The sequence below is a fragment of the Parafannyhessea umbonata genome, assembly GCF_900111255.1.
GTDB classification, from domain to species: domain Bacteria; phylum Actinomycetota; class Coriobacteriia; order Coriobacteriales; family Atopobiaceae; genus Olsenella_J; species Olsenella_J umbonata_A.
The window spans coordinates 228,168-274,672 of the sequence record NZ_FOGP01000003.1; the positions used below are offsets into that span (position 1 = coordinate 228,168).

Here is a 46,505-nt window from a genome sequence, read left to right on the forward strand (position 1 = left end):
TCCTACCACGCGGGCCAAGAGCTCGATCTGGTCATCAAGGGACACCTGCGCTTCCAGTTCGAGGACCACGCCGAGGACGTCGGCCCTGGCGACACCCTGCTTTACGATTCGGGCCGCGGACACGGCATCATCGCCATCGACGGTGAGGACGCGCAGATCTTTGCGGTAGTGCTTCCCACCGAAGAGCGGGACATGGATCCCGACAACAAGCCGATTGAGGGCATTAGGTAGGCATCGCCTGCTCACGCGGACGGTGCCCTATGACGGCCAAGCGCAAGCGAGGCTCGGTTTGCCATACCCAACGGCCGGCATTCGCCGGCATGTGCCCAAAAGGATCGAAACAATGAGATACATCAGCGAGAAGTACCTGTCCGAGTCGCGAAATCGCAAGGGCGAGGTGGCGCACCTTTCCCTGCACTACCCAGAGGACTTCAACTGGGCCTACGACGTTGTCGACGACATCGCCGATCATGAGCCCCATCGCCTTGCCATGACCTGGACCAACCCCGAGGGAGAAGAGCATTTCTTCTCGTTCGGAGACATGAAGTACTGGTCCGACAAGACCGCCAACTTCCTGGCCGACCAGGGCATCCGTAAGGGTGACAACGTTCTGGTGATTCTGCGTCGCCACTACCAGTTCTGGTTCACGGCCGTCGCCCTGCACAAGATCGGCGCGGTTCTTGTTCCCGCCACGTTCATGCTGCGCGACCGCGACATGGAGTACCGCCTGCAGGCCGGAAACATCAAGGCCGTCATCTGCACTGACAAGGGCGGCGTTCCCGACGTCGTCGACCACGTCGCCAAGCGTTGCCCCGATCTTGAGCTCAAGATAGTCGTAAACGGCGGCGGCGCCGGCATGAGCAACGGCGTCACCGAAGGTCCCTGCGACCGCGACGCCTACCTGTCTGGCCCTGACCACGTCTGCGAGCTGCCCTGCGAGCGCAGAGGCTGGGTTGACTTCAACACCGGAGTGCGCGCCGCACGCGAGTTCTGGGTGCGCGTCCCCACCTCCGTGTCCGAGCCGTTCATCATGTACTTCTCTTCCGGAACCACTGGTGAGCCCAAGATGGTCCTTCACAACGGGACCTACGCGCTCGCCCACACGGTGACGGCCAAGCTCTGGCACAACGTCACCGGCGATGGCGGCCTGCATCTTACCATCGCAGACACCGGCTGGGCAAAGGCCGTCTGGGGCAAGCTCTACGGCGCCTGGACCATGGAGACCGCAGTCATGGTGTACGACTTCGACCGCTTCCACGCCAACGAGATTCTTGACCTGGTGTCCAAATACAACGTCACCACGCTGTGCTGCCCGCCGACCATGTATCGACTCATGAAGAACGAGGGTGTCAGGGGCCACGACCTCTCGCCGCTCAAGTACTGCACCACCGCCGGCGAGTCGCTCAACCCTGACCTTCTGGAGTACTGGCGCGAGCAGACCGGCCTCACCATCTACGAGGGCTTCGGCCAAACCGAGACGCCCCTGACCATCGCGAACCTCAACAACTCGAAGCCCCTCAGCGGCTCCATGGGCAAGGTCGTGCCCCTCTACGACATCCAGATCCTCCACGACGACGGCACCCCCTGCGACTACGGCGAGACGGGCGAGATCTGCATTCGCTACGACCGCGAGAATCCACCCGAGGGCATCCTGATGTGCTACTACCACAACGAGGAGAAGACCAACGAGGCCATCCACGACGGCTGGTACCACACCGGCGACACCGCGTGGAAGGATGAGGACGAGTACCTGCACTACGTTGGTCGCAATGACGACGTCATCAAGTCCTCCGGCTACCGCATTGGGCCGACCGAGATCGAGAGCGTCCTTCTGCAGCGCCCCGAGGTTCGAGAGTGCGCCGTCACCGGCGTACCAGACCCCGTGCGCGGCAAGGCCGTCAAGGCGTCCATCGTGCTCAACAAGGGCTACGAGGGCTCCGACGAGCTTACGCGAGACCTCCAGCGCTACGTCAAGACCGAGACGGCCCCCTACAAGTACCCGCGTATCATCGACTATGTCGACGAGCTTCCCAAGACCGTGAACGGAAAGATTCGCCGCGCGGCCATTCGCGACCACGACGACGAGGCGGCAGGCAAGAAGCCCACGCACTCCGCGAAGATCGACGGACTCGTCTAGCAGCTTCGCCCAGCGGGCAAGTCATAGCCCATAGAGGGGCAAGGGGCCACTGGCCCCTTGCCCCTCTTCCCTTTCTCACGCGCCCAGCAGTTATTGGCAGTCAGACACGCCGACACCGCACAAGCATATGCATGCAAAAAGGGTCCGGCCTCAAGAGGTCGGACCCTTTGCTAGCGACTCAGATGAACCCCCAGGAGCTACTCGGCGTCCTGATCGTCCTCCTCGCTCTTCTCAACCTGGCTCAGCAGGTCGTGGAGAGAGCCGAGGTCCTCGTTGATAATTGCGGAGTCGGTCTCGGGTTCGGCGGAACCGCCGCCGATGAGCTCGTCCTCGTCATAGTTGTGCTTTGCGGGAGCCGCAGAGCCAAGCATGATGTCGTTGTCCGCGTCAGGCGAGAAGACCATGTTGAGGAGCTGCGAGAGATCCTCGGAGTCGGCCTCGTCCTCATCGGGCTCGAGGATGTAGAGCAGGTTGCGGGCCTCAAGGCCGTCACGAAGCTCCTCAATGGCCTTCGCACCGATGCCGTCGATGCGCAGGAGGTCATCCTCGGTCTTGCCAATGAGGTCGCCCACAGTCTCGATGCCGACCTCGCTGAACTTGTTGGTCCAGCGCTGTGACACGCCAAGGTCATCGAAGAGGTAGAGCTTCGCGTCCTCGGAAGACAGCGTGCGGCCGTTCTTGGAGTAGACGCCGCCGTAGTTGTAGTCGTCGCCAATCCAATCAAGCTGCTTGGGAAGCTGCTCCTCGACGCCCTTGAGGGTCTCGGGAGCCCACTCGGGAAGCGACTTGGCGTTCGGAGAGGTCGGACCATCGATGGGCACGCCATGGTAGGTCAGCTGGACATCGTCGTACGCCTTGAGACCAGTGCCTGCGGGGATCTTCTTGCCCACGATGACGTTGGACTTGAGGTCAAGCAGGTGGTCGACCTCGCCCTTGATGGCAGACTCGGTGAGGACGCCAGCGGTACGGATGAACGAAGCGCTAGAGAGCCAGGAGTCGATGGAGCTTGCGACCTTGAGCGTACCAAGGATGACGGGCTCGGCCTCGGGAGGCGTGCCTCCCGCGAGGGCGATGTTGTGAACGGTCTCGGCAAAAACATAGCGGTCGACGTACTGGCCAAGAAGGTACGTGGAGTCACCGGGGTTGGTGACCTGGACGCGACGGAGCATCTGACGCGCGATGACCTCAATGTGCTTGTCGTTCAGATCGACGCCCTGAGACGTGTAGACGTCCTTGACGGACTCGACGAAGGTGTGCATCGTCGACTCGATGTCGGTGAGCGTGCGCAGCTTGCGGAAGTTGACGAAGCCACGGGTGATCTGGTCGCCGGCGCGGACCTCGCACTGATCCTCGATGCCCGGCATGAAGCGGGCAGATGCGGGGACGCGCCACTCGGAGAGGATCCTGGTGTGGTCGTCGGCGTCGAGGATGCGAAGCAGGTACTCAGTCTGCTCGGGCGTGATGGAAAGGACGCCGCTGTACATGGCGAGGTCAGCCTCACGGCCGAGGATCTTCTCGTTGACGTTGCCGACGACGTCGAACATACGGGCAACGGTCGGCAGACCCTGCGTAATATCGTCAGCGCCCGCGACGCCGCCGGAGTGAATCGTACGCATCGTAAGCTGGGTACCAGGCTCGCCGATGGACTGTGCAGCGATGATGCCGACGGAGGTTCCGATGTTGACGGGACGACGCGTGGAGAGGTCCCAGCCATAGCACTTCTGGCAGACGCCGTACTTGGACTTGCAGGTAAGCAGAGCACGGAGCTGGACCTTCTTCAGGCCGGCGTCAACCATGGCACGGAGCTGATCGGTGTTCTCGACGTAGCCGTCCTTGGCGACGATGACCTCACCGGTCTGCGGGTTGACGATGTCGTCAAGCGCGCAGCGGCCAACAAGGTCGGCGTCGACGTCAGACTCGCCCGGCTTGATGAGGTCGTAGGTGACGGCCTCGTCGGTGCCGCAGTCCTCCTCGCGGACGATGACGTCCTGGGCAACGTCGACGAGACGACGGGTAAGGTAACCGGAGTCAGACGTGTGCGATGCGGTATCGACCAGGCCCTTACGCGCACCGTAGGTGGAGATGAAGTACTCCAGGGGCTGGAGGCCCTCACGGAAGTTCGCCTTAATGGGAAGGTCGATCGTATCGCCGGACATGTCAGCCATAAGGCCACGCATGCCTGCAATCTGACGAAGCTGCGTCTTGGAGCCACGGGCGCCGGAGTCGGCCATCATGTAAATGGGGTTATCCTCGGCGAAGCCGGCAAGCATCTCGGAAGAGAGAACGTCGGTGCACTCGGTCCAGGCGTTAACGACCTCGACGTGGCGCTCCTGCTCGGACAGGAAACCGTCCTCGTAGTACTCGTTGATGGAGTCGACCTTCTTCTGGGCCTCCTCGAGAATCATGGGCTTGTCCTCGGGGATGACCGCATCCCAGACGGAAATGGTCAGGCCGGCGCGCGTGGCGTAGTGGAAGCCGTTGTGCTTGATGGCGTCCAGAATCGGCTCGACCTCGGCCAGCTTGTAGCGGTCGCAGCAGTCATTGACGAGCTTGGAGATGTCGCCCTTGACCATCTTGTAGTTCATGTACGGATAGTCAACGGGCAGGCACTGGCGGTTGAATATGACGCGGCCGATAGTCGTCTCGAAGCGCACGGCGCCGTCGGTGACGTCGTAGTCGACGACCTCGCCCCAGCTGGTGCGGGTACGGAAGATCTTCTTGTCGCCCTCGACCAGGTTGGCGTCCTTAGAGGAAACGCGCACGACAATCTTAGCCTGGATATCAAGGTTGTTGCGGCAGTCATAGGCGTTCATTGCGTCCTCGAAGCTGGCAAAGACGCGACCCTCGCCCTGGACGCCGTCCTTCTCCATGGTGAGGAAGTACACGCCGAAGACCATGTCCTGGGAAGGAACGGTGAGAACCTTACCCGACGCAGGAGAGCGCAGGTTGTTGCTCGAGAGCATCAGCACGCGGGCCTCGGTCTGCGCCTGCGTGGACAGGGGCACGTGGACGGACATCTGGTCGCCGTCGAAGTCTGCGTTGAAGGGTGCGCAGACCAGCGGGTGCAGGTGGATTGCCTTGCCCTCGACAAGAACCGGCTCGAATGCCTGGATGGACAGGCGGTGCAGGGTAGGTGCACGGTTGAGAAGAACCAGGCGCCCCTTGATGACCTCATCGAGAACATCCCAGACAACGGCCGCAGAGCGCTCGATGGCACGCTTTGCACCCTTGATGTTCTCAACCTTGCCGAGCTCGACAAGACGACGCATGACGAAGGGCTTGAAGAGCTCGAGCGCCATGGTGGAAGGAAGACCGCACTGGTGGAGCTTGAGCTGAGGGTCGACGACGATGACCGAACGACCGGAGTAGTCGACACGCTTGCCAAGCAGGTTCTGGCGGAAGCGGCCCTGCTTGCCCTTGAGGGCCTCGGCGAGGGACTTCAGGGGGCGGCCACCACGGCCGGTGACGGGGCGGCCACGTCGACCGTTGTCGAAGAGGGCGTCAACGGACTCCTGAAGCATGCGCTTCTCGTTGTTGACGATGATCGCCGGAGCGTCGAGGTCGAGCAGGCGCTTGAGGCGGTTGTTGCGGTTGATGACGCGACGATAGAGGTCGTTAAGGTCAGAAGCCGCGAAACGGCCGCCGTCGAGCTGGACCATAGGACGCAGGTCGGGCGGAATGACGGGGATGACGTCGAGGATCATGTTCGCAGGATCGTTGCCACCCTTCAGGAAGGCGTCGACGATCTCGAGGCGCTTGACCGCGCGTTCCTTCTTCTGCTTCTGGGCGTCGTCGGAGGCGACGATGGCACGGAGCTCATCGGCCTCGGCACCGAGGTCAACGTGGCGCAGGAGCTCGCGGACGGCCTCGGCACCCATGCCACCCTTGAAGTAGATGGCATAGTAGCGCTTCATCTCGCTGAAGAGAGCCTCGTCGGAGATGAGCTCACGAGCCTCGAGCTGCATGAACTTGTCGTAGGCGTCCTGGCGGAGCTGCTTCTCCTCGTCGTACTCCTCCTTGAGGTCGACGATGCCGCGACGGATCTCGTCGGCAGAGAGGGGCTCGATGTCGCCGAACTCGTCGCCACCATCGGTCTCGCCCTGAGCCTTGAGGCGCTCGATCTCGTCCTCGCACTCGGCGTCAAGCTCCTCGAGGTCGGCGGCGAGCTCCTCCTTGAGCTCGTCGGCGTCGGCCTCACGGCCTTCGGCGTCAACCTCGGTGATGACGTAGCTTGCGAAGTAGAGAACCTTCTCGAGGTCCTTGCTCTTCATGTCGAGCAGGCGAGCGAGCGGGAAGGTCGCCGGGCTCTTGAAGTACCAGATGTGGGAGACGGGGGCCGCAAGCTCGATGTGACCCATGCGCTCGCGACGAACTTTGGCGCTCGTCACCTCGACGCCGCAGCGCTCGCAGACGATGCCCTTGAAACGGATGCCCTTGTACTTGCCGCAGGCACACTCCCAGTCCTTGACAGGTCCGAAGATCTTCTCGCAGAACAGGCCGTCCTTCTCGGGCTTGAGCGTACGGTAGTTGATGGTCTCGGGCTTCTTGACCTCGCCGTGGGACCAGCTGCGAATCTCATCTGCGGAGGCGAGCGAGATCTTTATCGCGTCGAAATCTGTGGTATCGAAATCTGCCACGTTCGCTACTCCTTATCGTTGGTGGTGTCGCCGACGAGGGCCTCATCGCTCTCGCCGAGATCGGCAGCAAGGCCGCCAATCAGGTCGTCGGCGCTGTCCGCGCCTGCGAAGACGTCGACGGAGTTCTCGTCGACAGTCTCCTGGACCGCCTTGGTGGTGTCCTCGGCCTTCCTGTAGGAGATGGGCTCGATGTTGAGCGCGAGGGAGCGAATCTCCTTGACGAGAACCTTGAAGGACTCGGGGATGCCGGGGTTCGGGACGTTCTCGCCCTTGACGATGGACTCGTAGGTCTTGACGCGGCCGTTGGTATCGTCGGACTTGACCGTCATGAGCTCGTGCAGGACGTTTGCGGCACCATACGCGTACAGTGCCCAAACCTCCATCTCGCCGAAGCGCTGGCCGCCGAACTGAGCCTTGCCGCCCAGCGGCTGCTGGGTAACCAGGGAGTAAGGGCCAGTCGAGCGAGCGTGGATCTTGTCGTCGACCATGTGGCCGAGCTTCAGGATGTAGGACGTACCGACGGTAATGGGACTCTGGAACTTCTCACCCGTGCGACCGTCGTAGAGCGTGGTCTTGCCGACCTCGTTGAGCTGGGGGACGAACTCCTCGTTCATGTGGTCGCCATAGAGGCGCCTGGCCTTGTTCATGAGGTTGATGTTGGTGCGACGGAGGGCCTCTGCGACCTCCTTGTCGGTGGCGCCGTCAAGGACCGGCGTAGCGACGTACATCGGGCCGTCGACAACCTTGTCGGAGTCAGCGGACTCGGTGTCGTAGCCGTGACTGGCGGCCCATCCAAGGTGGCACTCCATGAGCTGGCCGACGTTCATACGAGAAGGAACACCCAAGGGGTCGAGAAGGACGTCGACGGGCGTACCATCGGCCATGTAGGGCATGTCCTCGACAGGAAGGACGTTGCAGACGACGCCCTTGTTGCCGTGGCGGCCGGCAATCTTGTCGCCCTGCTGGATCTTACGACGTTGGGCGACGAAGACGCGGACGAGCTCGTTGACTCCAGGCGGCAGGTCGTCTCCAGCCTCGCGGCTGAAACGGACGACGTCGACGACGCGGCCGTAGGCGCCGTGCGGCATCTTGAGGGAGGTGTCGCGAACGTCGTGGGCCTTGGCGCCGAAGATGGCGCGAAGCAGGCGCTCCTCGGCGGTCAGAGCGGTCTCGCCCTTGGGCGTGACCTTGCCGACGAGAATGTCGCCAGGGCCGACCTCCGCGCCGATGCGGATGACGCCGTCGTCGTCGAGGTTGGCAAGCATCTCCTCGGACTGGTTGGGAACCTCGCGGGTGATCTCCTCGGGACCAAGCTTGGTGTCACGGGCATCGATCTCGTGACGGGAGATGTTGACGGAGGTCAAGAGGTCATCCTGAACGACGCGCTCAGAAACGATGATGCCGTCCTCGTAGTTGTAGCCCTCCCACGGCATGTAGGCCACGGTCAGGTTGGTGCCAAGCGCGAGCTCGCCCTCGTCCACGGAGGTGCCGTCGGTAAGGGGCTCGCCCTTCTCGACCTTCTGGCCGACGTAGACGACAGGACGGTGGTTGATGCATGTGCTCTGGTTGGAGCGCTCGTACTTGGGGAGGTCGTAGCGATCGACGCCCTCGGGAGAGTCAACCACGACGTGGGCGGCGTCGACCTCGACAACGGTACCCGCGTGCTGGGCGACGATGAGCTCGCCGGAATCGTGCGCAGCAGCCTTCTCGAGGCCGGTGCCGACGTAGGGGGCGTGCGGCCTGATCAGAGGCACTGCCTGACGCTGCATGTTTGCGCCCATGAGCGTACGCTTTGCGTCGTCGTGCTCAAGGAACGGAATGAGGTTAGCCGCGACGGAGAGAAGCTGGCGCGGGGAGACGTCCATGTAGTCGATCGTCGACACGGGAACGTCTGCAGGCGCACCGAAAGAGCCGTCAAAGTTGCGCGTACGGGCGACGACGGTCTCGGGGTTGTAGATGTTGCCATGGGCGTCGACGGCGATGAACTTCTTCGTCTTCGGGTCGTAGGTGGTGTTCGCCGGCGCGATGACGTGGTTCTCCTCCTCGTCGGCCGTCATCCAATCGATGTCGTCGGTGACGACGCCATCGACGACGCGACGGTACGGCGACTCGATGAAGCCGTAGTCGTTCACGTGAGCGTAGAGCGCGAGCGAGCCAATGAGGCCGATGTTCGGGCCCTCGGGGGTCTCGATTGGGCACATACGGGCGTAGTGCGAGTTGTGGACGTCGCGGACCGCCGTCGGGACGTTGGTACGACGGCTGGAGCCGGACTTGTGGCCGGCAAGGCCGCCAGGTCCGAGGGCAGACAGGCGACGCTTGTGCGTGAGACCCGCCAGCGGGTTGGACTGGTCCATGAACTGGGACAGCTGCGAGGAGCCGTAGAACTCCTTGATCGCAGCAACAATCGGCCTGATGTTGATCAGGGACTGCGGCGTGATGTCGTCGACGTCCTGAGAGGCCATACGCTCGCGGATGACGCGCTCCATGCGGCTCATGCCGATGCGGAACTGGTTCTGGACGAGCTCGCCGACGGTGCGCACGCGACGGTTGCCGAAGTGGTCGATGTCGTCGAACTTCTTGGTGGAGTCACCGGCGTGAAGGGCGAGGAGGTAACGCAGGGCGGTGATGATGTCCTCTGCGGTGAGGACCTTCTCCTGCGCGTCCACGTCAAGACCGAGCTTCTTGTTGATCTTGTAGCGACCGACGCGAGCGAGGTCATAGCGCTGGTGGTTGAAGTAAAGGCCCTCAAGCAGCGAGCGAGCGGAATCCACGGTGGGAGGCTCGCCGGGACGCTGACGGCGATAGATCTCGATGAGGGCGTCCTCACGGGTGGTGGCGACGTCACGCTCGAGCGTCGAGCGCACGATGTCAGAATCGCCGAGGAGGTTCATGATCTCGTCGTCGGACTCAGCGATGCCAAGGGCGCGAAGCAGCAGCGTCGCGCTCTGGCGACGCTTACGGTCGATGGAGACGACCAGGTGGCCGTGCTTGTCGACCTCGAACTCGAGCCATGCGCCACGGGCAGGAATGAACTGCACGCGCTGGACCTCGATGCCGTTGTCGAGCTCGGTGGAGAAGTACACGCCAGGCGAGCGGACGAGCTGGGAGACGACGACGCGCTCGGTGCCGTTGATGATGAAGGTGCCGCGGTCGGTCATGAGCGGGAAGTCGCCCATGAAGACCAGCTGCTCCTTGATTTCACCAGTCTCCTTGTTGACGAAGCGAACGTCAACGAAGAGCGGCGCCTGGTAGGAAATGTCCTTGGCGCGGCACTCGGCAATAGAGTTGGGGGCATCACCAAACTGATGCTCGCCAAAGGAGACCTCCATGGTCCCGGCAGAGTTCTCGATGGGGGAGAACTCACCAAAGGACTCGGCGAGGCCCTCGGTCATGAAGCGTTCGAACGACTCCTTCTGTACAGAGATGAGGTTGGGCAGCTCCATCGCACTTGGAATCTTGCCGAAGCTAACGCGCTTGCGCTGCTTCTGCTGTGCGGTTTGGGAAGACTTTGCGGTAGGCACCAGGCACTTCCTCCTTCGACTTGATAAAAAAGCGGCAGTTGTCGCAATCTAATAACTTAACGAAGTTGCACATCTAGGTCAATAATATAGTCTTGACATCTGGACCACTATTTATTAGCCGGGAACTTTAGGCCATTTACCTGCGATGATAATTCTTCATTTATGGATTCGGTGTGTTGCTTCACAAGTCCGATATTTGCCATTCAGCCGGCGGGCCGAAGCGAAACGGCTACGGCCCGCATAAAATTGTTGATGGGGGGGGGACTTAGGCGTTCCACATCAAGTCACCCCCCCTGCCCTCGAGCTAACAAAAAAGGGTCGAACCTTGCGGTTCGACCCCAGGTGCGACAAGTCGCGGAGTTATCGTTAGCTGAATTTACTTCAGGGTAACGGTAGCGCCGGCCTCCTCGAGCTGAGCCTTGGCAGCCTCGGCGTCCTCCTTCTTGGCACCCTCGATGAGGACCTTGGGAGCGCCCTCGACGGCCTCCTTGGCCTCCTTGAGACCAAGGGAGGTGAGGGAACGGACGACCTTGATGACGGCGATCTTGTTGTCGCCGAAAGCGGTCAGCTCGACGTCGAAGTTGGTCTTCTCCTCGGCAGCAGCAGCGCCAGCAGCAGGAGCAGCAGCGGCAACGGCAACGGGAGCAGCAGCGGAGACGCCGAAGACGTCCTCCAGCTCGTGAACGAGCTCGGAAAGCTCGAGGGCGGGCATCTCCTTGAGGGCCTCGATGATCTCATCCTTGGTGCAAGCCATGTGATTTCTCCTTTTGTAGTGGGCGCATCGTGCGCCCAACAGCTTTTAACTTAGGTGCCGCTCACGCGGCAGGTAAAACAACGTGCGACGAAGTACGCGTCTTACGCGGCCTTCTGGTCTGCGACCGCCTGAAGGGCAGTAGCGAGGCCCCTTGCAGGACCAGCGAGAACCTGAGCGATACCGGACAGCGGGCTGCCGATAACGTACACGAGCTTGGCCATGAGCTCCTCGCGGCTGGGCAGGTCGGCGTAAGCCTTCGCGTCCTCAGCAGTGAGAGCCTTGCCATCAGCGATAGCACCGATCCACTCGATCTTCTCGAATGCCTCGGCCTTCTCCTTGATGACCTTAGCGGCCTCGACGGGATCGTTCTCGTAGAAGACGTAAGCCACGGTGCCGTTGAGGCCATCAACCTCAGGCATCTCTGCGTTCTTGAGGGCGATCTTCACAATGTTGTTCTTGTAAACCTTCATGTGAGCGCCAGCCTCACGCAGACCGCGACGAAGCTCCTGAGTCTCCTTAACGGAGAGGCCGCGATAGTCGATGAAGAAGACACCCTTGGAGTTCTCCAGGGACTCAGCGACCTTTGCGAGCATGTCGACATTCTTGGAATTGGGCATGTAGTACACCTCCTTGCTATTTATGACTCGGGCACGAGCCGCCGACGCGGCGGGCCTTCGCATAAAAACGGACCCCGCTTGGCGCAGCCAAAGCAGGGTCCAAGAAAATCAATTCCAAGACCACCTCGGCAGGCGGATTTCTCCTTTAAGCCACATGGGCACCGGCTGTCTTTGGCAGCGGACGTGCGTTTTGCACTTGCTGCATGCGTAAACATGCAGCAAGAATTATTGACCGACCAGGTTTCTGCGTCAAGCGAGAAGGACGCTCTTCTCTCCTTGCACACAAACCCGTGCCGTACAACATCACCTGAGCTGACCGCAGACAAAAAACCGGGCCGGCTGATGCCGACCCGGTAGAACGAACTACAGCGTCCTTGGCTTACGCCAGGAAGTCGCGGGTGATTGCAGAGTCAACCTTGACGCCGGGGCCCATCGTGGAGGACAGGCAGATGGACTTGACGTAGCGACCCTTAGCAGAAGAGGGCTTGACGCGCAGGATCTCAGTGTAAAGAGCCGCGTAGTTCTCGACGAGCTGCTCGGTGCTGAAGGAGACGCGACCCATGGGAACGTGGCAGATGCCATAGCGGTCGGCGCGATACTCGACACGGCCGGCCTTGAGCTCCTTGACCATCTTCTCGACGTCCATGGTGACGGTGCCGAGCTTGGGGTTCGGCATCAGGCCACGGGGGCCGAGAACGCGACCGAGGCGGCCAACCTTGCCCATCATGTTCGGGGTAGCGATGACAGCGTCGAAGTTGATGTTGCCAGCCTGGATGTCAGCCAGAAGGTCGTCGGAGCCAACGATGTCGGCGCCAGCGGCCTCAGCCTCGCGAGCCTTGTCGCCCTCGGCGAAGACGGCGACGCGCACCTCCTTACCGGTGCCGTTGGGCAGCGAGATGGAGCCGCGGACGTTCTGGTCGGCCTTGCGGGTGTCGACACCAAGGCGAATGGAGACCTCAACGGTCTCGTCGAACTTAGCGGAGGAGAGCTCCTTGACGAGAGCCATGGCCTCCTTCGGCGTGTATGCCTTGGTCTTGTCGTACTTGGCAACAGAGTTGTTGTAGTTCTTTCCGTGCTTCGCCATTATGATACCTCCTGTGGTAAGCGGGCGGCGTGGCCCTCCCACGTAGTTGGCGGATCCCTCCGCCGGTTAGCAAACCAGCGCAGCGGTTGCCCGCTGCGCATGAAACTATAGTTACTCGGCGATGGTGACGCCCATGGAGCGAGCGGTGCCCGCAACGATCTTCTTGGCAGCCTCGATGTCGTTGGCGTTGAGGTCCGGCATCTTGATCTCGGCGATCTTGGTGAGCTGCTCGTCGGTCAGCTGTCCGACCTTGTCGCGCTGGGGAACGCCAGAGCCACTCTTGATGCCAAGCTCCTTGAGGATCAGACGAGCCGCGGGAGGGGTCTTGGTGACAAAGTCGAAGGAGCGGTCCTCGTAGACGCTGATCTCGACAGGAATGATGTCGCCAGCCTTGTCCTGCGTGGCAGCATTGAATGCCTGGCAGAACTGCATGATGTTGACCTGAGCGGCACCGAGGGCGGGGCCGACGGGAGGAGCGGGGTTTGCCTGACCGGCAGGAATCTGGAGCTTAATGAAATGAACAACGTTCTTTGCGGCCATGTTGTGCCTCCTGTTGTTAGTTCTCGTAGATGCTATCTAGTACCGAGCTCCGAGAAGCAATCCTCACCGATAACGGATGCCCGGCCGTAGTGTTTAGACGATGACGGTCACCTGGTCGAGAGTGAGCTCGACCGGAGTCTCACGACCGAAGATCGTGAGCATGACCTTGACCTTGCCAGCCTCCGCATTGACCTCGGATACGGTGCCGTCGAAGTCAGCCAAAGGACCAGAGACGACCTTGATGGTCTGGCCGACCTCAAGATCAGTGGTGGTCGTGGTGTGCTTGTGAGCCTCAGCTCCCCTACCGTTCGTGCGACGCATGATCTTGTTGAACTCAGAGCGACGAAGCGGCGACGGGGTGCCGTCGACGCCCACGAAACCCGTAACGCCGGCGGTGTTGCGGACAACGGTCCAAGTGTCGTCGTTGAGCTCCATGCGAACCAGGACGTAGCCCGGGAAGACCTTGCTCTCCTTGGTCTCGCGCTTGCCGCCATCCTTGATCTCGGTGACCTCCTCGGTCGGAATCTGGATGTCGACGATCTTGTCGGCCATGCCAAATGTCTCGATGCGGTGCTCGAGGTCGGTCTTGACCTTGTTCTCGTAACCCGAGTAGGTGTGTACAACGTACCAACGCTTGGCCATGACTTATCCCCTCAGACCGGTGAAGCCCACGAGAAGGGCGACGAATCCGGTGTCGACAAGCCACACCGCGATGCCGCAGACGATCAGCATGGCGATGACGGCTACCGAATAGTTCTTGAGCTCGGGCTTGCTAGGCCAAACGACGCGGTGCATCTCACCGCGAACATCGCCCAAATACGCACCGAGGCGCCCGAAGAGACCGCCCTTGCCTTCCTTCTTGGCCTTGGAGGCCTTGTTGGCCTTCGCGGCGGGCTGGGCAACGGACTCGCTCTTCTGGGCCTTCTTGGGCTTGGAAGAGTCAGTCGTGGCGTTAGAGGTTGCCTGCTTTGCCTCAAGCTCGGCACGCTCGGCGGCACGCGCCTGGCGCGCGCTCCTCTTCTGTCGCTCCCTCTTTGCCATCTGCTCGTACCTCCTGGACAATGTCCCTCTTCATAGAAACCGGCTAACCCCCGAGGGGATAGCCGGTGGTGTAATCTGGCACGCCAGGTAGGACTTGAACCCACAACAGCCGGTTTTGGAGACCGGTGCTCTACCAATTGAACTACTGGCGTGTAATGACTCCTATTTTAGCGAGTCTCCCTGTGAAGGGTGTGCTTGTGGCACCACGGGCAGTACTTCTTGAGCTCCATGCGGTCGGGCGTGTTGCTCTTGTTCTTATCCGTGGTGTAATTGCGACGCTTGCACTCGGTGCATGCGAGGGTAACCTGTGTACGCATTGATCCTCCTGTTGATAGTCGCCGCCGATAGGATTCTTCGATGGCGACGCGAAGAGATACGCTATCAGTTCGCGCTTATCCCTGTCAACTATAACGCGGCTTTCCCGGCCACCTCGACAAAACCACCAAATGTGACAGACCGAGCAGCGGGAAGCATACTCACAAAAATAGCCCGGTGCCCTCTTTGAAGGCACCGGGCCTAACAAGCAAACCTAGCTAGGAAGCTATTTTACTCGACGATCGTGGAAACACGGCCATCGCCGACGGTGTGGCCACCCTCGCGGATTGCGAACTTGAGGCCCTGCTCCATAGCGATGGGATGGATGAGCTCGCAGGTAACGGTGATGTGGTCACCAGGCATAGCCATCTCGACCTTGCCGCCGTTGGCATCGGTGAGCTCCTGGATGTCGCCAGTCACGTCAGTGGTGCGGAAGTAGAACTGGGGACGGTAGCCAGAGAAGAACGGCGTGTGACGGCCACCCTCCTCCTTGGTGAGGACGTAAATCTCGCCGGTGAACTTCTTGTGCGGCGTGACCGAGCCGGGCTTGCAGAGAACCTGGCCGCGCTGGATGTCCTCGCGCTTGATGCCACGGAGGAGGATACCGACGTTATCGCCAGCCTCGCAGAAGTCCATGGTCTTGCGGAACATCTCGATGCCGGTAGCAACGGTGGACTGGGTGTCCTTGATGCCGACGATCTCGACGGTGTCGTTGAGGTTGAGCTGGCCACGCTCGACACGGCCGGTAGCAACGGTACCACGGCCAGAGATGGTCATGACGTCCTCGATAGCCATCAGGAACGGCTTCTCGTTGTCACGGGCAGGCGTGGGGATGTAGGAGTCGACGGTCTTCATGAGCTCGAGGACGGAGTCAACCCACTTCTGCTCGCCGTTGAGGGCGCCGAGAGCGGAACCACGGACGATGGGAAGGTCGTCGCCGGGGAAATCGTACTCGGAGAGGAGGTCACGGGTCTCCATCTCGACGAGGTCGATGAGCTCGTCGTCGTCAACCATGTCGCACTTGTTCAGGAAGACGATGATGTAGGGGACGCCGACCTGACGTGCGAGGAGGATGTGCTCACGAGTCTGAGCCATCGGGCCGTCGGTAGCAGCGATAACGAGGATTGCGCCATCCATCTGAGCAGCGCCAGAAATCATGTTCTTGACGTAGTCAGCGTGGCCGGGGCAGTCGACGTGAGCGTAGTGACGCTCCCAGGTCTCGTACTCGACGTGAGCGACAGAAATGGTAATACCACGCTGACGCTCCTCGGGAGCCTTGTCGATGTTCTCGAATGCGGTGAAGTCTGCCTTGCAGCCCTCAGCCTCAGAGAGAACCTTGGTGATTGCAGCGGTAAGGGTGGTCTTGCCGTGGTCGACGTGACCAATCGTACCGATGTTTACGTGCGGCTTGCTACGATCGAATTTCTCCTTGGCCATGCCGTCCTCCTTTTGAAAACAACCTTTTGGGCCATTGCCTTAACTATGCCAAACGGGGCCGAAGCCCCGTAAGTACTCTGGTACCGGTGACTGGATTCGAACCAGTGACATCGCGGGTATGAGCCGCGTGCTCTAACCAGCTGAGCTACACCGGCATGTATGCCAGCTTGAAATGGAGCCCGCGACCAGATTCGAACTGGTGACCTCTTCGTTACCAACGAAGTGCTCTACCGACTGAGCTACACGGGCATGGTGGGGATGATTGGACTCGAACCAATGAACCCAGAGGGAGCGGATTTACAGTCCGCCGCAGTTGCCGCTGTGCCACATCCCCATGCTGTTTTCAAGCTGCTCGCAGCGGGCTTTGTCCCCTGCAAGCGGAAAGTATATTACGACCCGTTAAACCCTCTGTCAACGTGTTCCACCCACCCGGGCGTATCTATCCCACTTTTCCTACACAAATGCAGGTCAGAGCACATGCTTTTTGCGCAGTGGCGTTGCCGCGATAAGAAAAAACGCCAAATCCCGCAAAAGAATTTGGCGTAATAATTTCTGGAGCCAGCTACCGGACTCGAACCGATGACAACCTGTTTACAAGACAGGGGCTCTACCAACTGAGCTAAGCTGGCGCGTTACTGCATCATACCCTCTTGCGTCGCAGCGCGCCACAACGAGTTTGGGGTCATGCTCTTTCCCCCGCTCAAAGGTCAGGCGGACCTCACTCGGTCGGACGGATGAGCGGGCGAGAAGGGCTAGCGCCGTCCCAGGAGCGCGTCGAGCTTAGCGCGCGTCTTGGGGTCGAGGCGGTCCTCGAGGGTGAAGCGCACGTGGTTGCGCTCGTCATTTGCGCGCTCGACGTCCTGCACGATGTCCCCCACGTCTGACACGAGCACGTCGCTCGAGATGCGCGTCACGGGGATGCCGCCGACGGTCGCGCGAATGGTGTTGTCCGACGTGACTACGGTGACGTCGCGGTTCTCGCGGCGGGCATCGCTCACCAGGCGCTCAATCACGGCGTCGGCGGTCTCGCCGGTCTGCGAGAAGATCGTCTTAACGCCAGCCCGCGTCAAGTTGGGACGATCCGGGGAGACGTTGCCTGCGGCGTCGAACACGACGATCGGGGCGTAGCGTCCCTGCGCGTAGGCCGCGACGTCGCCTATAAGCATCTCTCGCGCACGCATGAAGGGGTCGTGCCCATCCGACTCGTCCATCACGCTCGTGTAGCGCGGGGACTTGTAGATTACGTTGTAGCCGTCGACGACGAGCAGGGGAGGTCGTTGCTTTGCCATGGTCTACGCTCCCCCCTGCGCCTCGGTGGACCTGCGAAGCCACTCGTAGCACATGACGGTCGTCGCCTGTGCCACGTTGAGGGACTCGATGGTGCCTCGCTGGGGCAGCTTGCACTCGAAGTCGCACTTCTCGCGCACGAGGCGCGAAATGCCGTTGCCCTCTGAGCCCATCACGAGGCAGAGGCGCCCGCCCATGGGCGCCTGCCAGACGTCCTGCCGGGCATGCTCGGTCGAGCCCGCCACCCAGAAGCCCGCATCCTTGAGCCGGTCGATGGCCGTGGCAAGGTTGGAGACCTGTGCGATGGGAACGTGCAGGACGGCGCCAGCCGAGGTCTTGTAGGCGGCGGTGCCGACGCCAGCGGAGCGCGCCTTCGCGATGACGACGCCGGCCGCGCCGACGACTTCGGCAGAGCGGACGATCGCCCCGAAGTTGCCCTCGTCGGTCACGTGGTCGAGCAGCACGACGAGCGCGTCGCCCTCGCCGGATCTCCTGATGATGTCGGAGAGGTCGGCGTATGCGAACGGGCGCGACTGCACCATGATTCCCTGATGGGCGCCATGCGAGCTCATTGAGTCCAAGCGCGCTTTCGAGACGAACTCGACGGGCACATCGGCCGCCTCGAGACGTCGGACGATGCTCGCCAGGGTCTGGTCCTGGGCCCCCTCGCCCGCGGCGACGAGCGCGCGCCTCAGGGGCACACCCGTCTCGAGGGCCTCGGCGCAGGCACGACGCCCCTCGACCATGTCGGACATGGGCCTCGAGAAGCGCTGTCCATCGGGCCTCGATCCCTTTCGGCCCTGCGGCCCCCTGTCTGCGGCGAACTTGCCCGAGGGCCTAGGCGAGAACTTGCCCTTACCCCCCTTGACCGCACCGCCAGACCTTCCGGCCGGTTTGGCGCCGCGCCCCTTGCCGCCGCGCACGTCGCGACCGGGGGTCCTGCTCTGGTTCTTGCCCATGAGGTCCCTACGCTTTCTCGTTCACGTGCAGACGGGCGCCAGCAGCGGTGTCCTCAAGCACAAGCCCCAGACCGGTGATGCCGTCGCGAATGGCATCGGCGGTGCCCCAGTCCTTGGCAGCACGGGCCTCCTGGCGCGCGGCCAACAGTGCGTCGGCAGCCGCGTTGACGTCGTCGCCGTCGTAGGAGGCGTAGCGCTTGGCTAGGTCGACGAGCTCGGTGGGAAGCTGCTCGCCCTTGCCGACCTTCGAGAAGTCGATGCCCAGCACGTCGCAGAGCTCGACGATCATGTCTGCGGCTCTCAGCGTCGGAGCGGTCGCGACGTCGCCTGCCGCGTCGGCCAGGTACTTGTTGGCGGAGTTCGCCAGCGAGAAGATCGCGGCAAGGCCACCGGAGGTGTTGAAGTCGTCGTCCATCTGCTTTACGAACTCGGCGTGGGCCGCGTCCACCGCGGCGCCCAGGCTGCGGTCGAGCTCGGTGAGCTCGCCGTCCTGCGGGGCGTTCTTGGCGGCCCAGCGCAGGTTCTTGACGCAGGTGCGCAGGTGGTCAAGGGTGCCCACGGCACTCTGGAGCAGGTCGGTCTGGAAGTCGAGGGCAGAGCGGTAGTGGGTCTGCAGCATCAACAGGCGGACGGCGTCAGCCGGGTACTTGTCGAGCGTCTCCTTGAGCGTGAGGAAGTTGCCCAGGGACTTGGACATCTTTTCGCCGTTGACGCGCAGCATGCCCGTGTGCATCCAGGTGTTGGCAAGCGCCGCATCCCACGCGCACATGGCCTGCGCGGTCTCGTTCTCGTGGTGGGGGAAGATGAGGTCCTGGCCGCCGCCGTGGATATCGATGGGCGTGCCCAGGTAGCGGTGAATCATCGCGCAGCACTCGGTGTGCCAGCCAGGACGACCGTCGCCCCAGGGGCTGGGCCAGCTGGGCTCGCCGGGCTTCGCGGCCTTCCACAGCGCAAAGTCGAACGGGTCGCGCTTGTCCTCGTTCACCTCGACGCGCTCGCCCGCGCGAAGCTGGTCGAGCTCGCGTCCGGAGAGGATGCCGTAGTTGTGGTCGGAGCGGACCGAGAAGTACACGTCACCATTGTCGGCGACGTAGGCGTGGTCCTTCTCGATGAGGAGCTGAATCATCTCCTGCATGGCCTCGATCTCGCGCGTCGCGCGCGGGCGGATGTCGGGATCAAGGATACCGAAACGATGCATCTGCTCGATGAAGGCGGCAGAGTACTCCTCCGCGACCTCCGCAGCGGTGCGGCCCTCGTCGTTAGCGCGGTTGATGATCTTGTCGTCGACGTCGGTCAGGTTCTGCGCGAAGGTGACCTGATAGCCCTTGTACGTAAGGTAGCGGCGGATGACGTCGAACGAGAGGAAGGTGCGGGCGTTGCCGATGTGGATCTGGTCGTAGACGGTAGGGCCGCACACGTACATGCGAATCTTGCCCTCTTCGATTGGCTTGAGCTCTTCTTTCCTGTGGTTCTGGCTGTTATAGACGAGCATTGGTTCTCCTCAGTGTCGCGGGCGTTCGCCGCGCTTGTCGTAGTTCGGCATTGTAAATGGTAACGGGGGGGCGGCTGCAGAACGGAGTCTCGGGCCTAGCCTTCGCCGGCCCGCCCGCTACAGTCCGTGTTCAAAAGGACGACGGCCCAGGCGGCGATGCCCTCCTCGCGCCCGACGAAGCCGAGTCGCTCCGTCGTCGTGGCCTTGACCCCTACACTCGAGACGTCGACGCCCATGGCGCGCGCGAGGTTTTCGCGCATCTGCTCGCGATACGGGGCAAGCTTGGGGGCTTGCGCCGCCACGGTGCAATCACAGTCGAGGAGCTTGGCGCCCCTCCGACGAACAACCTCCATCACGCGCCGCAGGAGCACGAGGGAGTCGGCACCCTCATAGGCGGGATCGTCGTCAGGAAAGAGCTGCCCGATATCGCCCTCCTTCAGCGCGCCCAGGATCGCGTCCATAAGAGCATGGGTCAGCACGTCGGCGTCGGAATGGCCCATGAGACCGCGACCCGACGGAACGTCAACGCCGCCCAGGATGCACCTTCTTCCCTCCGCAAACGCATGCACGTCAAAGCCGTGCCCAATGTGCATCACAGGGAATCACCTTCGTTCAAGTCGAGAAGGTCGAGGCCGCAGCCATCGACGGCGAGACGGCTCTGAAGAAGAGCGCGCGCAATGAGAAGGTCCTCGGGAAGCGTCACCTTCAGGTTGTCACGCGGCGTCTCGACGCACACGACGCGCGCGCCGGAGCGCTCAATGAGGGAGGCGTCATCCGTCCCTAAGTACTTGTCGCGCGCGGCCGCCTTGTGGGCCGCCACGATCTGGGCCGTGCGGAACACCTGCGGCGTCTGGGCCGACCAGTAGAAGCTGCGGTCGGGCGTCGCGACGATGCTCGCGTCCTCGACGAGCTTGAGGGTGTCGGTCACGCGGGCGGCGCAGATGGCGCCCCCCGCGCCGGCGTCGTCGCGAACGCACGCGATAGCGCGCTCAACCGAAACCGGCTGGATGAGGGGGCGCGCCGCGTCGTGAATCGCAACCAGGCCAAAGTCCTCGGGAACGGCCGCGAGCCCCGACCTGACGGAATCCTGTCGCGTGGCGCCGCCCTCGGCTATGGTGACCTCGCACCTCAGGCGCAGGCGCGAGATGACATCCTCACGCATCTCTCGCCTGTGATCGGCCGCGCACACAACGACGATGTGGCCGATAGACGGAGAGCGGTCGAGCGCAATGAGCGACCAGCAGGCTAGCGGGAGACCGCAGAGGTCGACGTACTGCTTCCCGCGCGGGTCACCGAAGCGCTCCCCTGACCCGCCCGCCACCACGACGGCGCAGGTGTCTCGACGAGTGCCCGAGACCCCCACGCGCTCCGGGCAGGCTTCCGCGCAGGGACCAAGACCGCTCATGCGCGCTTGCCCCACATGCGGTACAGGCTGTCCGCAAGGATACTGGGGTTCTCGACGCCCACGCGGTCGAGGCGAGCGGGGTTCTGCTCGATGTCATCGAGGAGCTGCTGGAGCGAGCCGTACTCGTCGACGATCTTGTCGGCCATGCCCTTGCGGACGACCGAGACGTTGGAGAGCGTGCGCAGGCCCAGCGAGTGCATGATCGAGTCCTCGTTGTGCTCGTCGAATCCCAGCAGGGCGCCGACGCGCTTCGAGGAGCGCAGCTTGTCGTTGGCGGTCTCGTGAAGCGTCGCGCGGATGGCGAGCGCGTTCTCCTCGGAGGAGTCGTTGGCATAGTCGCGGATGAGCAGCGTGTACACGTCGGACATGTCGCCGATGAACTCCTCGCGCTGCATGGCGATGGTCTTGCCCTTGGTGCCCAACTCAAGAATGAGGTTGTCCAGCTCGTCCGCCGCGGTCATCAGGACCTCGAAGAGATAGATGGTCTCGGTGATGTCGGAGAGCGTGACGTAGTTGTCGAGCTCGAGCGTCGTGAGCCTCAGCAGCGCGCGGTCTAGCTGAGTGCGCGTGCTCTGGAGAGAGACGAGCAGCTGGTTGACCGAGCTCATGATCTCGGACACGGAGCGCAGCGAGTGACCCCTGCCGTCGATGTAGACCGTAACGACCTGCCTGCGCTCGGAGACCGAGATGACCATGGCGTTGGTCAGGAGGCTCATGCGGGCCGCGGTGCGGTGACGCATGCCCGTCTCGGACGTGGGGAGCGAGGGATCCGGGTTCAGGTGGTAGTTGGCACGAAGAATCTGGGTGAGCCCCTTGTCAACTACGATGGCGCCGTCCATCTTGGAAAGCTCGAACAGTCGGTTTGCAGTGAAGGAGATGTCCAGGCAGAAGCCATCGTCACCCGTCGCAAGGACCGCGTCGGTATCGCCGATGCAGATGAGTGCGCCCAGGTGGCCGGCAATAATCATGTCGAGCGCGTGCCTGAGCGAGGTGCCCGGAGCCGTCTGCCTAATGGCGCTGCGCATGCGCTCCTTAAAGTCCTGCACTGGCTCGGAAGCCTCAAACGCCCTCTCGGTGCCTTCCATTTCTCACCTCCATATGAAAGCCGACCCGCAGCGCGGGCCGGCCGGACTGACACTCTAAGTATATGCGCGATGGCTCAGCTTCACGTCTACTCGGCAGAACTCGCGCTATCACCAGGAACCGCCGCGCGAGGTGCAGGGCCCGCCGTCCAGTGGTCGCGGGCGCGCGGGAGCTCCATGTGCACGCGCTCCTCGATGGTCGGGATCTCTCCCTCACCCGGCTTGAACACGATCTTCTCGCCCTCGACGTCCACGGACACGATGTCTCCTGCCTTCCAGTTGCCCATGAGCAGCTCCTCCGAAAGGGGATCCTCGATGAGCGTCTGGATGGCGCGGCGCAGCGGGCGCGCACCGTAGATGGGATCGGTGCCCTCGCGCGCGATGAGGTCACGCGCGGCGTCAGTGAGCTCGATGGACATGCCATTGGCGACCAAGCGGTTGCGCAGGTCGCGGACCATAAGGTCGACGATGCCGCGCAGCTGCTCGGACGTGAGCGACTTGAAGACCACGATCTCGTCCACGCGGTTGAGGAACTCGGGCCGGAACAGGCGCTTGAGCTCGCTCTCGACGCGACTGCGAATCTCCTTGTCGGACAGCCCGCCGTTGCCCTGCGAGCTGAAGCCCATGGGTGCGGTCTGGGCGATATCGCGGGCGCCGATATTGGACGTCATGATGATCACGGTGTTCGAGAAGTCCACGGACCTGCCCTGGCCATCGGTCAGGCGACCCTCGTCCAGAATCTGGAGAAGGACGTTGAACACGTCGGGATGGGCCTTCTCGATCTCGTCGAACAGGACGACGGAGTAGGGACGCCTGCGGACGGCCTTGGTCAGCTCACCGCCCTCGTCGTAGCCCACGTATCCGGGAGGGGCACCAATCAGCTTGGATACCGTGTGCTTCTCCATGAACTCGGACATGTCGAACGAGATGAGCGCGTCCTCGCTGCCGAAGAGGAACTCGGCGAGCGACTTGGCGAGCTCAGTCTTGCCCACGCCAGAGGGCCCCAGGAAGATGAACGAGCCGCCGGGTCGGCGCGGGTCCTTCAGGGGCGAGCGGCTGCGACGGATCGCCTTCGCGACCTTCGTGACGGCCTCGTCCTGGCCCACAACGCGCTGGTGGAGGGCATCCTCGCAGCGCAGGAGCTTGGACGCCTCGGCCTCGGTGAGGTTTGAGACAGGCACGCCCGTGATCTCGCTCACGACGTCGGCGATGTCCCGCTCGTCCACGACGACGACATTCTTGCCCTGCTCCTCGCGCCAGGCCTTCTCGAGCTCGTCACGCCTGGCACTGAGCTCCTTTTCCTTGTCGCGCAGGCGCGCCGCCTCCTCGAACTCCTGGGCGTCGGCGGCCTTGGCCTTCTCGTCGCTCACGTGCGAGAGCTCCTCGTCCACCTGGGCGAGCTCGGGAGGGAGGCTCATCTTGCGGACGCGCGTGCGTGCGCCGGCCTCGTCGATGATGTCGATGGCCTTGTCGGGCAGGAAGCGATCCTGCACGTAGCGGTTGGACAGGCTGACGGCCGAGGCGAGGGCCTCCTCCGTGTAGCGCACGTGGTGGTGCTCCTCGTATGCCTTCTGCAGGCCATGGAGAATCTCGAGCGTGTCCTCGGGCGAGGGCTCGCCGATGAAGACGGGCTGGAAACGCCGCTCGAGGGCCGAGTCCTTCTCGATGTGCTTGCGATACTCATCTGCCGTGGTCGCGCCGATGACCTGGATGTCACCGCGGGACAGGGGCGGCTTCAGGATGGACGCCGCGTCAATCGAGCCCTCCGCGGAGCCGGCGCCGACGATGGTGTGGATCTCGTCGATGAAGAGGATGTCCTCGTCGCTGTCGGTCACCTCTGCGATGACCTTCTTCATGCGCTCCTCGAACTCACCGCGGTACTTGGAGCCGGCAACGAGCGAGGCGATGTCGAGCGTCCAGATCTTCTTGCCGCGCAGGATGTCGGGCACTTCTCCAGAGGAGATCAGCTGAGCGAGCCCCTCGGCGATGGCAGTCTTGCCGACGCCCGGGTCACCCAGGATGAGAGGGTTGTTCTTCTGGCGGCGAGCCAGAACCTGCATCACACGCTCGACCTCGCGGTCGCGGCCGATGACGGGATCGAGCTTGCCATCCGCGGCGAGCTTGGTGAGGTTGCGGCCATACTGCTCGAGCATCGAACCGTCGTCGCTCGAGCTTGCGTGCTGCGAAGCCCCCACGCCCATGAACTGCGGGCCGAAGCCCATGTCAGATGCAGCGTGCGAGGACTCTGTCTGGTCGTTCTCCTCGATGAGGGCATTCACGGCGTTGCGAACGGCGTCGCCCGTTACGCCCATGCGAGAGAGCGTCGTCATGGCACGTCCGTCGCCCTCCGCCACGATGCCCAGAAGCAGGTGCTCGGTGGCGATGTAGGTCTGGCCGTGCGTCATGGTCTCGCGATACGCATCCTCGAGCACGCGCTTGGCGCGCGGCGTGAAGGGGATGTGCCCGCCCGCCGGCGACTCCGCCTCCTCAGTGGAGATCTCTCGGATGGTGGTAACCGTCTCTTCGTACGTGACGTCGAGCTTCTTGAGGGCCTGTGCGGCGATGCCGTCGCCCTCCTTGATGAGGGCGAGAAGCAGATGCTCCGTGCCCACGTACATCTTGCCCAGGCCTCGGGCCTCGTCTTGCGCGAGGCTCATGACCTTACGAGCCTTGTCGGTGAACTTCTCGAACATAAGGGCCTGACGCCTCCATTCCTGATCGTGGTGCCCAACACGGGGGCGGGGCGCACCAATGGTTTGCTCTTGCATGTATACCCAAGCGGCGCATGGGATTTCCTAGGATACTGAGGAAATCTAACTGAACCCCACTCACATATTTACTGCACATGCCGACGCACAAAAAAGCGCCCCGGATTGCTCCGGGGCGCGTCAGGCCTGGCATTAACGCACGCAGCACAATGCGGCGTCGTTACTTTGCGACCCTCTCGTAAAGGTCGATGAACTCGTTCGCGAGAATTCGGAAGCTCTCCGCCTGCATGAGCTGGTCTTCCGAATGGACAAGCAAGAGCGACACGTTCGTGCTTCCCACGCCAGCTGCGTCCTGCTGGAGAAGCCCGAGGTGCACGCCATGGCCCTCGACGAAGATGTCGTTGCCCTCGTCCACCTTTTTGCGGGCCTCGTCGAACTTGCCCTCCTTGGCAAGGCCGATGGCCTCGATGAACATCGACTTCGCCGCGCCAACAGACGCGATGATCTGGAAGCAGGCCTCCTCCATCGGACCCATGTCGTCACCAGAGTTCTGAATGCCGTTCTCTGCCATGAAACTAATCCTCCTACCGGGTTTTACTTGTTGGCGAGCGCCTTGGTGGCCTCTGCGATGATTCCCTTTGCGTTCATGCGGCCGTAGTCTGCCATGGGAATGACGATGACGGGCTTGTCGCCGGCGAAGCTCTCGGCATCCTTCTTGGCATACGAAATCTGGGGTCCAAGCATGAGAATATCGAAGTCGCCAATGGCCTCGAGCGCTTTGTTGAGCGGCTTGGCCTCGATGGTCGCCTCGACGCCCTGGGACGCTGCCTCTTTGCGCATCTTCTGGACGAGGAGGCTGGTAGACATACCGGCGTTGCAGGCGAGCAGGATGTTCATGGTAGGAAATCCTTTCACGAGAGAATACGTAGTTCTTATCGTAGCGGGAAGCTACGGGGAGCGGGTGGCCTTTTGGCCGGCCACCCGCCAAGGGGGCATGTGTTCTTGCCTACATGGGGGCTCGAATGCCTAGGCAGCGTTTGCCTCGAGCTCCAGCTGCTTCTGGACGGCACGCTCAGAGACCTTCATGAAGGGCAGGTAGATTGCCATGGCGCCGGCGATCTCGATGACCTGCCAGACGGCCGCACGCCAGTCGCCACCAGTGGCGAGAAGGGCGCTGATGACGGGAGGGGTGGTCCAGGGAGCCTGGACGACGCAGGGGGCAATGACGCCAGCGCAGGTGAGACCATAGGTCGCTGCAATGAGCAGGTCGGGGATGAGAACGAAGGGAATCATGAGGGGCAGGTTGAAGACGATGGGGTAGCCATAGATGACCGGCTCGTTGATGTTGAAGAGGCCGGGCAGGATGGAAAGCTTCGCAACCTCCTTGGAGCCCTTGTTCCTGGAGAACAGGAAGGTGTCGAGCAAAAGCGCAAAGGTGCAGCCAGAACCGCCGATCAGTGCGAAGGAGTTGACGATCTGCATGTTCATGTAGTGGTCCGCGGGGATGGGCTGACCAGCAGCGAAGGTGGCCATGTTGTCGATGATGAGCATCGTAAGAATGGGCTCAGCAAGGACGCCGGAGATCGTGGACTGGTGGATGCCAAGGCAGAACAGAAGGTTGGCGAGCGTGTAAATGACGATGACGGCCCAGGGGCCAGCGTTCATGATGCCCTTGAGAGGAGCAGCGATGCCGGTCGCGATCAGGGTCAGCAGGTCGGTGCCAAAGCCGGCGAGCACGGCAGCAACGAGAGCAAACAGCGAAAGGGTCAGGAGCATCGGGATCATGACGTTGAAGGAGTCGGCAACCGCGGGAGGCACGCCCTCGCCCAGGTTGACCTTCAGCTTCTCGAGGCCCGAAAGCTTGATAAAGACCGTGGCGGCAAGAAGGCCGATGATGATGGCACCGAAGAGGCCGTTGGCGCCAGTGTTGCTCGTGGCGAAGGCGCCGGTGACATCGACGCCGGAAAGGGCGTAGCCGTCGGCCATGCCAAGGGCGCCGGAGAAGCTGTCGACCGCATAGCTCAGCGTAGCCGCAGTCTTGTCAGCGGCGTTCGTCGCATAGACCGCGCTACCCAGCGTGGCGACGATGGTCTGGGGCATCATGATAACGAATGCAGAGATGCCGACGACAACACAGGAGATGGCGTTCTCGAAGTGCTTGTTCACGGCGAAGCAGTAGCCCAACACGCCAGCAAGGATAACTGCCGCGAAGTTGAGCGTGCCCAGGGTCACTGCGCTGCCCCAGACCTGCGCCGCGCTCAGCGAGTCACCGGAGAGGAACAGGGGGAAGAGGACCTGGCTGACGAACACAGCAATACCCGCAAGGATGTAGAGGGGCATCACCGTTGCGAACGCGTCACGGAGCGTCCTTAGGTGAATCTGGTTGCCAATCCTGGCCGAGACTTCGGCGAACTTATCAAGAAACGCCTGTCCCTTACTTTCTTCTGCCATACATAACTCCTTTCCCGAGCGTCTAAGGCAGATTTCAACCGAAACGTCGCAGTCTCTTATGCGACCTCGTGAGTAGTGGCGACCTGACGGAGCCATTCGGCGGACTTCTTGAGGTGGCGGCTGTAGCCATCCATGAGGTCAACCTCAACGAAGCCATACCTGTTCTTAAAGGCGTTGTTCCAGGACCAGTTGTCGATGACGGCCCAGTAGTGGTACCCGCGGCACTTTGCGCCATCCTCGATGGCCTTTGCGATCCACTTCAGGTGCTGGCCCACGAAGTCAATGCGATAGTCGTCCTGAATGGTGCCGTTCTCGTCCTTGGAGGCATCCTCGCCCTCGATGCCAATGCCATTCTCGGAGACATACCACTCGAGGTCGGGGTAGTCGTGCTTCATGGTCATCGCGAAATCGTAGATGCCCTTGGGATAGATCTCCCAGCCGCGAGACTCGTTCATGACGGCGTCGGGCCACACGTACTCCTGCGCAAAGACCGGGTTGCCGAACTCGTCCTCAGACTTCTCGGGTGCCTGGACGCGAGCCGGGTGATAGTAGTTGAATCCCAGCCAGTCGACGACACCCTGCGCGAGAATCTGCTCGTCGCCCGGACGGACGGGAAGGTCAATGCCACGCGCAGAGAGGGTGTCGATAACGTCCTGGGGCAGAGAGCCCTTGGTCACGAGGTCGAGCCACCAGCGATTGTCCACGCCATCGGTCATGCGCACGGCCTCGAGGTCGGCCTCGCTCGGATTCTCCTTGGTGTAAGGCGGGGTAAAGCAGTTGATGAGGCCAATCTTGGCATCGGAGCGAATCGTTCCGTCGGCCTTGAGCTCGCGGAAGGCCTCGACGCCCAGGGAGTGGGCAAGCGAGATGCCGTACTGGATGCGGCAGGCCTGGGCAAAGTCGCGGTGGAAGGGGTACCAGCCACCGTTGGTGTAGCGGTTCTGGGGCTCGACGACAGGCTCGTTGAAAGTGAACCAATATTTGATCTCCTGGCCGAACTCACCAAAGGCCGTACGCGCGAAGTTGGCATACGCCTCGATGACCTCGCGGCTCTCCCAGCCGCCACGGCGGAAGAGGTACGTAGGCATGTCAAAGTGGTAGAGATTCACGAAGGTCTCGAGACCGGCCTCATGGGCATCGGCGAAGAGATCGTGATAGTACTTGGCGCCCTCGGGGTTCAGGAGACCGTCTTCGTCCATCAGACGGGACCACTGGATAGACGTGCGCCACGTGGTAAGGCCCAGACTCTTGAGAAGGGCGAAGTCCTCGTTGTGCCGGTTGGTGAAATCGTTACCCGCATAGGAGCCCACACGGTTAAAGAAGTCCTCGATCTTCTCGTTGGACCAGGTGTCCCAAAGGCTGTCAATCTTTCCAAAGCGACGCCACGCACCCTCGGTCTGGGGACCAGACATGGCGGCGCCAAAGAAGAAGTCCTTGGGAAGCTTGCTCGTCTGCAACACGTTCTCCTCTCGCTGCCTTTTTACACGTCCATATAATTGAGAACTATTTGACATGTCTTTTCTTATGTGTCTCTATGTTGTTTGGTACTTTTACGCATTAGCTATGGGAAGTCAAGGGCTATTTATTTTTAATCGCCAAGCGATATTGATAATGTTCCCTAACGGGGTTATTGGTAAGATACGGATGATAGAAAGTGAGGCGATATGCTCAAGTACGAGTCAGTTGCAAGCGACATCCGAGACAAGATTGCCTCTGGTGCCTACGCGCCCAACGACCAGCTGCCAACGACTCCGGAACTCTGTGACCAGTACCGGGTCAGCAAGATAACCATCAAGAAGGCCATGGACGAGCTGTCCCAGCAGGGCCTCGTGGCACGTCGCCGCGGTTCGGGCACGTACGTCAAGCGCGTCACGACCCCCGAGGCCAAGTCGCCCACCGGATGGGACATGTCTTCTCAGATGACCGGCTTCTGCGCCGACCACAAGGGACACAAGGTCACCTCTGAGGTGCATGACTTTTCGGTCGTGCGCCCGACGGTCGAAATAGCATCTCTTCTGGGAGTCGAGAGTGACGAGTTTGCCTATCACGTATGCCGCACACGCCTGGTTGACGGCATCCCGCACGTAATCGAGTACACCTACATGCCGATCAAGCTCATTCCCGACCTGCGCGAGCGCAACGTCGAAAGCACCATCTACGGCTACCTCGAGGATGAGCTGGGCCTGAAGATCGGAAGCGCCCACCGCATCATCAAGGCAGTCCTCCCCACCCCCGACGAGGTCGAGTGGCTCGACATCGAACCGACGCAGCCGCTGCTCGAGGTCAAGCAGGTGGGATTCCTGGATGACGGCGTTCCCTTCGAGTACTCGATCGCGCGCCACTGCCGCGGCTACGAGTTCTACTCCATTTCGACCCACTAGCCAATGCGGGAGACGACGATCCGGACGCCAGGCAACGGCAAGCAAAGCCCACAATACGCAAAAAGCAGGCGAGAAGGACGTGTTCCCTTCTCGCCTGCTTCTGTTTGTGAGTGCGCCTCTTGGAGCGAGGCCCCTTACTCGGCGCTCTGCCCGGACTGATCCTTGACGTAGATGTCGCCAACCGGCGCGATTGCCTTCATGGCCTCGAGCACACTGGCCATCATGTCGTCGAGCTCCATCTCGTTGAGCTCGGCGCCGTGGCGGATGACGTCACGGTCGCAGCCGGCAGCGAAGCGCTTGTCCTTGAACTTCTTCTTGAGGGACTTGAGCGGCATGTCGGTGACGGAGCCGGAAGGACGCATGCGGGCGGCTGCCTGGATCAGGCCGGAGAGCTCGTCGCAGGCGTAGAGGACCTTCTCCATCTTGTGCTCGGGAGCGGGAAGCTCCTCATTGAGGTCGTAGTTGTGCGTCTGGATGGAGTGGGCCAGGCGAGGGTCGGCCCCAGCCCCCTCAAGCAGCTCAGCCGTCTTGACGGTATGAGTCTGATCATCCTGCCACTTCTCCCAATCGAGGTCGTGGAGCAGGCCGACCTGACCCCAGAACTCGACGTTCTCGGGATCGTATTGCTCGGCGAAGTGACGCATGAGGCCCTCGAGGGTCTCGCCGTGGCTCACATGGAAGGGATCCTCGTTGTACTTCTTGAGCAGCTCGAACGCCTGGCCGCGCGTGAGGCCGGTCTCAAGCTTGGGAGCTTCCTGCTTGCCCATCTTGGCAACCTCTGCGGAAGCGCCGGTCTCGGAGTCGGAGTAGAGCGTGTCGACATCTGCCGAGGCGTTGTCGGTCTTCGCGCCAGCCACCTGAGCCTGGATGTCAGCCTTGGTGACGACCTCGGGCTTCATCTGGGGGAACAGGAGGACATCGCGGATGGACGCGGAGTCGGTGAACAGCATGGCCATGCGGTCGATGCCGTAGCCGATGCCACCCGCAGGCGGCATGCCGTACTCGAGTGCGCGGACGTAGTCGTAGTCGTAGCCCATGGCCTCGTCGTCACCGAAGCCCTTGGCAGCAACCTGCTCGGCAAAGCGCCCGGCCTGGTCGACAGGATCGTTGAGCTCAGAGAACGCATTAGCGTACTCGTGGCCGGCGATAACGAGCTCGAAGCGGTCGGTAATGCGGGGGTCATCGTCCTTGCGCTTGGCAAGCGGGCTGACCTCCTCGGGGTAGTCACACACGAAGGTCGGATTGATGAGGGTTTCCTCGCCCAGCTCGTCGTAGAGCTCGAACAGGAGCTTGCCGGCACCCCAGTTCTCCTGCCACTCGATGCCGTGGGCGGCGTTGACCTCGCGAAGGTGCTCGATCGGAGTGTCGATGGAAAGCTCTTCTCCGCAGACCTCGGAGGCAATCTCGGCGACGGTCGCAGAGCGCCAGGTTCCGGAGAGGTCGATCTGCTGGCCCTGGTACGTGATGACCTCGTGGCCCTCCTCGCAGCCGCAGACCTCACGGGCGATGATCTTGAAAAGGCCCATGGTCAGGTCCTTCATGCCCTGCAGATCAGAGTAGGCACAGTAGGCCTCCATCGAGGTGAACTCGGGATTGTGCGTGAGGTCCATGCCCTCGTTGCGGAAGATGCGGCCGATCTCGAAGACGCGCTCCATGCCGCCGACGATGAGGCGCTTGAGCGGGAGCTCGGTTGCGATGCGCATGAAGTAGTCGCGATCGAGCGCGTTGAAGTGCGTGACGAAGGGCTTGGCGTTGGCGCCGCCGAGAATCGCGTGCATCATGGGGGTCTCGACCTCGATGTAGCCGTCGCCCTCCATGTAGCGACGGATCAGCGAGACCATGCGGCTGCGCTTGCGCATGGTGTCACGAACGTCGGGGTTCATGATGAGGTCGACGTAGCGCTGACGGTAGCGGACCTCACGGTCGGTCAGGCCGTGGAACTTCTCGGGCAGGGGACGCACGGACTTGGAGAGCAGCACGATCTGCGTGGGCGAGATGGAGAGCTCGCCACGCTTGGTGCGAATGACGGTGCCCTTGGCCTGGATGATGTCGCCCAGGTCGAGCTGGCCCAGAAGCTCCCAGGCACCCTCGCCCAGGGTGTTCGCACGGCAGAAGAGCTGAATCTCGCCAGAGACGTCCTCCAGGACGATGAAGCGAATCTTGCCCTGCTTGCGGTAGGCTCGGATACGACCCGCGAGGGAGTACTCGTCCTCGGTCACGCCGCCGTCCTCAAGGTCAGCGTACTTCTCTGCGAGCTCAGCGGCATGAGCGGTAATCTCGCTCTTGATGGGGTACGGGTTAATACCAGCGTCGATCAGGGCCTGGCGCTTGGCGCGGCGGACTGCCCTCTCGTCATTAATGTTGGTCTCGGGGGCTGTGCTCTGGTCGGCCATTCCAACTCCTGTTCTCGCGGCTGGGCGCCTGTCGGTCCAGACGTTTGGTCCAATGATGCTCTTGGCTAGTTTTATTCAATAGTACTGTAGCCGTTCGCGACGGGATTCCGCGCGTTACCACGGAATGTGCGCACCCGTGACCCCAAGCGGAAACGACTAGTCGCCACGCACGGCCGAAACAAAAACGGGCCCCGCCTGAACGGGACCCGCCGCGTGCGAATGGTTGCGAGACTAGCGCGTGATGTTCCTGATGGTGAACTCGCGCGTCTTGCCGGTCGGCGTCTCGTAGGAGACGGTGTCGCCGGCGACGTGGCCGATGAGCGCAGCACCCAGGGGCGACTCGTTGGAGATGCGGTGGTTAATCGAGTCAGTCTCGGTGGTGCCGACGATGGTCACCTTGGAGACGCCCTTGGCATCCTCGATCTCGACGGTGGTGCCGATGGAGACGGAGATCTGGGCATCGTCGTCGTGCTCGATGACCTTGGCGGTCGCGAGGATATGACGGATCTCGTTCACGCGAGACTCGTTCTGGGACTGCTCCTCCTTCGCGGCGTCGTACTCGGCGTTCTCGGAGAGGTCGCCGAAGCCGCGAGCCTCCTTGATGCGCTCGACGATCTCGTCGTGCTTCTCGCCCTCGCGATAGGCGAGCTCGTCAACGAGCTTCTGACGTCCCTCGGGGGTAAGGATGATTTCCTTGGCTGCCATATGCGTACTTTCTACTTGGTGACTTCTGGTGACTGGCGACTACTCGCCGAGCTTCGCGCCGCAAGCGGAGCAGAAGGCGGCACCCTTGGCGTTCTTGGCGCCGCACTTGGTGCAGAAGACCGCGTCAGACTCGACGGCCTCGACGTCCTCGGCCTCGTCAGTGTCCTCGGCATCCTCACTGGCCTCGACCTTGGGCTCCTCGCCCTCGTCCATACCCTCGCGAACGTTCTTGACCGTCTGGCCAAGGGACTTGCCGAGCTTCGGGAGGTTCTTGGGCCCGAAGATAACCAGAACGATGACGAGGATGATAAGAATCTCGGGAACGCCAAGACCAAGAATCATGCGATGCCTCCAAACAAGCGGTGCTAAACAAGAGTTCTGTTGAGATGGTAACGCCCTATGATGAGCGATAACGCAACGGTTAGTATAGCCGAGACGTGCAAGAACTCACAATCTCTACTCGCGCCATGCACCATTTGGCCCGCAAAAGGAAACACTATGCCACTCCCCCTGATTGTTCTGGCTAGCGTCATCTGCGCGCTGGACGTGTTCATCCTGCTACTGCCACGGATTCTCAGGAGCCGAGGGGTCTTCCTGTACCCGAGGACCAAGTTTGGCCCCGCCCTGGTATTCGACTCGAACGACGACGAGGGGACCGAAGTTCGCCTGCTAAACGTTGGTGGCAAGTTCCAGTCCATCTGCTACGTGGCACACGAGCTGCGCTACCGCCTGGTCTGCGTCTACCACCTCTACTTCTCGCAAGTCGTGCAAATGCAGGGAGAAGTGCATGCCGCCTCGGCCGAAGGCCGTGACACCCGACGCAAGGCGCTCGTCATCGGTGGCGGCGGATACTCGTTTCCCAAGTGGCTCGTAAGCGACAATGACGACGTAGACGTGACCGTGGTCGAGATTGACGAGGTCGTCACCAAGATCGCGCGCAAGCACTTCTACCTAGACGAGCTCATTCGCGAGTTCGATGCCGAGCGCGGCGGCCGCCTGCGCCTGGTGTGCGACGACGGCTGGGCGTTCCTGGGCAATGCCGACGAGCGCTTCGACATCATCGTGAACGACGCCTTCGGTGGACGCAAGCCGCTGGGCCCCTTGGCCACGCAGGAGGGTGCGCAGGCGGTGCTCGAGCACCTCTCCCCCACTGGCGTGTACCTGGCAAACGTCATCAGCCCCCTGGAGGGCTCCACCAAGAAGACAAAGATTTTGCGCGACTCGCTCGATGCGTGCAAGGATGCCTTCGAGCACGTGTACCTGATTCCCGAGGACGGGGACGACCCCACGATCGTCGGCGACAACGTCCTGGTCGCCTCGAACGCAAGGCTGCCCTTGGCCAATGCGTACGTGATCAAGTAGCGAGCGCCGCGCGTCCGGCGGCCCACGTCACGGCCGTCGTGCCCTTTTATTCCCACCGCCGAGGTGGGTTTTGTTTCCGATTGTTTATTCCCACTTGCTAGCTAGGTTTTATCGTGCCATCCTTGTGCCTATGACGAGTTAGGAAGGCCCGCCGGACGGCGCCCCCGATGGCGCCAGGCCCGCCAACGTACCTCGTCTCCAGAAAAATGCCCCGCTTGGGGCAGTCATAAGGAGGACGTATGTTCGTAGCAGGCAAGACCGAGGCCCTCATTGGCTCCACCCCCCTGGTGGACCTTTCCGACCTCGCCAGCGGCAAAGCAACCATCCTTGGAAAGTACGAGGCGACCAACCCCGGCGGCTCCATCAAGGACCGCGTGGCCCGAGCCATGCTCGACGCCGCCGAGGCCGACGGCAGCCTCAAGCCGGGCGGCACGGTAATCGAGCCCACCAGCGGCAACACCGGCGTTGGCCTGGCCATGCTGGCAGCCGAGCGTGGCTACCGCATGATCTTGGTCATGCCAGAGACCATGTCCATCGAGCGCCGCAAGCTCGCGGCTTCGTACGGCGCAGAGATCGTCCTGACCCCCGGCACCGAGGGCATGAGGGGCGCCGTCGCCAAGGCCGACGAGCTTCGCGCCAACACCCCCGGATCCATCGTCGCCGGCCAGTTCGTCAATCCCGCCAACCCGCGCGCCCACTACGAGACCACCGGCCCCGAGATCTGGCGTGACACCGAGGGCACCGTCGACATCATCGTCGCAGGCGTGGGCACCGGCGGAACGATCTCTGGCTCCGGCAAGTTCCTCAAGGAGAAGAACCCCGCCATCGAGGCAGTGGCGGTTGAGCCCGCCGAGTCCCAGGTGCTCGCCGGCAAGCCCTCCGGCGCCCACAAGATCCAAGGCATTGGCGCAGGCTTCGTGCCCAAGACCTTTGACGCCAGCGTTGTCGACGAGATTCTCCCCATCGCCTCGGCAGACGCCATCGCGACCAAGAAGGAGCTCGCCTCCAAGTCCGGCTTGCTTGTGGGCATTAGCTCCGGAGCTGCCGTGGCGGCGGCCATCGAGCTGGCCAACCGTCCCGAGAACGCTGGGAAGACCATTGTCGCCGTGCTCCCCGACACCGGAGAGCGCTACCTCTCGATGGAGCTCTAATGTCTAAGGCACTCGTTGACACCACCGCGCGCGACCAGGGCGGGGCAGAGGCCGCGGCCGACCGCCGCGTAAAGGAGCCCTCGCTCTTCCAACTGATGCGCGAGGACACCCAAGCGGCATTCGAGCGCGACCCCGCGGCGGAGAGCAAGAGCGATATCGTTCTCTTCTCCACGGGCACCCGCATCGTCTGGGCGTATCGCCGTCACCACTGGCTCTGGACCCACGGCATGCGCAAGCTCGCCCTGTGGCTGGCCAAGCGCATGCGCCGCAAGCTGGGCGCAGACATTCATCCCGGCGCGCAGATCGGGCGCCGCTTCACGATCGATCACGGCATCGGCGTCGTCATCGGTGGCACGGCCATCATCGGAGACGATTGTCTGATCTACCAGAACGTGACACTGGGCATGACCGGCAAGCACGGCGGCAAGCGCCACCCCACGCTGGGCAACAACGTGATGGTGGGCGCAGGCGCGACGCTCTTGGGCAACATCAACGTGGGAGATGACGTCAAGGTCGCAGCGGGCTCGGTCGTCGTGCACGACGTCCCCAGCTGCACCACCGTGGCAGGCGTACCCGCGAAGGTCGTGCGAGAGGGGCACAACAAGCTCCTTCGCCTGGTCTCAAGTGGCTTCAACCCCGCACAGCTCGACAACGAGAACGTGCGCTGGTCCTGCGCGCTGTAAGACGCTCCAGCCGCCCGCAGCGGCAAGCCCCCCGCACCCACCCGAACGCACAGACGGCCCCGCCGGCAGCGACTCGCCGGCGGGACCGTCTCTAATGCAGAAGCTGCCTCGGCCGCGAAGGCGGTCACTTCTTGGCCACAGAGGTGCCCGAAGGCTACTCCAGGGGTGCGCCGTAGATCTCGCTTGCCGCTATGTTGACTGCCTCCTCGGGGTCGTCTGTCATCACAAACGACAGGTCGTCGATGTTGCCCGATGCCAGCACGGTGTCGCGGAGCCAGTCCTGGAGGCCAGACCAGTACTCCGAGCCATACAGGACCACTGGCGTCCGGTCGACCTTGTGCGTCTGGTGCAGCGTCAGCAGCTCGAAGAGCTCGTCCAGAGTCCCCATGCCACCCGGGCAGACGATGGCGCCCTGTGAGTACTTGACAAACATGGTCTTGCGCACGAAGAAGTACCTGAAGTTCATGGCAAGGTTCACCCACTCGTTCAGCCCCTGCTCATGGGGAAGCTCGATGCCCAGGCCCACGGAGACGCCGTTGTTCAGCGTGGCGCCACGGTTGGCCGCCTCCATGATGCCGGGGCCACCTCCCGTGATGGTCGCGATGCCGTTCTGCGCAAGCAGGGCACCCATGCGCTCGGCTGCCTTGTAGTAGGGGTCCTCGGGCTTCGTGCGCGCCGAGCCGAACACCGCCACGGCCGGGCCAAGCTCCGCAAGGGCGTCGAAGCCCTCGACGAACTCCGACTGGATGCGCAGGACGCGCCATGGATCCATGTGCAGCCAGTCGGTAGGCCCATCCTCTTCCAGAAGGTGCTCGGTCGACGTGCCGCGCGGAATCATGCGGTCGCGATAGATGACGGCGCCCTTGCGGTACGTGCGCGTCTTCCTGTCCATGAGAGCCTCCTTTGCTGCGTTTTGCGTACGTGTACAGACAGCGTACCCAAGCAACCCGCCCCGCAAGCACATGCCACGGGATGGGTCGGACGTATGGATACGCTTTGATATGCACCGGCATAGGCAAGAAGTGCGCGGTACCCGGCCTCGCTAGGCAAACTGGCTCTGGTAGAGCTCCGCGTAGCGCCCGCCCTTGGCCAGAAGCTCGAGATGCGTGCCCTGCTCGATGATGTCACCGTGGTCCATCACCAGAATCAGGTCAGCGTCGACCACCGTCGAGAGGCGATGAGCGATCACGAAGCTGGTGCGATCCTCCATGATCGCCTCCATGGCGCGCGTGATGTACTGCTCGGTACGCGTGTCGACGCTCGACGTTGCCTCGTCCAGGATGAGCATGGCCGGATCGGCGAGCATGGCGCGCGCTATGGTCAGCAGCTGGCGCTGGCCCTGGCTCACGCTCTCGGCGTCGTTGGTGAGCACGGTGTCATAGCCCTGGGGCAGCGTGCGCACGAAGAAGTCGACGTGCGCGGCACGCGCGGCGGCCTCGACCTCGTCGCGCGTGGCGTCCAGCTTGCCATAGGCTATGTTCTGGGCAATCGTGCCCTCGAACAGCCAGGAGTCCTGCAGGACCATGCCGAAGCTCCTACGCAGCTCCGAGCGAGAGATCGAGCGCGTGTCGACGCCGTCTATCGTGATGTGTCCGCCATCCACCTCATAGAAGCGCATCAGCAGGTTGATGAGAGTCGTCTTGCCCGCACCGGTCGCGCCCACGATGGCCACCTTCTGGCCGGGCTCGGCCACCAAGTTGACATCCTTCATGAGGGGGCAACCAGGCCTGTAACCAAAGCGCACGTGCTCGAAGGCCACGCGTCCGCGAAGCGGCTCGGGAAGCGCCAGGGGCTCCTTGGGGTCGGGCTCGACCTCGTTCTGGTCCAGCAGGAAGAACACGCGCTCGGCACCGGCGAGGGCGCCCTGTAGCAGGTTGATGGTCCCCGACACTTCCGTCAGCGGCTCTGAGCCCTCGGTGATGTACTGGAAGACCGCCTGGAACCGGCCGACGCTGAGCGTCCCGTTGAGCAGGAGCCGTCCCGCAAGCAGCGCGATGACGACCTGGGCCAGCCTCATTAGGAAGCGAATGACGGGTGCGACGGCGCTTGCCAGGAAGTCTGCAAACGCGCCGGCCCGTGCCAGCTCCTCGGCGTCGTCGCAAATGGATTGGAAGCTCTTCTCCTCGTCGCCGAAGGCCTTAATGACGGCGCGTCCGGTGTACGCCTCCTCCACCTTGCCGGAAAGCCTGCCCATGACCGCCTGACGCCTGTCGAAGGCCCCGTAGGTCTTGGCGGCGACCACCTTGGTCAGCAGGAACGACAGAGCCGCCGCAAGAGCGAACAGCCCCGTCAGCGCCAGGTCGTAGGTCGTCATCATGATGACGGCGCCAACGAGCGTGAAGGTGCTGATGAGCAGCTGGAGAAGACCACGCTGCATGACCTCCGAGACCTTGTCCAGGTCATTGGTTACGCGGCTGATGGTCTCGCCAGGCTGGCGCGCGTCGAAGTACGCAAGCGGAAGGCGATTGATCTTCCGGCTGACCTGCTTGCGAAGGTTCAGGTTAAGGCGCTCGGCGAAGCCCGACATGACCAGCGCCTGTCCACTGTAGAAGAGCCATGCAAGGGTCCACACGCCAAGGAGGCCCAACACCTGGGCGCCGCCGCTCTCCCAGCTCACCGCAAACGTGCGCCCCTGCTCGAACGAAGCTTGGATGAGCGCCCAAAGGCAGTCGATCAGATACGCGCTATATATGGGTGTCGCCAGAGTAGCCACGACATACAGGACGGCGAAAATCGTCGCGACAGCCAGTCGCCAGCGCTCGCCGGCAGCTGCCTTCCACAGTCGCAGGACGGCGGCGCGGGCGTCGTGCGGCATCCCGTACTCCTCTTCGCTATCCACGCAGATCGCCTCCCCGTTGCTGCGACTCGACAATCGCCTGGTACGTTGGACAGGTTTCGACCAGCTGGTCATGGGTGCCCAGCCCCACCTGCCTGCCATCTTTCAGGACAAGAATCTGGTCCGCATCACGAATGGTGCTGACGCGTTGCGCGATTATCAGGCGCGCCGAAGCGCCAAGCTCAGACGAGAGCGCATGGCGCAACGCGGCGTCGGTCTTGTAGTCAAGCGCCGAAAACGAGTCGTCGAACACGTACAGGTCGGCCTTTCGCGCAAGCGCGCGAGCGATGGCCAAACGCTGTCGCTGGCCGCCGCTGAAGTTCGTTCCCCCCTGCGTCACGCGGGCCTCGAGCCCCTGCGGCAGCTCGCGCACAAACGACGCCTGGGCAGTGTCGAGTGCGTGCCACAGCTCGTCGTCGGTGGCATCAGGCGCGGCCATCCGCAGGTTCGAGGCGATGGTCCCCGAGAAGAGCCAGGCCCTCTGGGGCACATACGCCATGCGGGACCGCAGGTCCGCCAGACTGCGGTCGCGCACGTCGCGCCCAGCGACCCTTAGCTCGCCACCTGTTACGTCGTGAAAGCGCAGAAGCATCTTCGCGATCGTCGACTTGCCCGAGCCTGTGTTGCCGATGATGGCGCAGATCTCGCCCCTTCGAACCGCAAAGCTCAGGTCGTGAAGGGTGTCCTCGCTCGCGTCGTCAAAGCGGAAGTCGACGTGATCGAACTCCGCGACAGGAGACTCTCTTTCATTGGCGAGTAGCTCTTCCGCCGGAGGAGCAGGCGCTTCTCGCACGGAATCCTTGATGCTCGGCTCGAGCTCCAAGAGTTCCGTCGCACGGGTCAGGCACGCCAGGGCACGCGGGACCTGGAGCATGGCGAACTGGGCCATCATCATGAAGAACAGCAGGATGATGGCAAACTGGACCAACGCCGAGATCGAGCCTATCTGCATGGCATGTACGCCGACGCGATCGGCGCCCAGCCAAACGAAGAGCACTTCCACGACGTTCATCAGGAAGAACGTCGTGCAGTCCGCCACCGAGAAGATCAGGTTCACGCGCACCGCGTTTTCGGCGTACGCTTCGAAGGTCTCGTCCAGATGTCTTCGCTCCCGCCTCTCGCGACCGAACGCGCGGATGACGCGAACTCCCGTGATGGTCTCGCGCAGCCGCACGTTCATGCGGTCAACAAACTCCTGCAGGTGCAGGAAGATGGGAGCCGACCGCCTGATGGCCACGAGGGAGACCACCGTCATGGCGACCGCGATCGCGACGAGCACTTGCCCCATGGCGGGATCGATGCCCCACGCCAGCACGACCGAGGTCACGGCGATCACCGGCACCGGAAGAATCATCACGAAGCACATGACGATGGTCTGCTGCACGACGTTCGCATCACCCATCGTGCGGGTAATCATCGAGCCGGTGCCGAAGCGCTCGAAATCCGACGCGGAAAGCTCCAGCGACTTGCGATACACCGAGACGCGAAGGTCACGGCCGACGTCTGCCGCTAGGCGCGCAGCGAGGAAGTACGAGGCAACGCAGCTCCCGGAGCCGACCACCGCAGCCACGAGCATGCGCAGGGCATGGTCCCACAGCGGGCCCATGCCCTGCGCGCCAATGGCAGAGTTGAGCAGGGCGGAGAGCTCCGTCGGAACGTAGAGAGTGCCGATGGTATCGAGCAGAAGCGTCACGAGGGCCGCTACCGCGAGCGGCCTGTAGGGAGCCATAAGCCTGCCAAGAAGCGCAAAGGCCCCTCGCCCGACAGCCCCCTCCGCAGGCGAGCACTCACCCGAGACCACGTCCGTGTCGCAGGTCGTACCTGCCTTAGATTGCCTGGAGTCGTCTTTTGTCGTCACGAGGCGTCGCCACCCTTCTGATCGTCCAGGCCAAGCGCAGAAAGCTCCGCGTCGATGGCGTCGGCGTACGTGCGGGCAATGCGAGCAAAGGCGATGCGGTCCTCAACCGAAAGCGAGTCGAAGGCGCGCATCTCCGCCTCGATGGCCGGAGTCACAAACCTCTTGCAGAACGTGGCACCCTCGTCCGTTAGGCACACTAGCTTGCTGCGACGGTCGTCCTCCTCTGGCACAAGGGTGACGTAGCCCTTGCCCACAAGAGACTTGACGGCAGAGTTGACGGTCTGGCGCGAAAACGAGTACTCGTCAGCAATGTCACTTTGTCGCGCTCGCCCATCCCTCAGGGCGATAGATACCAGCGACCAAAACGCGCCATCCGACAACTTGCAGCCATGTGCGACCCGATTGTACAGGCGCTCTGTCTCCTTAAAAATGACGTCGATTCCACGCGCGGTGGGCAGTGCGTCTTCTTGAACGGATGACATGATCTTCTCCTCCGGTCCCACTCGCCCTGGGTCTGTATTTGGTCTGATTTCGGACAATTAGACTGGCAGAAGCATAATCCAATTTCGGACAAAGTCGAGCGGTGCCGTTGCCTCCATTCAATATGCATATTGCAAAAAAAGAGGGTCATCGGAGCTATCCGACAACCCTCTGGAGCCACTATTGCCAGCTGGAAAACAGCTTCGCACGAGCTATCCGACGAGCACCTGCGCAACCAGCAGCAGCGCGTTAAGCACGATGGTCGCAACAAGGAGCGGGTTGATGAACTTGATCCAGCGGCTGAACGGCACGTCGACCATTGCGAGCGAGGCAAGAATCAGACCCGTGGGCGTGACGTACGAAATCAGACCCTGGCCATAGTTGTAGGCCGCAATAATGGAGGCGCGAGAAACGCCGACCGCGTCGCCGAGGGGAGCCATGATGGGCACCGAGAGGACGGCGAGGCCCGAGGAGGAGTTGATGAAGAAGCCCAGAATGACGTAGACCAGCAGCATGACGATGATGAACAGGATGGGGCTCATGCCGGTGACCGCACCCGAGAAGAAGTTCAGGATCGAGTCGGAGATGAAGCCGTTCTCGAGCAGGATGTTCACCGCACGGGCGACGCCGACGACCAGAGCGACGCTCATGAGGTCACCGCAGCCGCCGATGTACTTGTCGAAGAAGACCTCTTCCTCGAGCCCGGAGGTGAAGGCAAGAATGATGGAGCATGCCAGGAAGACGGCGGTCATGTAGTCGAACCACCACTGCTGCGCGACGATGCCCCAGACGAGCACGACGAAGGACAGGCCGAACACCGCAAGGGAGACCTTCATCTGCGTGGTGAACTCGATGCTGTTGCCCTGCTGACCCCAGCGCTCCTCGATCTTACCCTTCATGTCATAGCAAACGGACTTGGAGGGATCCAGGCGAACCTTGTGCGCGTAGACCATGATGTAGGCGACGGCCATCACGGCACCCACAATCAGAGCAATGAAGCGCCAGCTCATCTGCTCGGACATGGCGATGCCCGCCGCCTTGGTCGCGACGCCGATGGCAAACGGGTTGACGGTGGAGTACATCGTGCCGACAGACGCGCCCACGAAGATGACCGCGATGCAGGTCATGGCGTCATAACCAGCAGCGATGAAGACCGGCATCAGGATCGGGTAGAGGGCGATCGTCTCCTCGCCCAGGCCAAAGGTTGTGCCACCGATGACCATCAGGAGCGACAGGATGATGATGAGCAGGTACTCCCTGCCCTTGGTGAGCCTAGAGAGCGCCGCAACGGCCGAGTTGAGCGCACCCATGTAGTTCAGGACGCCGATGCAGCCACCCAGTAGGAAGACGAACAGAATGATGTCGATGGTGTCATACACGCCCTGGATCGGGGCAAGCAGGAACTCGACTATTCCCTGCGGGGCCTGATCGACGCGCTCGTACGTTCCGGGGATGGCGATGGGCTTGGAGATCGAGCCATCCAGGAAGCTGTCCAGGCTGCCCGAGACGCCCAGCGAGTCAAGGGTCTGCTGGGTCGGAGGCATCAGCTCCGTGGAGTCATCGGGCTTGGTGATGACGAACGAGTCCTGATCGGCGTCATATGTCAGCTTGGAATACTTGCCTGCGGGGACGATATACGTCAGCGCCGCGGCAAACAGCATGACGATGAACAGAACGGTGATAGCGGTCGGAAAGTGAAGCCTGTGCCTCTTCGGCTCTTCCGCGGCTGCCTGCTCGACTGCGATGTCTTCTGTCACGATGCAATCCTTTCGAATGATGACTTTCAACTAGACGAGAAGTACTTCTCCCTAGGCCTCTGCGTAGACCTTGACCAGCTCAATGAGAGCCTTGGTCGCAATATCGATTCCCTCGACCGTCGCGTGCTCGAGGGGGCCGTGGTAGCCATCTCCGCCGGTACCCAGGTTTGGGCAAGGCAGACCGCGGAATGAGAGCTGGCAGCCATCGGTACCTCCGCGGATGGGCGTCACCTTGGGGGCAATACCTGCACGCTCGCACGCCTTCTTGGCGTTGTCGATCGTGAACATGTAGTCCTCAATGACGTTTTCCATGTTCTGGTACTCGTCCTTGATAACAAGTGACACGGTGCCCTCGCCCCACTTCTCGTTCAGGACCTTTGCGATGTGGCGGAGCGTCTGCTTGCGGCATTCGAATGAGGCGGCATCGAAGTCGCGAACGATGTAGGACATGCCGCCGGCACACTCGTCGCCATGAATCTCAAGAAGGTGGTAGAAGCCCTCGTACCCCTCGGTGTAGCGCGGAGCCTCGAGGGTCGGGAGCATGTTGTTGATGTCACAGCACACCTGCATGGCGTTGACCATGATGTCCTTTGCGGAGCCGGGGTGGACGCTGACGCCCTTCACCTCGAAGTCAGCCTCGCAGGCGTTGAAGTTTTGGTACTGAATCTCACCCTCGGCATCACCGTCCATGGTGTAGGCGACGTCGGCATCAAAGAACTCGACATCAAAGTTGCCAGCTCCAGTTCCGATCTCCTCGTCAGGAGTGAACGCGATGCGAAGCGCGCCGTGGGGAACGTTGCCAGAGAGGATGCGCTCGAGAGCGGTCATAATCTCGGCAATGCCCGCCTTGTCGTCGACGCCCAGAATAGTGGTTCCGTCCGAGGTCAGCAGAGTACGACCCTTCAGCTCAGCAAGGCGCGGGAAGTCCTTCACGGTCAAGGTCCGTCCGCTGTCGCCCAGGAGAAGATCGCAACCATCAAAGTTCTCGTGGAGCACCGGCGTGATGGGTCCGTCGCAGAACTGAGAGACGGTATCCATGTGCGCGATCAGCCCGAGCCTCTTCTTTCCCTCGTAGCCAGGTGTTGCAGGAATCTTTGCGTAGACGAAGCACCTCTCGTTCACCGTAACGTCCTCGATACCGAGACCCTTCAGCTCTTCGGCAAGCAGGTTGGCGAAATCGAACTGCTCACTTGAGCTGGGGCAGGCGGAATCGTTGTCCTCGTTGCTCGGCGTCTTAACCACTACATACTTAAGCAGGCGGTCGATAGCCTCCATACAAACGTCCTCCACTTCTTAAGACAAACAAGGACCGCACCCCATCGGGCACGGTCCCCAAAACGCTGCTCGAAACAGTTTAGAAATATAAACGTTCCGTATAGCGCGTCAGGCCCAAATTATGCGAACGGTTAAAATTGGCACATATTGTGCCATCAAAAATGCATTTGCGGTATTAACGACTTGTTCGATTTATGAGCATAGTCATGAGTACATTTGGCATGATTTAGCGAACAGCATGATAAAACAACAGTTAGCTTATGTGTTCTCAGCTCAGCTATAACTATAATCTGAATTCTGTGCCGAAGAATCCGTTCGTTCAGCTTAGGTTGAAATGCGCAATTTTGCAAATAGCATACATCCATACTTAAAGGCCAGAGCATCAATATTCTAATTAATACGACCGATGCGGTCTCTCAAAAGCGTTAGACGCTGGTTCTAGCGGTTAGGCTTTCGGTGAGTCAGGTGCCAGCCACCGCAATAACCACAGTGGTACACAAAGAGCTGCGGGGCATCTTTCCTCCGCGCGCCGCGTTTCGCCGCCTTCTTGGCTTCTACGGCGCTCGCGTAGCGCTTTTTGCAGTCGCACGATCTGAACTCGGCATGGCTTTCGCCCACGAGCGGTTTTCTGGCCCCGTTGCGTCTCGCGCCACGACTTGGCATTCGCTTTCTTCCCCCAACAGTGCGCGCCAACAAAAAGGACGGACGCGATGCGTCCGTCCCCATTATGCTTCCGTAGCTGCCGTCTTACTAAGAAAGCGCACCAGCAAGCTGAGCAACTCCGTCAAAATCAACCTTTGTGTTGCCGTTAACATGGTCGATTTTCGTAACCGTCCCCTTCCACTTGGGCTCCCTGTCCTCGGAGTCGCCTCCGCCAGGCGCGCCATTCTCGTCGAAATCCTCAGATCGGACGACGAAATCTGGCTCAAACACATCCTCGCCGGGCCAGTCTTCCTTATGGAAACCGTACTCAAGCCCATCAAGAAGCTGCTCCATCTCGTCCAGACGAACGGTGGGGTCACTTACGGAGATGAGGCCACGCTCCACGTTGAATATGGCGTCAGACCCAACGTAGATAGTCCTAATCTCCTCACGACGCTTCTTTTCAGCACGCGAGATAACGACAAAGGATACGACGATAACGACCCACCAGATAATGCTCAAAACGAGATCGAGCGGATTATCCACCCGGTTAAAGCCAAGGTAGTACCAAAGCCAGAGAAGGAAAATGGAAGCGATTAGAAAGACCGTAAGAAGAATCCAATTACTCTTCTTCATTGCTACTCACCCTCTCCCTGAAGCACGGCAGAAGAGGAGTCAACCTCATTGCCATCAGATTCACCTGTAACCTTGCGCTCACGCCGGCGCAGCTCGTCCGTGTACTTTTTGCGACGGATCACCACGCAGATGGCGTAGATTGTGTTGACAATTATTCCGAGGATAATCCACCAGTGGACCCAGCAGTCCACATGCATACCGGCAAGAGGAGTTTCGTCATCCGAAATCTCCTCAGGCTGAGCCGTAGGCGTATCGTCGTCAGGAATAGCCGCAGTAGGAATCACTGGCGTCGGCGCAGGAACGCCTGCAGTAGTCGCAGGAACCGCGGCGTCAGTAGGAACGGGCGTGGGTGTCTGAGGCGACACGGGAGTAACGTCAGCAGGGGCGACAGGCTCGGCAACGTAGTAGACCTTCACCACGTGCGTGGACGGGTCGGTCGCCTCGCCGGCGGCCAAAGTGAAGCTCGTCTCACCATTAGTTTCGGCCCAGATATAACCTACGAACTTATCAGTCTCGTTCGGGATGAGGTTAACAGTGACTTCTTCGTTAAGCCAGGAGGTGGCAATCTTGAGGTCGTCGGTGGCGTCGGCCTCGGACTTGGCCTTGGCCTCGGCGAGGGTGTCGCCGAAGTAGTACTCGACCTGGGCGCTGACGGAGTGGGTCTGCGAGTCGTCCCTGACGTAGTAGACCTTCACCACGTGCGTGGACGGGTCGGTCGCCTCGCCGGCGGCGAGCTCGTAGGAGGTCTCGCCGTCGGTGGAGTCCCACTTGTAGCCGGAGAACTTGTCCGTCTGGTTGGGCTCGACCGTCGCGGTGACGGCGTCGTTGATCCAGCCGGTCTCGGTCACGGCCTCGTCGGTGGCGTCGGCCTCGGACTTG

38 protein-coding genes, 5 tRNA genes and 1 other annotated feature (1 of these 44 only partly in view) are annotated in these 46,505 nt (G+C 61.8%); of the genes, 6 read left to right on the forward strand and 37 right to left on the reverse strand.

The genetic code is table 11. From position 1 onward, the window contains the following. Window positions 1–231, forward strand: partial view of a helix-turn-helix domain-containing protein gene (locus BMY31_RS05410; RefSeq protein ID WP_091008972.1) — the 3' end only. Its footprint begins 411 nt before the window's first position; the window shows 231 of its 642 coding nt (coding positions 412–642); its start codon lies off the left edge, out of view; the stop codon is at window positions 229–231. A 112-nt stretch (window positions 232–343) separates the two neighbouring features. Further along, entirely contained in the window at window positions 344–2,137 is a 1,794-nt protein-coding gene (locus BMY31_RS05415) for an AMP-binding protein (RefSeq protein ID WP_091008974.1), read from the forward strand. A gap of 197 nt (window positions 2,138–2,334) precedes the next feature. Here the strand turns inward: BMY31_RS05415 and BMY31_RS05420 are convergent, their stop codons facing one another. The 26 genes from BMY31_RS05420 to BMY31_RS05545 all read right to left on the reverse strand — a co-directional run bounded on the left by BMY31_RS05420 (window position 2,335) and on the right by BMY31_RS05545 (window position 28,927). Next, the gene (locus BMY31_RS05420) at window positions 2,335–6,774 is read right to left on the reverse strand and encodes a DNA-directed RNA polymerase subunit beta' (protein ID WP_091008976.1); all 4,440 of its coding nucleotides are present in this window, start codon (window positions 6,772–6,774) and stop codon (window positions 2,335–2,337) included. 5 nt (window positions 6,775–6,779) lie between these two features. Next, on the reverse strand, window positions 6,780–10,295 hold the full coding sequence (rpoB, locus tag BMY31_RS05425) for a DNA-directed RNA polymerase subunit beta (RefSeq protein WP_078687441.1): 3,516 nt from the start codon (window positions 10,293–10,295) through the stop codon (window positions 6,780–6,782). A gap of 376 nt (window positions 10,296–10,671) precedes the next feature. After that, window positions 10,672–11,049, reverse strand: a complete 378-nt coding sequence (gene rplL, locus BMY31_RS05430) for a 50S ribosomal protein L7/L12 (RefSeq protein ID WP_078687440.1) — start codon at window positions 11,047–11,049, stop codon at window positions 10,672–10,674. A gap of 101 nt (window positions 11,050–11,150) precedes the next feature. Next, entirely contained in the window at window positions 11,151–11,666 is a 516-nt protein-coding gene (gene rplJ, locus BMY31_RS05435; protein WP_078687439.1) for a 50S ribosomal protein L10, read from the reverse strand. Between the two features lie 55 nt (window positions 11,667–11,721). Then, window positions 11,722–11,859 (reverse strand) — a sequence feature (ribosomal protein L10 leader region). Between the two features lie 186 nt (window positions 11,860–12,045). Beyond that, a complete protein-coding gene (gene rplA / locus BMY31_RS05440; protein ID WP_078687438.1) occupies window positions 12,046–12,750 on the reverse strand; it encodes a 50S ribosomal protein L1 in 705 nt (234 codons plus the stop codon). Window positions 12,751–12,861: 111 nt separating this feature from the next. Next, on the reverse strand, window positions 12,862–13,290 hold the full coding sequence (gene rplK, locus BMY31_RS05445; RefSeq protein ID WP_078687437.1) for a 50S ribosomal protein L11: 429 nt from the start codon (window positions 13,288–13,290) through the stop codon (window positions 12,862–12,864). Between the two features lie 93 nt (window positions 13,291–13,383). Continuing rightward, on the reverse strand, window positions 13,384–13,932 hold the full coding sequence (nusG, locus tag BMY31_RS05450) for a transcription termination/antitermination protein NusG (RefSeq protein ID WP_078687436.1): 549 nt from the start codon (window positions 13,930–13,932) through the stop codon (window positions 13,384–13,386). A gap of 3 nt (window positions 13,933–13,935) precedes the next feature. After that, window positions 13,936–14,331, reverse strand: coding sequence for a preprotein translocase subunit SecE (secE, locus tag BMY31_RS05455; protein ID WP_078687435.1), 396 nt, complete (start codon window positions 14,329–14,331; stop codon window positions 13,936–13,938). Window positions 14,332–14,407: 76 nt separating this feature from the next. Continuing rightward, window positions 14,408–14,483 (reverse strand) — tRNA-Trp (locus tag BMY31_RS05460). A gap of 15 nt (window positions 14,484–14,498) precedes the next feature. Next, on the reverse strand, window positions 14,499–14,648 hold the full coding sequence (rpmG, locus tag BMY31_RS05465) for a 50S ribosomal protein L33 (RefSeq protein ID WP_078687434.1): 150 nt from the start codon (window positions 14,646–14,648) through the stop codon (window positions 14,499–14,501). A gap of 229 nt (window positions 14,649–14,877) precedes the next feature. Then, window positions 14,878–16,083 (reverse strand): elongation factor Tu, encoded by a 1,206-nt coding sequence (gene tuf / locus BMY31_RS05470; RefSeq protein ID WP_091008978.1) that lies wholly within the window; start codon window positions 16,081–16,083, stop codon window positions 14,878–14,880. Window positions 16,084–16,161: 78 nt separating this feature from the next. Continuing rightward, window positions 16,162–16,238 (reverse strand) — tRNA-Met (locus BMY31_RS05475). A gap of 18 nt (window positions 16,239–16,256) precedes the next feature. Then, window positions 16,257–16,332, reverse strand: a tRNA-Thr gene (locus tag BMY31_RS05480). Window position 16,333: 1 nt separating this feature from the next. Further along, window positions 16,334–16,417 (reverse strand) — tRNA-Tyr (locus tag BMY31_RS05485). A gap of 219 nt (window positions 16,418–16,636) precedes the next feature. Beyond that, window positions 16,637–16,712, reverse strand: a tRNA-Thr gene (locus BMY31_RS05490). A gap of 123 nt (window positions 16,713–16,835) precedes the next feature. Further along, the gene (locus BMY31_RS05495; RefSeq protein WP_091008979.1) at window positions 16,836–17,372 is read right to left on the reverse strand and encodes an NYN domain-containing protein; all 537 of its coding nucleotides are present in this window, start codon (window positions 17,370–17,372) and stop codon (window positions 16,836–16,838) included. A 3-nt stretch (window positions 17,373–17,375) separates the two neighbouring features. Then, complete coding sequence (rlmB, locus tag BMY31_RS05500; protein WP_091008982.1) at window positions 17,376–18,329, reverse strand: 23S rRNA (guanosine(2251)-2'-O)-methyltransferase RlmB; 954 nt, start codon at window positions 18,327–18,329, stop codon at window positions 17,376–17,378. Between the two features lie 7 nt (window positions 18,330–18,336). Beyond that, complete coding sequence (gene cysS, locus BMY31_RS05505; RefSeq protein ID WP_078687430.1) at window positions 18,337–19,821, reverse strand: cysteine--tRNA ligase; 1,485 nt, start codon at window positions 19,819–19,821, stop codon at window positions 18,337–18,339. Between the two features lie 95 nt (window positions 19,822–19,916). Continuing rightward, on the reverse strand, window positions 19,917–20,417 hold the full coding sequence (gene ispF / locus BMY31_RS05510; protein WP_091008985.1) for a 2-C-methyl-D-erythritol 2,4-cyclodiphosphate synthase: 501 nt from the start codon (window positions 20,415–20,417) through the stop codon (window positions 19,917–19,919). After that, on the reverse strand, window positions 20,414–21,226 hold the full coding sequence (gene ispD, locus BMY31_RS05515) for a 2-C-methyl-D-erythritol 4-phosphate cytidylyltransferase (RefSeq protein ID WP_091008988.1): 813 nt from the start codon (window positions 21,224–21,226) through the stop codon (window positions 20,414–20,416). The genes ispF and ispD overlap by 4 nt, the downstream gene beginning before the upstream one ends. Continuing rightward, window positions 21,223–22,311: a DNA integrity scanning diadenylate cyclase DisA gene (gene disA / locus BMY31_RS05520; protein ID WP_078687427.1), complete on the reverse strand. Its 1,089-nt coding sequence runs from the start codon at window positions 22,309–22,311 to the stop codon at window positions 21,223–21,225. Before disA ends, ispD begins: the two co-directional genes overlap by 4 nt. An 86-nt stretch (window positions 22,312–22,397) precedes the next feature. Continuing rightward, on the reverse strand, window positions 22,398–25,001 hold the full coding sequence (locus BMY31_RS05525; RefSeq protein WP_078687426.1) for an ATP-dependent Clp protease ATP-binding subunit: 2,604 nt from the start codon (window positions 24,999–25,001) through the stop codon (window positions 22,398–22,400). Window positions 25,002–25,236: 235 nt separating this feature from the next. Then, complete coding sequence (locus BMY31_RS05530; RefSeq protein ID WP_200802618.1) at window positions 25,237–25,587, reverse strand: PTS lactose/cellobiose transporter subunit IIA; 351 nt, start codon at window positions 25,585–25,587, stop codon at window positions 25,237–25,239. A 23-nt stretch (window positions 25,588–25,610) separates the two neighbouring features. Then, on the reverse strand, window positions 25,611–25,913 hold the full coding sequence (locus BMY31_RS05535) for a PTS sugar transporter subunit IIB (protein WP_078687425.1): 303 nt from the start codon (window positions 25,911–25,913) through the stop codon (window positions 25,611–25,613). 129 nt (window positions 25,914–26,042) lie between these two features. Continuing rightward, window positions 26,043–27,467, reverse strand: a complete 1,425-nt coding sequence (locus BMY31_RS05540) for a PTS sugar transporter subunit IIC (protein WP_078687424.1) — start codon at window positions 27,465–27,467, stop codon at window positions 26,043–26,045. Window positions 27,468–27,523: 56 nt separating this feature from the next. Next, window positions 27,524–28,927, reverse strand: coding sequence for a glycoside hydrolase family 1 protein (locus BMY31_RS05545; RefSeq protein ID WP_234970741.1), 1,404 nt, complete (start codon window positions 28,925–28,927; stop codon window positions 27,524–27,526). A 204-nt stretch (window positions 28,928–29,131) separates the two neighbouring features. On the opposite strand from BMY31_RS05545, the gene BMY31_RS05550 reads away from it, so the two are divergent. Beyond that, window positions 29,132–29,848: a GntR family transcriptional regulator gene (locus BMY31_RS05550; RefSeq protein WP_078687422.1), complete on the forward strand. Its 717-nt coding sequence runs from the start codon at window positions 29,132–29,134 to the stop codon at window positions 29,846–29,848. A 134-nt stretch (window positions 29,849–29,982) separates the two neighbouring features. On the opposite strand, the gene lysS is transcribed toward BMY31_RS05550, so the two are convergent. From lysS to tatA, 3 genes are all read right to left on the reverse strand, one after another. After that, window positions 29,983–32,241, reverse strand: a complete 2,259-nt coding sequence (lysS, locus tag BMY31_RS05555; protein WP_091008991.1) for a lysine--tRNA ligase — start codon at window positions 32,239–32,241, stop codon at window positions 29,983–29,985. A 231-nt stretch (window positions 32,242–32,472) separates the two neighbouring features. Further along, entirely contained in the window at window positions 32,473–32,946 is a 474-nt protein-coding gene (gene greA, locus BMY31_RS05560) for a transcription elongation factor GreA (protein ID WP_078687420.1), read from the reverse strand. Window positions 32,947–32,985: 39 nt separating this feature from the next. Continuing rightward, window positions 32,986–33,288, reverse strand: a complete 303-nt coding sequence (gene tatA / locus BMY31_RS05565) for a twin-arginine translocase TatA/TatE family subunit (protein WP_078687419.1) — start codon at window positions 33,286–33,288, stop codon at window positions 32,986–32,988. A 156-nt stretch (window positions 33,289–33,444) separates the two neighbouring features. Between tatA and BMY31_RS05570 the strand changes: the two genes are divergently transcribed. The 3 genes from BMY31_RS05570 (at window position 33,445) to cysE (ending at window position 36,142) form a co-directional block, all read left to right on the forward strand. Continuing rightward, window positions 33,445–34,308: a spermidine synthase gene (locus BMY31_RS05570; RefSeq protein ID WP_257612378.1), complete on the forward strand. Its 864-nt coding sequence runs from the start codon at window positions 33,445–33,447 to the stop codon at window positions 34,306–34,308. 239 nt (window positions 34,309–34,547) lie between these two features. After that, a complete protein-coding gene (gene cysK, locus BMY31_RS05575; protein WP_078687417.1) occupies window positions 34,548–35,459 on the forward strand; it encodes a cysteine synthase A in 912 nt (303 codons plus the stop codon). Beyond that, on the forward strand, window positions 35,459–36,142 hold the full coding sequence (cysE, locus tag BMY31_RS05580) for a serine O-acetyltransferase (RefSeq protein ID WP_091008995.1): 684 nt from the start codon (window positions 35,459–35,461) through the stop codon (window positions 36,140–36,142). Before cysK ends, cysE begins: the two co-directional genes overlap by 1 nt. A gap of 154 nt (window positions 36,143–36,296) precedes the next feature. On the opposite strand, the gene BMY31_RS05585 is transcribed toward cysE, so the two are convergent. The 8 genes from BMY31_RS05585 to BMY31_RS08870 all read right to left on the reverse strand — a co-directional run. Continuing rightward, window positions 36,297–37,034 (reverse strand): LOG family protein, encoded by a 738-nt coding sequence (locus BMY31_RS05585; RefSeq protein WP_200802617.1) that lies wholly within the window; start codon window positions 37,032–37,034, stop codon window positions 36,297–36,299. Window positions 37,035–37,184: 150 nt separating this feature from the next. After that, entirely contained in the window at window positions 37,185–38,981 is a 1,797-nt protein-coding gene (locus BMY31_RS05590) for an ABC transporter ATP-binding protein (RefSeq protein ID WP_257612379.1), read from the reverse strand. Continuing rightward, complete coding sequence (locus tag BMY31_RS05595) at window positions 38,974–40,836, reverse strand: ABC transporter ATP-binding protein (RefSeq protein WP_307777423.1); 1,863 nt, start codon at window positions 40,834–40,836, stop codon at window positions 38,974–38,976. The genes BMY31_RS05590 and BMY31_RS05595 overlap by 8 nt, the downstream gene beginning before the upstream one ends. Beyond that, the gene (locus BMY31_RS05600) at window positions 40,833–41,318 is read right to left on the reverse strand and encodes a MarR family winged helix-turn-helix transcriptional regulator (RefSeq protein ID WP_078687413.1); all 486 of its coding nucleotides are present in this window, start codon (window positions 41,316–41,318) and stop codon (window positions 40,833–40,835) included. The genes BMY31_RS05595 and BMY31_RS05600 overlap by 4 nt, the downstream gene beginning before the upstream one ends. Window positions 41,319–41,528: 210 nt before the next feature. Beyond that, window positions 41,529–43,073: a YfcC family protein gene (locus BMY31_RS05605; protein WP_257612380.1), complete on the reverse strand. Its 1,545-nt coding sequence runs from the start codon at window positions 43,071–43,073 to the stop codon at window positions 41,529–41,531. Window positions 43,074–43,124: 51 nt separating this feature from the next. After that, window positions 43,125–44,348, reverse strand: a complete 1,224-nt coding sequence (pepT, locus tag BMY31_RS05610) for a peptidase T (protein ID WP_091009003.1) — start codon at window positions 44,346–44,348, stop codon at window positions 43,125–43,127. A gap of 750 nt (window positions 44,349–45,098) precedes the next feature. Then, complete coding sequence (locus tag BMY31_RS05615; RefSeq protein WP_091009006.1) at window positions 45,099–45,626, reverse strand: hypothetical protein; 528 nt, start codon at window positions 45,624–45,626, stop codon at window positions 45,099–45,101. 2 nt (window positions 45,627–45,628) lie between these two features. Continuing rightward, window positions 45,629–46,505: hypothetical protein (locus BMY31_RS08870; RefSeq protein WP_219334859.1), on the reverse strand; the 877-nt coding region annotated here is incomplete at its 5' end.

What these genes read in the sequence shown, in the direction of transcription:
- nusG (WP_078687436.1), bottom strand. Translation starts at nt 13,932, where the DNA reads ATGGCCAAGCGTTGGTACGTTGTACACACCTACTCGGGTTACGAGAAC.
- BMY31_RS05535 (WP_078687425.1), bottom strand. Translation starts at nt 25,913, where the DNA reads ATGAACATCCTGCTCGCCTGCAACGCCGGTATGTCTACCAGCCTCCTC.
- rplK (WP_078687437.1), bottom strand. Translation starts at nt 13,290, where the DNA reads ATGGCCGCAAAGAACGTTGTTCATTTCATTAAGCTCCAGATTCCTGCC.
- tatA (WP_078687419.1), bottom strand. Translation starts at nt 33,288, where the DNA reads ATGATTCTTGGTCTTGGCGTTCCCGAGATTCTTATCATCCTCGTCATC.
- rpmG (WP_078687434.1), bottom strand. Translation starts at nt 14,648, where the DNA reads ATGCGTACACAGGTTACCCTCGCATGCACCGAGTGCAAGCGTCGCAAT.
- ispD (WP_091008988.1), bottom strand. Translation starts at nt 21,226, where the DNA reads ATGAGCGGTCTTGGTCCCTGCGCGGAAGCCTGCCCGGAGCGCGTGGGG.
- cysS (WP_078687430.1), bottom strand. Translation starts at nt 19,821, where the DNA reads ATGCTCGTCTATAACAGCCAGAACCACAGGAAAGAAGAGCTCAAGCCA.
- rplJ (WP_078687439.1), bottom strand. Translation starts at nt 11,666, where the DNA reads ATGCCCAATTCCAAGAATGTCGACATGCTCGCAAAGGTCGCTGAGTCC.
- tuf (WP_091008978.1), bottom strand. Translation starts at nt 16,083, where the DNA reads ATGGCCAAGGAGAAATTCGATCGTAGCAAGCCGCACGTAAACATCGGT.
- disA (WP_078687427.1), bottom strand. Translation starts at nt 22,311, where the DNA reads ATGGAAGGCACCGAGAGGGCGTTTGAGGCTTCCGAGCCAGTGCAGGAC.
- BMY31_RS05570 (WP_257612378.1), top strand. Translation starts at nt 33,445, where the DNA reads ATGCCACTCCCCCTGATTGTTCTGGCTAGCGTCATCTGCGCGCTGGAC.
- rlmB (WP_091008982.1), bottom strand. Translation starts at nt 18,329, where the DNA reads ATGGGCAAGAACCAGAGCAGGACCCCCGGTCGCGACGTGCGCGGCGGC.
- BMY31_RS05585 (WP_200802617.1), bottom strand. Translation starts at nt 37,034, where the DNA reads ATGGACAGGAAGACGCGCACGTACCGCAAGGGCGCCGTCATCTATCGC.
- BMY31_RS05615 (WP_091009006.1), bottom strand. Translation starts at nt 45,626, where the DNA reads ATGAAGAAGAGTAATTGGATTCTTCTTACGGTCTTTCTAATCGCTTCC.
- BMY31_RS05530 (WP_200802618.1), bottom strand. Translation starts at nt 25,587, where the DNA reads ATGGCAGAGAACGGCATTCAGAACTCTGGTGACGACATGGGTCCGATG.
- cysE (WP_091008995.1), top strand. Translation starts at nt 35,459, where the DNA reads ATGTCTAAGGCACTCGTTGACACCACCGCGCGCGACCAGGGCGGGGCA.
- secE (WP_078687435.1), bottom strand. Translation starts at nt 14,331, where the DNA reads ATGGCAAAGAGGGAGCGACAGAAGAGGAGCGCGCGCCAGGCGCGTGCC.
- lysS (WP_091008991.1), bottom strand. Translation starts at nt 32,241, where the DNA reads ATGGCCGACCAGAGCACAGCCCCCGAGACCAACATTAATGACGAGAGG.
- greA (WP_078687420.1), bottom strand. Translation starts at nt 32,946, where the DNA reads ATGGCAGCCAAGGAAATCATCCTTACCCCCGAGGGACGTCAGAAGCTC.
- BMY31_RS05415 (WP_091008974.1), top strand. Translation starts at nt 344, where the DNA reads ATGAGATACATCAGCGAGAAGTACCTGTCCGAGTCGCGAAATCGCAAG.
- BMY31_RS05550 (WP_078687422.1), top strand. Translation starts at nt 29,132, where the DNA reads ATGCTCAAGTACGAGTCAGTTGCAAGCGACATCCGAGACAAGATTGCC.
- BMY31_RS05540 (WP_078687424.1), bottom strand. Translation starts at nt 27,467, where the DNA reads ATGGCAGAAGAAAGTAAGGGACAGGCGTTTCTTGATAAGTTCGCCGAA.
- cysK (WP_078687417.1), top strand. Translation starts at nt 34,548, where the DNA reads ATGTTCGTAGCAGGCAAGACCGAGGCCCTCATTGGCTCCACCCCCCTG.
- BMY31_RS05525 (WP_078687426.1), bottom strand. Translation starts at nt 25,001, where the DNA reads ATGTTCGAGAAGTTCACCGACAAGGCTCGTAAGGTCATGAGCCTCGCG.
- BMY31_RS05600 (WP_078687413.1), bottom strand. Translation starts at nt 41,318, where the DNA reads ATGTCATCCGTTCAAGAAGACGCACTGCCCACCGCGCGTGGAATCGAC.
- rplL (WP_078687440.1), bottom strand. Translation starts at nt 11,049, where the DNA reads ATGGCTTGCACCAAGGATGAGATCATCGAGGCCCTCAAGGAGATGCCC.
- BMY31_RS05495 (WP_091008979.1), bottom strand. Translation starts at nt 17,372, where the DNA reads ATGGCAAAGCAACGACCTCCCCTGCTCGTCGTCGACGGCTACAACGTA.
- pepT (WP_091009003.1), bottom strand. Translation starts at nt 44,348, where the DNA reads ATGGAGGCTATCGACCGCCTGCTTAAGTATGTAGTGGTTAAGACGCCG.
- rplA (WP_078687438.1), bottom strand. Translation starts at nt 12,750, where the DNA reads ATGGCGAAGCACGGAAAGAACTACAACAACTCTGTTGCCAAGTACGAC.